The sequence below is a fragment of the Corynebacterium tapiri genome (assembly GCF_006334925.1).
GTDB lineage: Bacteria > Actinomycetota > Actinomycetes > Mycobacteriales > Mycobacteriaceae > Corynebacterium > Corynebacterium tapiri.
In genome coordinates, this window is record NZ_VDHJ01000003.1 from 114,065 (window position 1) to 171,735 (window position 57,671).

Annotated in this window: 53 protein-coding genes (2 of these 53 running past the window's edge); 12 read left to right on the forward strand and 41 right to left on the reverse strand. The window is 61.8% G+C overall.

The features are described from left to right. On the forward strand, positions 1-137 hold the end of the coding sequence (locus tag FHE74_RS02715; RefSeq protein ID WP_139464961.1) for a DUF2631 domain-containing protein. The gene continues 316 nt to the left of window position 1, outside the view; the window shows 137 of its 453 coding nt (coding positions 317-453); its start codon lies beyond the left edge, outside the window; the stop codon is at positions 135-137. Positions 138-243: 106 nt separating this feature from the next. Here the strand turns inward: FHE74_RS02715 and FHE74_RS02720 are convergent, their stop codons facing one another. The 7 genes from FHE74_RS02720 to rpsB form a co-directional block, all read right to left on the reverse strand. Continuing rightward, positions 244-936, reverse strand: coding sequence for a hypothetical protein (locus tag FHE74_RS02720; RefSeq protein ID WP_139464962.1), 693 nt, complete (start codon positions 934-936; stop codon positions 244-246). A 317-nt stretch (positions 937-1,253) separates the two neighbouring features. Beyond that, positions 1,254-2,351, reverse strand: coding sequence for a dual-specificity RNA methyltransferase RlmN (gene rlmN / locus FHE74_RS02725; RefSeq protein WP_139464963.1), 1,098 nt, complete (start codon positions 2,349-2,351; stop codon positions 1,254-1,256). Between the two features lie 14 nt (positions 2,352-2,365). Further along, entirely contained in the window at positions 2,366-3,277 is a 912-nt protein-coding gene (locus FHE74_RS02730) for a phosphatidate cytidylyltransferase (protein ID WP_139464964.1), read from the reverse strand. A gap of 60 nt (positions 3,278-3,337) precedes the next feature. Then, positions 3,338-3,895 carry a ribosome recycling factor gene (frr, locus tag FHE74_RS02735; protein ID WP_139464965.1) on the reverse strand — a complete coding sequence of 186 codons (558 nt, stop codon included), beginning with the start codon at positions 3,893-3,895 and terminating at the stop codon, positions 3,338-3,340. 57 nt (positions 3,896-3,952) lie between these two features. Next, entirely contained in the window at positions 3,953-4,639 is a 687-nt protein-coding gene (pyrH, locus tag FHE74_RS02740; RefSeq protein WP_218973315.1) for a UMP kinase, read from the reverse strand. A gap of 167 nt (positions 4,640-4,806) precedes the next feature. Continuing rightward, complete coding sequence (tsf, locus tag FHE74_RS02745) at positions 4,807-5,634, reverse strand: translation elongation factor Ts (RefSeq protein ID WP_139464967.1); 828 nt, start codon at positions 5,632-5,634, stop codon at positions 4,807-4,809. A gap of 150 nt (positions 5,635-5,784) precedes the next feature. Continuing rightward, entirely contained in the window at positions 5,785-6,603 is an 819-nt protein-coding gene (gene rpsB, locus FHE74_RS02750) for a 30S ribosomal protein S2 (RefSeq protein ID WP_139464968.1), read from the reverse strand. 347 nt (positions 6,604-6,950) lie between these two features. Here rpsB and FHE74_RS02755 point away from each other — a divergent pair, with 347 nt between their 5' ends. Then, a complete protein-coding gene (locus FHE74_RS02755; protein ID WP_139464969.1) occupies positions 6,951-7,406 on the forward strand; it encodes a M23 family metallopeptidase in 456 nt (151 codons plus the stop codon). On the opposite strand, the gene FHE74_RS02760 is transcribed toward FHE74_RS02755, so the two are convergent. From FHE74_RS02760 to FHE74_RS02810, 11 genes are all read right to left on the reverse strand, one after another. Further along, the gene (locus FHE74_RS02760) at positions 7,381-8,214 is read right to left on the reverse strand and encodes a tyrosine recombinase XerC (protein WP_139464970.1); all 834 of its coding nucleotides are present in this window, start codon (positions 8,212-8,214) and stop codon (positions 7,381-7,383) included. The genes FHE74_RS02755 and FHE74_RS02760 overlap by 26 nt on opposite strands. An 11-nt stretch (positions 8,215-8,225) precedes the next feature. Continuing rightward, on the reverse strand, positions 8,226-9,368 hold the full coding sequence (gene dprA / locus FHE74_RS02765) for a DNA-processing protein DprA (protein WP_139464971.1): 1,143 nt from the start codon (positions 9,366-9,368) through the stop codon (positions 8,226-8,228). Further along, the gene (locus FHE74_RS02770; protein WP_139464972.1) at positions 9,355-10,848 is read right to left on the reverse strand and encodes a YifB family Mg chelatase-like AAA ATPase; all 1,494 of its coding nucleotides are present in this window, start codon (positions 10,846-10,848) and stop codon (positions 9,355-9,357) included. Before FHE74_RS02770 ends, dprA begins: the two co-directional genes overlap by 14 nt. Continuing rightward, positions 10,835-11,173 (reverse strand): YraN family protein, encoded by a 339-nt coding sequence (locus FHE74_RS02775; RefSeq protein ID WP_139464973.1) that lies wholly within the window; start codon positions 11,171-11,173, stop codon positions 10,835-10,837. Before FHE74_RS02775 ends, FHE74_RS02770 begins: the two co-directional genes overlap by 14 nt. A 145-nt stretch (positions 11,174-11,318) precedes the next feature. Then, positions 11,319-11,624 (reverse strand): DUF2469 domain-containing protein, encoded by a 306-nt coding sequence (locus FHE74_RS02780; protein ID WP_139464974.1) that lies wholly within the window; start codon positions 11,622-11,624, stop codon positions 11,319-11,321. A 10-nt stretch (positions 11,625-11,634) separates the two neighbouring features. Beyond that, positions 11,635-12,258 carry a ribonuclease HII gene (locus FHE74_RS02785; protein ID WP_139464975.1) on the reverse strand — a complete coding sequence of 208 codons (624 nt, stop codon included), beginning with the start codon at positions 12,256-12,258 and terminating at the stop codon, positions 11,635-11,637. Beyond that, complete coding sequence (lepB, locus tag FHE74_RS02790; protein WP_246049163.1) at positions 12,259-12,993, reverse strand: signal peptidase I; 735 nt, start codon at positions 12,991-12,993, stop codon at positions 12,259-12,261. 94 nt (positions 12,994-13,087) lie between these two features. Further along, a complete protein-coding gene (gene rplS / locus FHE74_RS02795) occupies positions 13,088-13,432 on the reverse strand; it encodes a 50S ribosomal protein L19 (RefSeq protein WP_139464976.1) in 345 nt (114 codons plus the stop codon). Between the two features lie 107 nt (positions 13,433-13,539). After that, entirely contained in the window at positions 13,540-14,214 is a 675-nt protein-coding gene (locus FHE74_RS02800) for a DedA family protein (protein ID WP_246049164.1), read from the reverse strand. Positions 14,215-14,286: 72 nt separating this feature from the next. Further along, complete coding sequence (locus tag FHE74_RS02805) at positions 14,287-14,577, reverse strand: hypothetical protein (RefSeq protein WP_139464978.1); 291 nt, start codon at positions 14,575-14,577, stop codon at positions 14,287-14,289. A gap of 86 nt (positions 14,578-14,663) precedes the next feature. Then, positions 14,664-16,853 (reverse strand): Tex family protein, encoded by a 2,190-nt coding sequence (locus FHE74_RS02810; protein WP_139464979.1) that lies wholly within the window; start codon positions 16,851-16,853, stop codon positions 14,664-14,666. A gap of 36 nt (positions 16,854-16,889) precedes the next feature. Here FHE74_RS02810 and FHE74_RS02815 point away from each other — a divergent pair, with 36 nt between their 5' ends. Continuing rightward, a complete protein-coding gene (locus FHE74_RS02815; RefSeq protein WP_139464980.1) occupies positions 16,890-18,182 on the forward strand; it encodes a cryptochrome/photolyase family protein in 1,293 nt (430 codons plus the stop codon). On the opposite strand, the gene trmD is transcribed toward FHE74_RS02815, so the two are convergent. Further along, positions 18,175-19,287, reverse strand: a complete 1,113-nt coding sequence (gene trmD / locus FHE74_RS02820; protein WP_139464981.1) for a tRNA (guanosine(37)-N1)-methyltransferase TrmD — start codon at positions 19,285-19,287, stop codon at positions 18,175-18,177. The two genes, FHE74_RS02815 and trmD, sit on opposite strands and share 8 nt — an antisense overlap. A gap of 2 nt (positions 19,288-19,289) precedes the next feature. Further along, positions 19,290-19,793 carry a ribosome maturation factor RimM gene (gene rimM, locus FHE74_RS02825; RefSeq protein WP_139464982.1) on the reverse strand — a complete coding sequence of 168 codons (504 nt, stop codon included), beginning with the start codon at positions 19,791-19,793 and terminating at the stop codon, positions 19,290-19,292. Between the two features lie 72 nt (positions 19,794-19,865). Here rimM and deoD point away from each other — a divergent pair, with 72 nt between their 5' ends. The 3 genes from deoD to FHE74_RS10615 all read left to right on the forward strand — a co-directional run bounded on the left by deoD (position 19,866) and on the right by FHE74_RS10615 (position 23,308). Next, complete coding sequence (gene deoD, locus FHE74_RS02830; protein WP_139464983.1) at positions 19,866-20,579, forward strand: purine-nucleoside phosphorylase; 714 nt, start codon at positions 19,866-19,868, stop codon at positions 20,577-20,579. Beyond that, the gene (locus FHE74_RS02835; RefSeq protein WP_139464984.1) at positions 20,579-21,955 is read left to right on the forward strand and encodes an MFS transporter; all 1,377 of its coding nucleotides are present in this window, start codon (positions 20,579-20,581) and stop codon (positions 21,953-21,955) included. Before deoD ends, FHE74_RS02835 begins: the two co-directional genes overlap by 1 nt. 198 nt (positions 21,956-22,153) lie before the next feature. Beyond that, positions 22,154-23,308 carry an HNH endonuclease signature motif containing protein gene (locus FHE74_RS10615; protein WP_180339660.1) on the forward strand — a complete coding sequence of 385 codons (1,155 nt, stop codon included), beginning with the start codon at positions 22,154-22,156 and terminating at the stop codon, positions 23,306-23,308. Here the strand turns inward: FHE74_RS10615 and FHE74_RS02845 are convergent. From FHE74_RS02845 to FHE74_RS02855, 3 genes are read right to left on the reverse strand one after another with little or no spacing between them, the layout of a single operon-like run. Then, positions 23,305-24,897 carry a phospho-sugar mutase gene (locus tag FHE74_RS02845; protein ID WP_139464986.1) on the reverse strand — a complete coding sequence of 531 codons (1,593 nt, stop codon included), beginning with the start codon at positions 24,895-24,897 and terminating at the stop codon, positions 23,305-23,307. The two genes, FHE74_RS10615 and FHE74_RS02845, sit on opposite strands and share 4 nt — an antisense overlap. Positions 24,898-24,901: 4 nt before the next feature. Next, the gene (deoC, locus tag FHE74_RS02850) at positions 24,902-25,552 is read right to left on the reverse strand and encodes a deoxyribose-phosphate aldolase (RefSeq protein ID WP_139464987.1); all 651 of its coding nucleotides are present in this window, start codon (positions 25,550-25,552) and stop codon (positions 24,902-24,904) included. Positions 25,553-25,573: 21 nt separating this feature from the next. Further along, positions 25,574-26,854, reverse strand: coding sequence for a thymidine phosphorylase (locus FHE74_RS02855; RefSeq protein ID WP_139464988.1), 1,281 nt, complete (start codon positions 26,852-26,854; stop codon positions 25,574-25,576). Between the two features lie 151 nt (positions 26,855-27,005). Between FHE74_RS02855 and FHE74_RS02860 the strand changes: the two genes are divergently transcribed. Both FHE74_RS02860 and FHE74_RS02865 read left to right on the forward strand, forming a co-directional pair. Continuing rightward, positions 27,006-27,413 carry a cytidine deaminase gene (locus FHE74_RS02860; protein WP_139464989.1) on the forward strand — a complete coding sequence of 136 codons (408 nt, stop codon included), beginning with the start codon at positions 27,006-27,008 and terminating at the stop codon, positions 27,411-27,413. 38 nt (positions 27,414-27,451) lie between these two features. Continuing rightward, a complete protein-coding gene (locus tag FHE74_RS02865) occupies positions 27,452-28,669 on the forward strand; it encodes a NupC/NupG family nucleoside CNT transporter (protein WP_139464990.1) in 1,218 nt (405 codons plus the stop codon). Here FHE74_RS02865 and FHE74_RS02870 read toward each other — a convergent pair. Both FHE74_RS02870 and rpsP read right to left on the reverse strand, forming a co-directional pair. Continuing rightward, positions 28,662-29,603 carry a sugar-binding transcriptional regulator gene (locus FHE74_RS02870; protein WP_139464991.1) on the reverse strand — a complete coding sequence of 314 codons (942 nt, stop codon included), beginning with the start codon at positions 29,601-29,603 and terminating at the stop codon, positions 28,662-28,664. The two genes, FHE74_RS02865 and FHE74_RS02870, sit on opposite strands and share 8 nt — an antisense overlap. A gap of 77 nt (positions 29,604-29,680) precedes the next feature. After that, entirely contained in the window at positions 29,681-30,193 is a 513-nt protein-coding gene (rpsP, locus tag FHE74_RS02875) for a 30S ribosomal protein S16 (protein ID WP_139464992.1), read from the reverse strand. 260 nt (positions 30,194-30,453) lie between these two features. On the opposite strand from rpsP, the gene FHE74_RS02880 reads away from it, so the two are divergent. Further along, positions 30,454-31,662, forward strand: a complete 1,209-nt coding sequence (locus tag FHE74_RS02880) for a glycosyltransferase 87 family protein (protein WP_180339661.1) — start codon at positions 30,454-30,456, stop codon at positions 31,660-31,662. Here the strand turns inward: FHE74_RS02880 and ffh are convergent. The 9 genes from ffh to FHE74_RS02925 all read right to left on the reverse strand — a co-directional run bounded on the left by ffh (position 31,634) and on the right by FHE74_RS02925 (position 47,404). Next, positions 31,634-33,238, reverse strand: coding sequence for a signal recognition particle protein (ffh, locus tag FHE74_RS02885; RefSeq protein WP_139464994.1), 1,605 nt, complete (start codon positions 33,236-33,238; stop codon positions 31,634-31,636). The two genes, FHE74_RS02880 and ffh, sit on opposite strands and share 29 nt — an antisense overlap. A gap of 59 nt (positions 33,239-33,297) precedes the next feature. Next, complete coding sequence (locus tag FHE74_RS02890) at positions 33,298-35,391, reverse strand: [protein-PII] uridylyltransferase (RefSeq protein WP_139464995.1); 2,094 nt, start codon at positions 35,389-35,391, stop codon at positions 33,298-33,300. After that, positions 35,378-35,716 (reverse strand): P-II family nitrogen regulator, encoded by a 339-nt coding sequence (locus tag FHE74_RS02895; protein WP_139464996.1) that lies wholly within the window; start codon positions 35,714-35,716, stop codon positions 35,378-35,380. The genes FHE74_RS02890 and FHE74_RS02895 overlap by 14 nt, the downstream gene beginning before the upstream one ends. Before the next feature lie 43 nt (positions 35,717-35,759). Then, positions 35,760-37,043: an ammonium transporter gene (locus FHE74_RS02900; RefSeq protein ID WP_139464997.1), complete on the reverse strand. Its 1,284-nt coding sequence runs from the start codon at positions 37,041-37,043 to the stop codon at positions 35,760-35,762. 127 nt (positions 37,044-37,170) lie between these two features. Then, positions 37,171-38,586 (reverse strand): signal recognition particle-docking protein FtsY, encoded by a 1,416-nt coding sequence (ftsY, locus tag FHE74_RS02905; protein ID WP_425456319.1) that lies wholly within the window; start codon positions 38,584-38,586, stop codon positions 37,171-37,173. A gap of 20 nt (positions 38,587-38,606) precedes the next feature. Continuing rightward, the gene (locus FHE74_RS02910; protein ID WP_139464999.1) at positions 38,607-42,089 is read right to left on the reverse strand and encodes a hypothetical protein; all 3,483 of its coding nucleotides are present in this window, start codon (positions 42,087-42,089) and stop codon (positions 38,607-38,609) included. Between the two features lie 60 nt (positions 42,090-42,149). Beyond that, positions 42,150-45,608 (reverse strand): chromosome segregation protein SMC, encoded by a 3,459-nt coding sequence (gene smc, locus FHE74_RS02915; RefSeq protein WP_139465000.1) that lies wholly within the window; start codon positions 45,606-45,608, stop codon positions 42,150-42,152. 31 nt (positions 45,609-45,639) lie between these two features. Next, positions 45,640-45,909 carry an acylphosphatase gene (locus tag FHE74_RS02920; RefSeq protein WP_139465135.1) on the reverse strand — a complete coding sequence of 90 codons (270 nt, stop codon included), beginning with the start codon at positions 45,907-45,909 and terminating at the stop codon, positions 45,640-45,642. Positions 45,910-45,922: 13 nt separating this feature from the next. Beyond that, entirely contained in the window at positions 45,923-47,404 is a 1,482-nt protein-coding gene (locus FHE74_RS02925; RefSeq protein ID WP_139465001.1) for an alanine/glycine:cation symporter family protein, read from the reverse strand. Positions 47,405-47,496: 92 nt separating this feature from the next. Between FHE74_RS02925 and FHE74_RS02930 the strand changes: the two genes are divergently transcribed. Then, positions 47,497-47,931 carry a carboxymuconolactone decarboxylase family protein gene (locus tag FHE74_RS02930; RefSeq protein WP_139465002.1) on the forward strand — a complete coding sequence of 145 codons (435 nt, stop codon included), beginning with the start codon at positions 47,497-47,499 and terminating at the stop codon, positions 47,929-47,931. Here FHE74_RS02930 and FHE74_RS02935 read toward each other — a convergent pair. The 4 genes from FHE74_RS02935 to FHE74_RS02950 are packed head-to-tail and all read right to left on the reverse strand — an operon-like array spanning position 47,928 to position 51,979. Continuing rightward, complete coding sequence (locus FHE74_RS02935; protein WP_139465003.1) at positions 47,928-48,785, reverse strand: 3-hydroxyacyl-CoA dehydrogenase family protein; 858 nt, start codon at positions 48,783-48,785, stop codon at positions 47,928-47,930. The genes FHE74_RS02930 and FHE74_RS02935 overlap by 4 nt on opposite strands. A gap of 10 nt (positions 48,786-48,795) precedes the next feature. Further along, entirely contained in the window at positions 48,796-49,608 is an 813-nt protein-coding gene (locus FHE74_RS02940) for an enoyl-CoA hydratase/isomerase family protein (RefSeq protein WP_139465004.1), read from the reverse strand. Positions 49,609-49,631: 23 nt separating this feature from the next. Beyond that, complete coding sequence (locus tag FHE74_RS02945) at positions 49,632-50,810, reverse strand: acyl-CoA dehydrogenase family protein (protein ID WP_139465005.1); 1,179 nt, start codon at positions 50,808-50,810, stop codon at positions 49,632-49,634. Continuing rightward, entirely contained in the window at positions 50,807-51,979 is a 1,173-nt protein-coding gene (locus FHE74_RS02950) for a CaiB/BaiF CoA transferase family protein (protein ID WP_139465006.1), read from the reverse strand. Before FHE74_RS02950 ends, FHE74_RS02945 begins: the two co-directional genes overlap by 4 nt. Before the next feature lie 111 nt (positions 51,980-52,090). Here FHE74_RS02950 and FHE74_RS02955 point away from each other — a divergent pair, with 111 nt between their 5' ends. Beyond that, positions 52,091-53,002 (forward strand): LysR family transcriptional regulator, encoded by a 912-nt coding sequence (locus FHE74_RS02955; protein ID WP_139465007.1) that lies wholly within the window; start codon positions 52,091-52,093, stop codon positions 53,000-53,002. A 159-nt stretch (positions 53,003-53,161) separates the two neighbouring features. Next, positions 53,162-54,061: a 3-hydroxyisobutyrate dehydrogenase gene (mmsB, locus tag FHE74_RS02960; RefSeq protein WP_139465008.1), complete on the forward strand. Its 900-nt coding sequence runs from the start codon at positions 53,162-53,164 to the stop codon at positions 54,059-54,061. 6 nt (positions 54,062-54,067) lie between these two features. Here mmsB and FHE74_RS02965 read toward each other — a convergent pair whose 3' ends face one another. The 3 genes in view from FHE74_RS02965 to FHE74_RS02975 are tightly spaced (at most 41 nt apart) and all read right to left on the reverse strand, a layout consistent with a single transcriptional unit that may run on beyond the window. After that, positions 54,068-55,444, reverse strand: coding sequence for an NAD-dependent succinate-semialdehyde dehydrogenase (locus tag FHE74_RS02965; RefSeq protein WP_139465009.1), 1,377 nt, complete (start codon positions 55,442-55,444; stop codon positions 54,068-54,070). Positions 55,445-55,463: 19 nt separating this feature from the next. Then, a complete protein-coding gene (locus FHE74_RS02970; RefSeq protein ID WP_139465010.1) occupies positions 55,464-57,065 on the reverse strand; it encodes a flavin-containing monooxygenase in 1,602 nt (533 codons plus the stop codon). Between the two features lie 41 nt (positions 57,066-57,106). Beyond that, positions 57,107-57,671: the 3' portion of an alpha/beta hydrolase gene (locus FHE74_RS02975; protein ID WP_139465011.1), read on the reverse strand. Its footprint extends 329 nt past the window's final position; the window shows 565 of its 894 coding nt (coding positions 330-894); the start codon falls outside the window, past its right edge; it ends in the stop codon at positions 57,107-57,109.

Below are 57,671 nucleotides of genomic sequence, written 5' to 3' on the forward strand. Positions count from 1 at the left end.
ACCTGCAGAAGACCCTCTCGGGCCCCTACGCCGAGCTCAGCGACTCCAACCTGCGCGCCCTGAACATTGAGCCGTCCCGCGTGGCTCACCTGCGCTCTGGAGCCACCACCGGTTCGACTGCGGTCACCAAGGGTTAAATTCTTCCTGCTCTTCACGCGAGCAGATCACCAGGACCCGGCCCCAACACACATGGGGAACCGGGTCCTTTCTTATGCCCAGCGCAACCCGCGAATCTAGTACGAGTTACTGAGGCGGCAGCATGCTGGACAATTGAAGTAACCCCGATTCCACATCACGACGGGCGCCCTCAGCCGCATCGGTCGCGCTAAAAACCTCCGACGACCCCGCCTGCTGAAGAGCGTCGTCAAAGCCCTGCGCTAGACCATGAATGGGCTCCCACATTCCATCTGCCCCAAATGGAACCAAGGGCAAGGGCGATGGAGCAGCTCCCGTTTCAAAGGCCCCATGGGCGGTTTCCGTTAACTGATCAGCCGTTCCATTGATCTGAGCCGCCACGGAGAAGTCGACGCCATAGGATGCGGTCGCGTGATACGAGCGATGGTCATCGGACCACCCGAACTTTGTACCGATCACCCCTGGCAAGTGTGCGGTTCCAAAATCCTGCCGATACCCGTCGGCTGCGCGTGGGCTGGCCTGAGCCAGGTTAATGAGCACCAGATCGCCGGGGTTCTCTCGTTTCTTTGCTTCCAAAAATTTCACTGAATCGTACGTTGAGGTCGTCGAGTTACCCCAATGAGGCGCACTCTTAGTGTCTGTGAGCCCGTATCTAGAAGCTGTGTCGGTTATGGAAGCCGGGTATTTCCTGTATAGGTCGGTCGCGATACGGTCGTCGGAATTTCGAAGCATTGTTGCTGCCGCGGCGACATCTTCTGGGCTACCGACCCGAAAAACGAAATCAGCGATGTACATCTTCACAATCGAAAGCCCCGGACGCGACTCATGCTGATTGGCCGTTCCTACTTGATAACCAGTGGGCGTGTGGTGGAACGAGATTTGCGCGTTCGCTGGCGCCGGGAGAACCCCATGTTCCGCTCGTGGTACGGGAGATGCAGCAGCCACAGGCGCACCAGCGAACAGTGAAAATGTGGTTACGAGGACTAATGAAGGAAGTCCCAGCCGAGCCATGCAGAATCTCCTTTAACCAGAACCAAGCCAAGTTTCAGTCTATGGACAGCTTAAGCTCAGTTTCTGGTTAAGGTGGTGATTCTAACTACATCTTTGGGAGTGACTTTCTAACGCTCTTCCGCGGCCAGCTGGCCACACGCTGCAGCAATCTCCTGCCCCTTGGTGTCACGGACAGTACAGGTCACACCCTGCGCCCGGACTCGGCGGACGAACTCATCCTGCCGCGCCTTTGGCGAGGCATCCCACTTGGAACCCGGAGTGGGGTTCAACGGGATGAGATTGACGTGCACCTTTGGGCCCAGAGCTTGGTGGAGCTTGCGTCCCAGCATGTCCGCACGGAAGTCGTGATCATTGATATCGCGAATGAGTGCGTACTCAATGGAGACTCGGCGCCCTGACTTGTCGGCATAGTACCGAGCTGCATCAAGCACCTCGTCCACGGAGTACCGAGTGTTGATGGGCACGAGCGTATCTCGGAGTTCGTCGTCCGGGGTGTGCAGGGACACCGCGAGCGTGACTGACATATCCTCATCCGCCAGCTTGCGGATAGCGGGTGCTAGGCCCACCGTGGACACGGTGACGTTGCGCTGCGAGATGCCAAAGCCCTTCGGCGATGGCTCAGTAATCTGGCGGACCGCTGAGACGACGCGCTTGTAGTTCGCCAGGGGCTCACCCATGCCCATGAACACGATGTTGGACAGGCGAGAGTCCTCTGCGGCCATCATGGCAGCAGCTGCGCGTACTTGGTCGACAATCTCCCCGGTGGTCAGGTTGCGATCCAATCCACCCTGACCAGTCGCACAGAAAGGGCAGTTCATGCCGCAACCAGCCTGCGAGGAAATGCAGAGCGTGGCGCGGTCTGGGTAGCGCATGAGGACGGACTCCAGCAGGGTGCCGTCGTGAAGCTTCCACAGCGATTTGGTGGTCTGCCCGTCGTCAGTCTCGTGCTGACGCAGCGGATGCATAAGCTCGGGGAAGAGCTTTTCTGCCACCTCGGCACGCTTGGCCTGGGGCAGGTCGGTCATCGTCGAGGTATCGGCCTCGAAGCGACCAAAGTAATGGCGGGCGATCTGGTCGGCGCGGAACTTGGGCAACCCCAGCTCCCCCAACGCTGCGATCCGCTGCTCAGGCGTGAGATCGGCGAAGTGGGTGGGAGGCATGGTCGGGCGGTTCGGCGTGAACTGCAAGCGTGCTGGCTGATTCATCGCCCCCTACCCTACTAGCTAGCTAGTACACCTAACACTAGCCAGGTCATGGCGGCCGACGGCAGCATGCCGTCCAACCGGTCCATGACTCCGCCGTGCCCCGGCAGGAACCCCGACATGTCCTTGATGCCGATCTCGCGTTTGAATTGGGACTCGACCAAATCCCCCAGCGTGGCGCACAGCACCATGCCAGCTCCGAGAATGAGCCCGATCCACCAGTGCCCGCCAAGCAGGAACACTACACAGAGCACACCGGCGACAAGGCCGGCAATCATGGAGCCGGCGAATCCCTCCCACGACTTCTTGGGACTAATCGCGGGCGCCATCGGACGAGACCCAAACATCACGCCCGCCACGTAGCCGCCGGTATCCGAGGCAACCACGCAAATCATGAACGTGAATATGAATAGGCTGCCGGGAACGCCGAGATCGGATAGCCCCGAAATCATGGCCGCAAAAGCACCGAACAGTGGCACCCAAGCCAGGACAAAAATGGCAATGGCGGTATCGCGCAGATAGTTGACCGGTGCTCGCTGCCGACCGTGGTGGAAGAGCCGGCCGAACATAATCAGCAGCACGAGCGCCGAGAACGCTCCCAGTGCGCCTGCTGGCCCCAGAGGCCAGGAGGCCCAGATAATGGCCTGCCCGCCCAAAATCATGATGGTGCGGGGCATGATATAGCTGCGCTCGCGCAGCCGGGTGATGACCTCCCACATGGCCAGGCCGATAGCCAGAGAGACGAGCGGGTACCACGCTATCGGGCCCACGATGATGGAGAGGATGACCAACGCGCCCAGTCCGAGCGCCACGCCGATTGCCGTGGGCAGGTCTCTGCCAGCGGAGTTCTTGGGCTTGAGCCTATCGACCTGGATGATGGGTCCAATGCGCCCGACTACCGAGTCGTGCGCATCGTTTGTTAGCCCCATCAGGCTCCCTTTCGGTCGAAGTGAATTGGTCAGTGCGAAAAAGTGGCAAGGAGCAGAGGCTTAAACCTCCATCAGCTCCTTCTCCTTGGCGGCCACGACATCGTCCACCTTGGAAACGAAGGTGCCGGTGATCTTGTCCAGCTCGCCCTCGGCTGCCTTGACCTCGTCCTCGCCTGCGTCGCCATCCTTCTGCAGCTTCTTCAGCTGGTCCATTCCCTTACGGCGAATGTTACGAATAGCAATCTTGCCGTCCTCGCCCTTGGACTTGGCCAGCTTGACCATTTCCTTACGACGCTCCTCGGTCAGCTGCGGGATGGTCACGCGCAGTACCTGACCATCGTTAGTCGGGTTGACACCGAGGTCGGAGTTGCGGATCGCATTCTCGATCGCATCCATCGACGAGGGGTCGTACGGCTTGATGATCATCATGCGCGGCTCCGGAGTGGAGATGGTCGCCATCTGCGGAACCGGAGTCAGCTGGCCGTAGAACTCGGCAACCAGGCCGTTGAACATGTTCGGGTTAGCGCGTCCGGTACGGATGGTCACCAGCTCTTCGCGGGTGTGCTCCACAGAGGAGTCCATGTGCAGCTTGGCGTCTTCGAGAATCTCGGCGATCATTGTGGGGTGCTCCTTTAGGGGGTAAATAAGGCTTGCGATGAATGTAGCAGCTTAGGCCTAGGACTTGACCAGCGTGCCGATTTGCTCGCCGGCTACCGCACGCGCGATGTTTCCCTCAGTCAACAGGTTGAAGACCAGGATCGGCATGTCATTGTCCATGCACAGGCTAAACGCGGTGGCGTCTGCGACCTTGAGGTTCTTCTCAATGACCTCGCGCGGAGTAATGCGATCGAAGCGCTGGGCGTTTTCATTGACCTTGGGGTCGGAGTCATACACTCCATCAACAGCCTTGGCCAGGAACAGGACGTCGCAGCCGATCTCCAGAGCACGTTGCGCGGCGGTCGTGTCCGTAGAGAAGTACGGCATACCCATACCGGCGCCGAAGATGACGACGCGCCCCTTCTCCAGGTGACGGTCCGCACGCAGCGGCAGGTAGGGTTCAGCGATCTGCGCCATGTTGATCGAGGTCTGTACTCGGCAATCAACGCCCTTCTGCTGCAGGAAGTCCTGCAGGGCCAAAGCGTTCATGACCGTTCCCAGCATGCCCATGTAATCCGAACGTGCTCGATCCATGCCACGCTGCTGAAGCTGGGCGCCTCGGAAGAAGTTTCCTCCGCCAATCACGACGGCAATCTCCGCTCCCTTACGGGCAACATCCGCGATTTGCTCAGCGACGTTCTCCACCACGTCGGGGTCGATGCCTACTCGCCCACCCCCGAACATCTCGCCGCCGAGCTTGAGCATGACGCGCTTATATCCGGGCTTGTCTTCAGACACGGGCCTTGCAACTCCTCTTTCGCAGGGACGTAATTTTTCTGCCGTCCCATACTACCGCGTGTAGGTGCCATACCCCGACATCGCAAGAAACCCCGCCGATTGGTGTCGGCGGGGTTTACTAGCAGGGACCAGAATTAGTGCTGGCCAACCTCGTAACGCACGAAGCCAGTCACGGTGATGCCGGCCTCGTCAGCGAGCTGCTGAACAGTCTTCTTGTTGTCAGCCACGGACGGCTGCTCGAGCAGGACGGCGTCCTTGTAGAAGCCCTTCAGGCGGCCCTCGACGATGTTCGGGATAGCCTTCTCCGGCTTGCCCTCCTCGCGGGTGATCTGCTCGGCGATGGAGCGCTCCTTCTCCACGACCTCTGCCGGAACATCCTCACGGGTCAGGTACTGAGCCTTCAGAGCAGCGATCTGCAGAGCCACAGCGTGGGCACCAGCGGCAGCAGCCTCACCCTCACCGGTGTAGGCAACCAGCACGCCGACTGCCGGCGGCAGGTCAGCGGAGCGCTGGTGCAGGTACTGGGTAACGTTCTCACCCTCGAGGGTGGCAGCGCGACGCAGGATCAGCTTCTCACCGATCTTGGCGGAGAGCTCCTCGGTTGCGGTGGCGGCATCCTTGCCGTCGACCTCTACTGCAGCCAGCTCCTCCGGGGTGTTGGCCTTAGCAGCCGCGGCAGCCTCTGCGATGCGGTTAGCAAAGGTCTTGAACTCGTCGTTCTTAGCCACGAAGTCGGTTTCGGAGTTGATCTCCACGATGGTGTTGCCGGAGACAGCAACCAGACCCTCGAGGGCGTTGCGGTCAGCGCGCTTGCCCACGTCCTTTGCGCCCTTGATGCGCAGGATCTCGACGGCCTTGTCGAAGTCGCCGCTGGTCTCCTCGAGAGCCTTCTTGCAGTCCAGCATGCCGGACCCGGTCATCTCACGGAGCTTCTTCACATCGGCGGCAGTGTAGTTCGCCATTTCTGGGCGATCCTCCTTGTATCGAATCGTTACTCGCTTGTTTAGAGAGTAGTCCACATTGCGCGGGAGTGCCGGCAACGGGGTGCAAAAAGTCCCCAAGACCGCAAGCGTCGGTCGAGGGGACTCAAGAGCGCTTAATGAGAAGTGCTCTTACTTCTCCTGAGCAGCGTCCTCGGTGGAGGTAGCAGCTGCTGCAGCCTCAGCTGCGGCCTCGGCGTCAGCCTGAGCCTTCTCCTTGGTGTCACCAGCAGCTTCCTTCTGAGCTGCCAGCTGACGCTCCTCGCGGGAACGCTTTCCTTCCAGAACAGCCTCGCCCACGATGCGGGTCAGCAGCTTGGTGGAGCGGATAGCGTCGTCGTTGCCCGGGATCGGGAAGGTGACGTCGTCCGGATCGCAGTTGGTGTCCAGGATGGCCACCACGGGGATGTTGAGCTTCTTCGCCTCGGCGATGGCGATGTGCTCCTTGTTGGTGTCCACAACCCACATAGCCGACGGGGTCTTGGACATGTCGGAGATACCGCCCAGGACGCGCTCAAGCTTGGTGCGCTCGCGCGTAAGCATGAGCACCTCCTTCTTGCCGCGACCCTTGTAGCCGTCCTCAGCCTCGTCCATCGCACGGAGCTCCTTGAGGCGGCCCAGGCGCTTGGACACGGTCTGGAAGTTGGTGAGCATGCCACCGAGCCAGCGGTGGTTGACGTACGGCATACCGACGCGCTCGGCTTCCTCCTGCACGGCCTCCTGGGCCTGCTTCTTGGTGCCAACGAACAGGATGTGGCCGCCGTGAGCAACCGTCTCCTTGACGAACTCGTAGGCCTCATCGATGTAGGTCAGCGTCTGCTGCAGGTCGATGATGTAGATGCCGTTACGGTCGGTGAAGATGAAGCGACGCATCTTCGGGTTCCAGCGACGGGTCTGGTGGCCGAAGTGCACACCAGCGTCGAGGAGCTCACGCATGGTTACGACTGCCATGTGTCTGCTCTCCTTTGGAAAGTAGTTGGTTTTCGGTTGAATGATGTGTCCGGATTTTGTCTTGCCGTTAAACAAGGTTTGTCCGAACCCTGGCGACAAATCGGTGACGGCACCCTCAGGCTCATCTGCTGTGAAGGGACCAAGCCGAAACGCGATGACTCTTGCTTCGAGCCGACTGCCGCGCGAAGTCAATACGCCCGCATAAAACGGACATACTGCGTCGCCCACAATAGCTTGATTGCGCAGAGATCACCAATCGAGCGTTTTCCACAGTCCAGGTCTGCCCACCAGCAATTCCACAATTGCCCGGCCCCGGAAAGTCACCAGTGCGACCACACTCTCTAAGCATGAAACGCATAATCTCTGTCATCGCGCTCAGCGCGCTTCTGTGCGCGTACGTCGATCCGACAACGGGAGCTTCAGAACCGGGGCGAGTCCTCAAACCCGCATCCATTCCAGAGAAGAACTGGCAACGGGGTCACCGCGGTGTTGACCTCGCTCTAGACCAGGCCGGCGAGGTACTCGCGGCCGGCAGTGGCACCGTGGCTTTCGCCGGCGTGGTCGCCGGTCGCCCCTCAATTTCCATTGACCATCCCGACGGAATCCGCACGACGTACACGCCGGTTCATGCCCGGGTGAAGGAGGGCGATTCCGTCTCGGAGGGGCAGGTCATCGGCACGCTCGCACACGGCCATCCCGGGTTGCACTGGGGCGTTTTGAAGGGAAAGGACCACTACATCGACCCGCTTTCGCTTCTCGACGTCCCGGAGATCCGCCTTAAGCCCGTGGATGCGCGCGCTTGACCACGTCTTTGAGCCGCTGCGCCGATACGTGGGTGTAGATCTGGGTGGTCTGCAGGGAAGAATGCCCCAGCAGTTCCTGAACTACGCGCAAGTCGGCACCTCCCTCCACCAATGCTGTTGCAGCGGAATGCCTTAAGGCGTGCGGCCCGACACCGGCAGCGCGCTCGGTGATCCGTCGGACCTGGCGGACGTCGATACGCCCACCCCGGGCACCGAGAAAGAGAGCGTCGGGATCTTTGGTGGATACCAAGGCTTGGCGCTCGGTCTTGATCCAATTGCGCAGGGCCACGGCTGCGTGGTCCCCAAAAGGTACGACTCTTTGCTTGTTGCCCTTACCGGTTACGCGAGCGGTCTGCCTAGCAAAGTCCACATCCGCAACGTTTAAGCCTGCCAGCTCACTTACCCGCATGCCCGTGGCATAGAGCAGCTCAAGGATTGCGACATCGCGCACGCTGGCCTGCCCCATGCCCTCTATTACCTGGGCCTCCTGCACCACGGACGGCAAAGGGCGCTGGATCTTGGGGCTCTTCAACCGACCAGCCACATCGGTAGCAATGTGCCCCTCCTTCAGCGCCCAGGTGCTAAAGGCGCGGACGGCTGCGGTTCGTCGAGCCAACGTGGAACGAGACGCACCTGCTCGGGCGGAATCCGCGAGCCACGTGCGCAGTGCGCTCAGCGTGAATTCTCCGAAAGTCTCTACCTGATGGCACAGATCCACGAGATCGCTTCGATACCCGCGAATAGTTGCGGGCGAGCGCCCCTTCACCAACTCGAGATACTCACAGAAGTCCTCGATCGCCTCCTCCATAGATGTGCATCCTAGCTTCTCCCCCACGTGGTCCCATCGCGCCGCACTAGTCCGCGCGATTCCAGCTCCATCAGCAAGCTCACGCTCAATCCCACCGAAAGCCCTGCTGTGCGCGCGACCTCCTCGGTTGTTACCTGTTGGTGCGGGGACAAGGCGTCGTACACCCGCAGCTCATTGCGGCTGAGCCTCTGGACGGGCGTGGCTGCAAAGTCGAGCTCCAGCTGGGCATCCGGGTCCACGCTTCCAAGTGGCTCCACCAAGGCGCGGACGTCATCGGCGCTAGCCACGAGTTGAGCCTGTCCATTTCGAATGCGCATATGGCAGCCGACCGAACTGCCACTAGTGATGGGCCCGGGCACTGCCATCGCAACCCTGCCCAAGCCTTCGGCCCAGCTCAGAGTGTTGAGAGCCCCCGAGCGAAACGCGGCCTCCACGACCACAGTTCCCTGGCTTAACGCCGCGACCAGACGATTTCGGGTGAGAAAGCGGTGTCGATGAGGGGTCGTCTCCGGTGGATACTCTGTCACCACCGTGGCGCGGGCAAAGAGAGGCGCATTCACCTTGGGATAAGTTCGATCGATCCCACAGGCAGAAACCGCAATCGTCGGACCACCACTATCCAGTGCAGCTCGGTGCGCGATGGCATCGATGCCAAGGGCCCCGCCAGAAATGATCGTGTAGTGGCGAGACACCAGTCCCGTCACAAGGGCTTCTGTTGCACGCTGACCGTATTGCGTGGCAGCGCGAGTACCCACGATTGCCACAGCCTGGCGCGTCAATGTCGCCAGCGAGTCTCCCTTCACCCATAAGGCATGGGGTGCTACCGCATCGGATTGGTAGGTGCGCACGTGCTCGCTCACACCCGTAGCAGCAAAACCGAAGGCCGTGTCGAGGCATTCACTGGGCCATTCCTCGTCCTCAGGCGAGATCAACCGCGCGCCTTCATTGTGCGCGATCTCTAAGTCCTGCTGCGCTCGATCCAGCATGTGCCGAGAGGCCGCCTCCTTAACCAGCTCCTTGGCCCAGCTAGCGCCTGTCTTGATTCCACGGGCGATTTCATCGGCGTCAAAGCCCGCCTCCAGGGCGCGATTGACCTCTCGGCTTGGTCCCTCGAAGGCGCGTGAAAGATAGGCCCAGGATTTAAGCGAGCTCATGACTACCCCGCAGACTTACAGCCTCGAAAATGTGTTGCAGATTTGGTCGCGGTTCTTCTGCGAGGTCCGCCAGTGTCCAGGCCAACGCGAGTGCACGATCAATCCCCCGCTGGGTCAGTGTTCCGCGGTGAACATGTTCCGCCAGAGCTGCCATCCCCACATCGTCTGCCGGCGCATTCCGACGCAAAACTGGCCCCGGGATGCGAGAGTTTGCTCGTGCGGAAACCCCCATCTTCTCCCACCGCCGGTATGCCCGCTCGCGAGCAGCCAGGACGCGTTCTGCGATTGTCGATGAGCTTTCGTTTTCAGTAGAAAAGGCAGTCTGGGAAGTCGCGGTATGAGCCGTGATGTCTATGCGATCGAGGAGTGGGCCGGAAAGATTGCTGAGGTGCCGACGTCGATCCTGGGGCCGGCAGGTGCAGGCCACCGCGTCCTCTGCCCCGCAAGCACACGGATTGGCTGCCAGAATCAGTTGAAAGTCCGCTGGTAGCTCCGTCGAACGTACTCCGCGGCGCAGTACTACTCGACCATCCTGGAGCGGCGTGCGGAGGCAATCGAGGACTTGGCTGGGAATCTCCGAGGCCTCGTCGAGGAAGAGCACTCCACGGTGCGCGAGTGTGACCGCGCCTGGCAATATGCGCGATCCACCTCCAATCAAGCCTGCTTGCTTGACGCTGTGGTGCGGTGCGCAGAAGGGCACGTCCAGGCTCAGTTCCGCTCCGGTAATCGAACGCACTGCACACACCTCCAGGGCTTCCTCTTGCGTCAGGTCTGGAAGGATGCCGGGCATTCGCTCGGCGATCATGGACTTGCCCGATCCTGGTGGCCCAATCAGCAGCATGTGATGGGCGCCGGCAGCTGCTACCTCGGCAGCCTTTTTCGCCGAGGCTTGCCCTGCCACATCGGCAAAGTCCTTCGGATTGTCAGTTCGCGGAATGCTTTCTGGGCAGGCAGACGGGATAGACACGGAGCCGCATACATAGGCCCAGGCGATGGTGAGAGATGGCACCCCAATCACCTCGATTCCCGTAGCCAGCGCCGCCTCTGCAGCACAGTCGACAGGGACCACGATGTGGGTATAACCGGCATCGCGTGCTGCCAAGGCTGCGGGAAGAATGCCCGGGACAGCACGCACGTGGCCATCGAGGCCTAGCTCTCCTAGTACAACGGTGTGCTCCAAACGTTGCATTGCCTCCGTGTGCCCGGCAGACAAAATGGCCAGGCACAAGGCCAAATCGAAGTGAGCTCCTCGCTTGGGCACGTCTGCAGGAGAAAGAGACACGGTGATCTTTGTCTTCGGCCACTGGAGGTTGACGTTGGCAACCGCCGAGCGGAGCCGATGTTTGGCCTCCTTAACAGCCGCATCACCCAGACCTACAACCTGAATACCGGGCAATCCAGCACCCACGTGTGCCTCCACCCTCACCAGGTGCGCCTCGACTCCCTCCAGAGCGACCGTGGCGCTTCTACCCAGCGCCATTTTCGACCCCCACATAACGGGTCAGCTCAAAGCCACTTCCACGGGCAATGAGCTCGACGACATCGAATCGCACGCTGTTCGCCGGGTTCTCAGCGAGGTATCTTGCGGCCGCCCTGCGCATACGGGCAAGCTTTCGGGCGGTGACCGCCTCTGCCCCGCCAAAGCCCCGACCAGAGCGGGTTTTTACCTCTACGAACACCACGGTGCCGTCGTGATCTCTGGCCACGATATCGATTTCGCCGCAGGGATAACGCACGTTGCGCGCAACCACCTGCTCGTATAGCTCGGCCGCTGCATCTTCGCCGCGCGTGGCTAAATCCTTCACCTCTGCCCTCCTCCATCAGGCTGAACCAAAATTTCTTAGACCCAGAATGGAGGCCGGGGCGAGGTGCGTGGAGGCGGTGGACGTCGAAAAGCGAAAAACTGTGGACAACACGCGTTATCCACAGCCTTGATCGAAAGGAGATTGCCTACTCGGGGAAAGTGAACTCCGGCTTGTCGAGCTCCTCGATGTTGACGTCCTTGTAGGTAATCACGCGCACGTAGCGTACGAATCGGGCGGAGCGGTACATGTCCCACACCCAGGCATCGGACATCCGGACTTCGTAGTACACGTCGGGGCCATCCGCATGCGGGATCAACTCGACGGCGTTGGCCAGGTAGAACCGGCGCTCCGTCTCCACCACATAGGAGAATTGACTGACTACGTCGCGGTACTCGCGGTAGAGAGACAGCTCGGCGTCTGCCTCGTAATTATCCAGGTCTTCTGCACTCACGGCGCGCCCCTTACTGTGACTCGGCCCATTCCGCGTGGGCGGTGGCAACGTTGCGGTAAGTGTATCGATGAATGGGGCTCGCTCCGTGACGGCGCACCGCGTCCATGTGCTTGACCGTTCCATATCCCTTGTGTCCGGCGAATCCGTACTGGGGATAAAGCTGATCCATCTGCGCCATAAGCCGGTCCCTGCTCACTTTGGCCAGCACGCTGGCCGCGGCAATGCACAGACAGTTCGCGTCCCCGCCGATGACGGGCAGATGCTCGGTTGCGAGCCCCGGAACGTGCCAGGCGTCGGTCAACACGTACCCGGGCGAGGGGGAAAGCCCGAACACAGCCTGACGCATTCCCTCGAGATTGATTGCGCTGATCCCGCGTCTATCCACGTCCTGCGGGCTGAAATGAACGATGTGATAGGCAACTGCCACTTCCCGCAGAACATCGAAGAGTGCTTCTCGACGCTTCGGGGTCAACTTCTTTGAGTCAGTCAACCCCTTCAGTTCCTCAACGGGCCCGCGGGGAAGGATGCATGCAGCGACTGTGACGGGACCCGCGCATGCACCACGCCCGGCTTCGTCTACTCCTGCGACGGGCCCTAGGCCAGCATGGTTGAGGGCGAGTTCAATTCGCTCCACTTAGGCTTGGATGTCGGGATCGTCCACGGACCCAATTCGGCTCAGCGGCAAAATGATGGCCTGAACCTTGCCCTTAATGTTCTCCTCCGGAATGGTGCCCTGGTGCTCATCCCCCAGGTGGTAGCGCGAATCCAAGGAGTTGGTCCGGTTATCGCCCATCATGAAGTAGTGGCCTTCCGGGACGGTGACCGGCCCGAAGTAGGGGCCGCCACAGGCCTCGGAGCCGGTAGCAGGATCGACCGGATAGGTAGGCGGCTGCAGGATGAACGACTGATCCGTGGGCTTGCCGTCAACCATCACCGCGGGATCCCCCTCCTGGCAGCTGACGGTTTGGCCACCCTGCGCGATGATGCGCTTGACCAGGTTGTTCTCATCCGGCGCTACCAGACCCACATAAGAACCGACGGTCTGCAGCCCCCGAATGACGGGATTCTGGGAACGATGACTCTCAAAGCCCACGTCCCAAGAATCCGTGCCTTCGAAAACAACAACGTCACCCGGCTCCGGGTCGCTGAGGTAATAGCTGACCTTCTCCACGGCGATGCGGTCTCCCGTGCACCCTTGGCAGCCGTGCAGGGTCGGCTCCATGGACGCACTGGGGATCAAGTACACCCGCCCGATGAACGTTTGCAGGATGACCATGATCACCATGGTCGTCACGATGATGATCGGGAACTCGATGTACCAGGGCAGAACCTTCTTCTCGGCAGTGCCCTGTGCCGCACTTGTACTCACGAGCGGGAATCTTATCAGCCGAATATGACAACGGGGCCCCGACCTCGAAGTGAAGTCGTGGGCCCCGTTACTGCCACAGAGTGGGCGCGATGTATTAGCGCTTCTCCTTGATGCGGGCAGCCTTGCCGCGCAGCTCGCGCATGTAGTACAGCTTGGCGCGACGCACATCACCGCGACGGGTGACCTCGATCTTGTCGATGATCGGAGAGTGAACCGGGAAGGTACGCTCCACACCGATGCCGAAGGAGACCTTGCGGACGGTGAAGGTCTCGCGGATGCCGCCACCCTGGCGACGCAGAACGAAGCCACGGAAGAGCTGGGTACGCTCGGTGGAACCCTCGATAACCTTCACGTGCACGTCGAGGGTGTCGCCGGGACGGAAGTCGGGAACATCGTTGCGCAGGCTAGCTGCATCAATCTTGTCGATGATGTTGGTCATCACAATTTCCTTTAAATGTCAGGACAGAGGACCCTGGCGGCCGCTCAGGCGGCTCAACCGGTTCGTATCCGTTTTCAATGAACTGCGCAATTCTTTCATACCCAGAGCTAGGAACCCAAATTGCGCTGACGACGCCACACCTGGAAGAACAACACCGCCAACAATGCCAGGGTCACCCACAAAAGGTACTTGTCCACAAGCTTGATCACGTGCAGCACGGGCTCGCCATAGATGAACCCCAGATACCCCATGACCCCGTTGACCACAGCGATGGAGCACAGGTTTAGCGCCAGGAAAATCCAGAACGGCACCCTCTGCACACCGAGCAGCGCGTTGAGAATGGTGTTGGGAACCGGACCTGGGCAGTATCCGAGCGGGATCAACCCCATGGTCCACGCGCTTGCATGTTTGCCGTCGACAAGCTTGTCCGCCGCCGACTTCAGCCGCGGCGAGTGCGAGACCGACATGTCGATAAACTCGCGCCCCCACCGTCGCCCCAGGAAGTAATAGAGGATCTGGAACTTGATGGCTCCGAGCATAGTGAGGGCAACGTATCCGATGACGCTGCCGTTGCCCACAGAGGCATTTGCCCCTCCGACGACCGCGCTTGTATAGCCACCACCCAGGATCGTGTACGCGTACGGATGAGTAAGCAGCCATCCTCGCAGCGGAATAAGCACAAATCCGTACACCACCATGAACATCAAGCCCGCCATGAGCACCATGTCCACGCGCGTGGGGCGCTCCAGGAACGCCGGCAGTTGCGGTTCGCGAGAGGTCACAATGAAAGTCCCTAAAAGTAGACAGAAAAAAGCCGCACGAAGTATATATCGTGCGGCTCGTGTTAGACGGCTCTAGTGCTCGTCGTAGTGGTCACCATGTGCGGCGTGGCGGTGTCCATCGTGGAGGTAGTCCACGTGGTCGCCGTGCTGGATAGCCTCGTGGCCGCAGTCCGGGCCGTGCTGGTGATCGTGCTCAGCGTGGATCTCGTGGCCCTCAGTGGTGCACTCGTCCCAGTGGCCGTCGTGCTCGCGGTGGATGTGACCGTCGTGCACGTAGTCCGTGTGGTCACCGTGGGTGAAGGACTGGTGTCCGCAGTCCGGACCGTGAACGTGGGCGTGATCTTCGTGGATTGCGTGGGTCATGAGCTTTCTCCCTGCTCTCGTTTTCAATGCGTTGTCAATAACGATATACCGTACCCACTTCGTTTTCAACTCTTTTTCAAAAAGTCTTAAAAACCCGCTCCACGCAGGGCTTGTGCCATCGTGGAGTTAGGCAGATCGCGCTTGCTGCTCTTCTTTGGTTGCCGCTTCTTCGTACGCGGTTTGTCCTCCCCCGAGCGCATGCTCAGCGAAATCCGATTGCGCTCTACATCGACGTCAAGAACTCGAACCTGCACGACCTGACCCGAACGGACCACCGCATGCGGATCCTTCACAAACGTGTCTGCCAACTGCGAGACATGAACCAACCCGTCCTGGTGAACTCCGATATCCACAAAGGCTCCGAAGGCCGCCACGTTGGTCACCGTGCCTTCGAGCCGCATCCCCGGCTTGAGATCCTTGGGGGTATGCACACCTTCGTGGAAGGTTGCCGTGCGGAACTCGGGACGCGGGTCACGCCCGGGTTTGTCCAGCTCAGCGATGATGTCACTGACCGTCGGTACTCCATACTGCTCATCAGCAAAGTCCTCAGCCCGCAGCTTGTTCAGGGCCGCGGAGTTACCAATCAGGCGCTCCACGCTCAGCCCGGTCGCTGCGGTAATGCGATCAACCACCGCATAGGACTCGGGGTGCACACCGGAAGCATCAAGCGGGTTGGCCGAACGCGGAATGCGCAAGAAGCCAGCACACTGCTCGAAAGCCTTGGGGCCCAGGCGGGGGACGTCGAGAAGCGCAGTGCGTGAGCGGAAGGCACCGTGCTCGTCGCGATGCGCCACGATCGAGTGCGCCACAGAGCCGGAGACACCGGCGACGCGCGCCAACAGCGGGGCGGACGCCGTGTTCACATCCACGCCGACCGCATTCACGGCATCCTCCACCACGGCATCCAGGGTGGTGGCCAGCCGAGTCTGGTTGATGTCGTGCTGGTACTGGCCCACGCCGATCGACTTCGGGTCGATCTTGACCAGCTCGGCGAGCGGGTCCTGCAAGCGGCGAGCGATCGACACGGCTCCGCGCAAGGAGACATCCATGTCCGGAAATTCCTCCGCAGCAATCTCCGAAGCCGAGTACACCGAGGCACCCGACTCCGAGACAGTCACCGCGGTTGCCGGCAGCTCGCGCGCCAAGCGGTCGGTCTCCCGCGAGGCCGTACCGTTGCCCACAGCCACCAGATCCACCGCATGCTTTGTGCACAGACCAGTCAGCGTCTGCACGGCCGCGTCCCACTTGTTCTGCGGCTGATGTGGATAGACGATCGCGGTGTCAAGCACCTTGCCGGTGGCATCCACAACCGCGCACTTGACTCCATTGCGGTACCCCGGGTCCAACCCAAGAGTGGTCCGCTCCCCCGCCGGCGCGGCGAGCAACACATCCCGCAGGTTGGTGGCAAAGACTTCTAAGGCGGCTTCTTCGGCACGCTCCTTCAGGCGCATGCGCACGTCCAGGCCCGCCGAGATCAGCAGCTTCGTGCGCCAGCCAAAGCGCATGGCATCCTTGACCCACCCGGCGCGCTCGAGTCCCGCGTGCCGGGCAATGATCTCCTCGTAGGTCTCCTCCTCACCCGGGTCCAGGTGAAGGCTCAACACGCCCTCGGCCTCGCCACGCAACAGGGCCAGGATGCGATGCGAGGGCAGGGTGTCAAAGGGCTCGGAGAAGTCGAAGTAATCCTTGAACTTTGCGCCCTTCGTCTCCTGGCCTTCGACCACGCTGGAGCGCATCGTGCCGTGTTCGAACATGGTCTCACGGACCTCTCCGACCAGGTCAGCGTTCATCGCCAGCCGGTCGATGAGGATGGCCCGCGCTCCGTTCAGGGCCTCCTTCTCGGTGGCAAATCCTTCCACCAGGTACTTCTTCGCGACAGTGACGTCGTCAGAGGCAATCAGCTCCTCGAGCAACTCCTCGAGCCCGGCCTCGCGCGCCACATCGGCCTTGGTCTTGCGTCGCTTCTTGTACGGCGCGTAGATGTCCTCCAAGCGGGCCTTAGAGTCGCACTCCTCGATGCGGGTGCGCAGCTCCTCGGTCAGCGCATTCTGCTCGGCAATCGCCGCGAGCACTGTTTCCTTGCGCTCGGCCAGCTCGCTGAGATAGGCCCGGCGCGTCTCGATGTGGCGCAGCTGCCCATCGTCCAGACCGCCGGTGGCTTCCTTGCGGTAACGGGCGATAAACGGCACGGTGTTACCGCTAGCGAGCAATTCCAGCGCGGCCGAAACCTGGTCCGGGCGCACATTCAGTTCTGCGGCAATGGTCTGCGAGATCATTTGCCACATCTTAACGGTGCCGCCACCCTGGAAGTCATGAGCGTTCTCATGTGGTTCCGTGACGATCTCCGCCTTAGCCACATCCCGGCCCTCGCCGCTGCTGCCGCCGCCGGGGAGGTCAAGGCGGTCTACGTGTATGAAACCAACACTCGCAGGTTGGGTGGTGCGGCCCGCTGGTGGCTCCACCACTCCTTGCGCTCGCTTATCGACGCCCTTGCCCAGCACGATGTCCCGCTTACCATCGCCCGCGGCGAGGCCCGAGATATCATCCCCCGCTTTGCGCTTCCCGTGTACTGCTCCACGCGCTACCACCAGCCGCTACGCGCGATCGACGACGAGATCGCGGAGATGGTGGATGTCCAGGCCTACGAGGGTTTTCTACTGAGCGAACCAGGTGAGATCCTCACGGGCCAGGGCAAGCCGTACAAGGTGTTCACTCCATTTTCTCGAAAGCTACGGGATTCCCTGCCGCCTAAGTTCGGGGCTATAGAGCTCGGAGAGCTGCGCGGACCTGGTGCTGACGTCGAGCGCTCTGTACAGCAACTGGAGGCACTGCAGCTTCTCGACTCCGCCACCGCGCCGGCGCAACACTGGCAACCTGGCGAGGCTGCCGCGCTGGAACAGCTCGAGTTGTTTGCCGATTCTCTCGCGGGCTACGCGAAGGATCGAGATATCCCCTCCCTGCCGGTGACCAGCCGACTTTCTCCACGTCTTCGATTCGGAGAGCTCTCCCCGCAGCAGGTGTGGGATCGCATCCCCGCGATCAACGATGACGCCCGCGCGTTTCTTAGCCAGCTCATGTGGCGCGACTTCGCCTGGCACAGGCTGTGGGAACATCCGGATTTGGCCACTACCAACGTGCGCCGGGAGTTTGACCGATTCCCGTGGTCCTGGGGCAACGGAGAGGACGACGACGTGCATACTTGGCAGCAGGGCAAGACGGGCATTGAGTTGGTCGACGCCGGAATGCGTGAACTGCTAGCCACCGGGTATATGCACAACCGGGTGCGCATGGTGGTGGGATCATTTCTGACCAAGAACCTGGGCATCCACTGGCGCCACGGCGAGGAATGGTTCTGGGAGATGCTTGTCGACGCCGACCTCGCCTGCAACGCCTTTAACTGGCAGTGGGTGGCCGGTTGTGGAGACGATGCCTCCCCATATTTCCGCATCTTTAATCCCGCCACGCAGGCCAAGCGCTTTGACCCGCAGCGTCGCTACATCAGCCGGTGGATCAAGGAGATCGACTCGGAGGATTACCCCGACCCCATGGTGGACCTGCGCGAATCCCGCCAGGCAGCTCTAGATGCCTACGCGCTGACTAAATAGCCTCCACCGTGGTGCCGTACCACTGAGCAGGCTGGCCCAAGGCCCTCACTACGACCGAGGTGGCCTCCTCTAGGGGCAGCGCGCTCGTGCCTTCGACCACGACGTTGAGCACGGTGTTCCCGGCGCCAAACATGTTGTCCGGGGTGCAGGCGTTGTCCTGCTCTGCGGCCTGAATGGCCTCTGCGAGGTATCCAGCTTTCTTGAGCTTCTTGGCTACCCGCGGCTCCAGGCGTGACCAATCGCGCAGGCTCATCTCTACGTTCAGCCGGGTCCTTACAGGGCGCGCGTACAGCACGAATTTGTCTTGCGCGCTGAGCTCCACGGCGTCGAGAAGCTCGGGGCGCACCAGCTGGGTCTTCAAAAGAGCCTGGTCGCGCCGGTAGCGCTCGATGCGCCCATGATCTCCGCTGAGCAGTACCTCTGGAATCTCCCGCCCGCGCCATTGCCGGGGCTTGGTATAGCACGGGCCCTCGAGCAGGCCGTCGGAGAAAGAGTCCTGCAGATGCGATTCGGAGTTACCCAGCACCCCAGGGATAAGACGAGCGAACGCCTCCACCATGACCAGCACGGCTACCTCTCCCCCGATGAGGACGTAGTCGCCAATGGAGACCTCGCGGACTCGGTAGCGAGTTGCGGCGTCGTCGATCACGCGTTGGTCGATGCCTTCGTAGCGTCCACAGGCGAATACCACGTGCTCCTCCGCGGAAAAGGCCTGGGCGTCCTCCTGGGTGAAGGGCTTTCCGGAGGGGGTAGGAATGATGAGCAACGGGCGGGCTTCCGGAGCAGCTTCATAGCCAGTGAACTCGGCGGGTGTGAGATCGTCGTGCCGCGGCACACTCCGGTGTGGTGCGGCTGTACCCAGCTGGGTTCCCTCGCGCAGAGTGGCCACATCATCGAGAGCGGCCCCGACCACCTCGGGCTTGAGCACCATACCGGGTCCTCCGCCAGCCGGCCGGCCGTCAACTGACTGGTGAGTATCTGTGGCCCAATCCCGGAAGTTGTGCACATGCACTGTCAGGTGGCCGTCCTCAATGGCCTTGCCCAACAGCGCATGGCGCATGGGCTCGAGATATTCGGGGAAGATCGTTAGGACGTCAATGCGCATTTTTACAGCTCGAGGAGCCCGTCCGGCGGGGTCACGGTGACGGTCTGCGCCTCGAGGTCGACTTCGGGAACGATGTCGTAGACGAAGGGGACCATGCCGGTGGAACCGTTATCCAGCTCCACTTCCAACAGCGTGCGACCCGCGGCGTGGGTCACTGCGGTGATGTGGCCGCGCGGGACGTCGTCGATAAGCACCTTCAGTCCCTCGAGCTCGTGGTCGTAGAAGCCGTCGACATCCTCGTCGCTCTCCAAGGGCTCGGCGAAGAACTTCATTCCCCGCAGCGTATCCGCCTCTGTACGGTCTTTGACCTCGGCGAATGTGATCAAGAGGCGCCCCTGGTGCGGGCGGACATGTTCGATGGTGAGGCTACGTTCGCGACCGGTTTGCCGGCCGTTAAGAACCTCGCCTACGGCAAAGCGGACGTCTGGTTCATCGGTGGTCGCCTCAACGGATACCTCACCCCGGATGCCGTGCGACTTGATTACCCGGCCAATCATCAACTCCATGGCAACAACCATAGGTGATGGTTGATAGCTTAATAGGCATCTGACCACCATTTGCCAAGGGAAAGGTAAGCCGTGACTACTGCTACCCCACACATCAATCCAGAAGGCGCCCCCATCGCCGAAACTGTGCTGCTTCCTGGTGACCCTCTGCGAGCGAAGTTCATCGCGGACACTTATCTCGAGGACGTGGTGCAGTTCAACTCGGTGCGCAACATGCTCGGCTTCACCGGTACGTACCAGGGCACTGAGGTTTCGGTCATGGGCTCCGGTATGGGCATTCCGTCGGTGTCGCTGTACTCGTACGAGCTCGTCCACTTCTTTGGCGCTAAGAAGCTGATCCGTGTGGGATCGTGTGGCTCCCTCCAGAAGGACCTCGGGTTGTACGAGGTTGTCGTAGCTCAGGGTGCCTGCACGGACTCGCGCTTCCTGGAGCAGTACAACCTGCCGGGCACCTACGCGCCGATCTCCTCCTACCGCCTGCTCAAGGCGCTAACGGACGAGGCTGACAAGCGCGGCGTGCGCACGCACGTGGGCAACATCCTGTCCTCCGATGTTTTCTACAACGCCGACGAGACCGTCAACGAACGCTGGTCCAAGATGGGCGTGCTCGGCGTGGAGATGGAATCCGCCGGCATGTACGCCGTAGCAGCTGCTGCCGGCGTCGAAGCCCTGGGCGTGTTCACGGTTTCTGACAACATCATGACTGGCGAGGCCACCACCTCGGCCGAGCGCCAGACCGCCTTCACCTCCATGATGGAGCTCGCCCTCCCCTTGGCGGCGATCTAATGAACGACAAGCTCCGCAACCTCGACCCCAAGGCCGCCGTTCCCGTCCTGCTGTTCACCTTCCTGTTCAGCCTGATGGTGGACAATGGCTTTAAGTTCCTCAACCTCCCTATCAGCCAGGACCTGGGGCTGACGGCCACTGAGGTGTCACTGCAGGCAACGCTGGCCGGCATCATCATCGGAATCGGCGCGGTGGTCTACGCCGCACTCTCCGACTCCATCAACATCCGCACGCTGCTGATCACCGGCATTGCCTTGATCGCCATCGGATCGCTCATCGGTTTCGTCGGCCAGATGAGCTGGACCATGGTGCTCATCGGTCGCGTCATTCAGACCACGGGCTTGGCCGCCGCTGAGACGCTGTACGTCATCTACGTGACCAAGCACATGGCGGAGAAGGACCAGAAGACCTACCTCGGTTACTCCACCGCTTGCTTCCAGCTGTCTTTCCTCTTTGGCACGCTGGCCGGCGGCTTCATCGCTACCTACATCGCCTGGCCGTTCATGTTCTTGTTGGCGATGGTCTCTCTGGCCGCAATTCCCGCGGTGCTCAAGAAGATTCCGCCGGAGGAGCACAGCACGTCCCGCCTCGACATCATCGGTTTGTTCTTCGTCGCCGTGTTCGCTGTCTCTCTGGTGCTGTGGACGCAGAAGTTCAACCACCTCTGGCTGATTCCGGCAGTGCTGGGCCTGGCCGCCTTTGTGTGGCACATCCGTAGCCATTCCGAAGCTTTGGTTCGTCCGGACTTTTTCAATCCCCGCTTCTCGACGTCCCTTGTCACCGTGTTCCTGGTGTACTCCACTCAGCTGGGCCTGACGGTGATTGTCTTGCCATTCGCTCTGAACCAGCTGCACGGCTGGGAGCTAGACAACGTCTCCTACCTGCTCGTGCCGGGTTACATCGTGGGCACGCTCGTGGGCGTGTTCTCCGGTGCCATCGGTCGTGTGCTGAACTCGCGCATGACCATGGTCGTTGCCCTCGGCTGCATTGTGCTCGCCCTGGCGCTGGCGGCGCTGTTTATCAACAGCTCGGTTGCCATTTTGGTGATCGCCGTCATCCTTTTCTCGGGCGGTTTCGCCGGAATGTACGCGCCGCTGATGAACACCGCCATGAGCCACATTGACCCGGCCAAGCGCGGAGTCGCAGTGGGCTTCTACAACCTCACCATTAACATCGCTATCCCGCTGGGCATTTCTCTGGCGGCTGCGTTGGTTGACCGTCTCCCCTTCGCTGACGGCTCGGCTGGGCTGTACTCGGCAGTGCTGTGGATCCTGGCAGCTATCGCGATCGCTGGTGCAGCCGTGTTCTTCTTGGCAGACACGGTTCTGTCCGCTCGAGAGCGCCGCACTGGTGGAGTTCCAGTGACCGCACGCTAGAGTTCACAACCCCATCTCTCCCCGCTTTGCCTCATTGGCTGGCGGGGTTTTCGCTTTTCGACGCGCCGCCGCATGCACTCGGACTATGCGCGGCATAGTCGCTCACAGGTTTCTCACACCTTGATTATTGAGGGGCATTGACCCCCGATTCGAACACCTGTACTATCAGGGGCAAAGACATTCACTTCGGGGGACCACATGCTTTTAGCAGTAGACGAATTTGACGATGCCGAGTTACAGCACTTCATATCGAACAACCACGCACGCATGAATCGGGCCAAGGCCTCCTTCATTGCCGCGGTCGCTGAGTTCGATGAACGCGGCCTGTGCCGCTCTGTGTGTGCAGCAACAACCGCCAACTGGCTAGTTCGGGAATTCCATATCGCAGAATCAACGGCCTTTGAGTACGTGCGGGTAGGTAAATTCCTGCGCAAACACCATGTTGTCTCGGATGCCTTTTATGCCCACAAGCTCACGTACTCGGTCGTGCGTTATTTGATGTCGTTTATCGACGACGACACGGATCCCGAAGACGAAGTCAGCATGGTCGAGGCGGCGTGCGAACTCACCCCGACTGAGCTGCGGAGAGCTCTGGGGATTTTTACAAAGCCCAAGCACGACAAATCAGAGGGCATGCAGGTGTCAGTTGGTCAGGACGGGTGGGCCAATCTACGCATACGGCTCAATCCCCGGCACGCTGCAGAAGCCCTTGCTGCACTAAAAATCGGCGAACTATCCAACCGCGGCGAATTGGACAAGATCAGCCGGTTTGGCGCCCCGTTACCCAACCAGATGCTCAGCGCCTTCTTCGGCATGGTCAACATCGTGCGCAACCACCCGACCGCTGCGGCTACCGCTCCGGGGGCCGAAGTCACATATGTAGTGACAGAAGATGGACACAGTGTGCTCAGCGGCCAACCGGAGGCCCAACCCGACGCCATTGTGGCCACGCTGTTTAATTCCAGGGTTCGCACTCTGTTGGTCGATCGCCTTGGCAATGCACAAAAGCTCTCAACACCCCAGAGGTTCGCTACGAACGCACAGGTCAAAGCGCTTCTAGAGCTATGGGGCAAGAAATGCGCAGTCCCGGGATGCTCACACACCAGGTGGTTGGAGTTCCACCACATCACCCCATGGGAAGAGGGCGGTGTGACCAAGACATTTAACTTGCTACCGCTGTGCTCGCATTGCCACTCACTGGTCACAGATGGGCTTGCCAAGATTTGGGTCGACCGCAGCAACCCCGAACTGCTGCACTTCGTATTCGGAGAGCGACACTACATAAGCCAACAGCGCACGCTGCCCATGCTCGCCGACCGCATAGTGGCCGGCGACATGCCCGTAGCGGCTTAGGCAAAGTGCTCGGCGAGCTCCTGCTTGAGCGCATTCGCACGCTCTCGCGCCTGCTCGTACGAGTCGCCTTGAACCTCGATGTAGCACTTCAGCTTCGGCTCGGTACCCGACGGCCGGACCACGATGCGATCCCCTGCAGCGGTATGTAGCAGACGGCCTGGAGTCGGTGGAAGGCCTTCATAACCCGAGCCGAGGTCACTGAACTCGACCACCTGGGAGCCACCCAGCTCGCGGGGAGGATGCGCCACAAAGCCCTCCAGCGCCTTGACCGCCAGCGAGATGTCGCTCATGCGCAGCGTCAATGGCACGGTGACGTAGTAACCATAGGCGGTACCCAAAGCGTCGATGGCGGAGGCGATGCCCACACGGTCAGCCAAATCGGCCACGCGCAGGCACGCAGTGATGCCGTCCTTGTCGCGCACCGCTACCGGGTCAGTGCAGTAACCGAGGGCCTCTTCAAATCCGAAGATGAGTCCCTCTTGACGTCCAATCCACTTGAAGCCAGTCAGGGTCTGGCGGAAGGTCAGACCGTGACGCTTCGCGATCGCACGTAGCAACTGAGAAGAGACAACCGAGCAGGCGACCGTGCCTCCCTCGGCTGCGGAGCTCATGTCCTCGCCGAGCAAGCCACCGACCATGTCGCCGCTGAGTTGTGTCCACTTCCCGTCAGTCTTGATCGCTACGGAGCAGCGATCGGCATCCGGGTCGAGCGCGAGGATGAGTTCGGCGCCCTCGGCCTCCGCGGTTTCCATCGCCAGATCCAGTGCTCCGTCTTCCTCCGGGTTGGGGAAGGCAACGGTGGGGAAATCAGGATCCGGTTCCTGCTGCTGAGCCACCGGAATGACATTGGCAAATCCGGCGTTGGCCAGGGCCTCGGACAGCATTGCGCCACCCACGCCGTGCATGGCGGTGATCACGATCTTGATGTCACGCTCACGCTGGCCGATCAGGCTAACTGCCCGCTCGAGGTAGGCCTGGCGCACCGATTCACCCGCCGGAGTCACATTGTCGGTGGTCCGCACGATCTGATCGGCCGGTGCAGCTTCCGCGATACGCTCGGCGATCTCCTTGTCCGCAGGAGAAATCAGCTGCACGCCACGTTCGTGGTCGTGCTCAACAGCACGACCACCGAGGTAAACCTTGTAGCCGTTGTCCTGTGCCGGGTTATGCGAGGCCGTAACCATCACGCCCGCATCGGCATTGAGGTGGCGCACGGCGAAGGAGGTAAGCGGAGTGGGCTCAGCCGCGGGAAGTAGCGTGACCCGCACCCCGGCCCCGGACAGAGTTTCCGCGGTGGCTTGTGCAAAGTCGGCCGATCGGTGGCGGGCATCGCAGCCAACCACGACATGCGGGGCGTCGATACGCGAGTTCAGCCAGGCCGCCAATCCGGCGGTTGCTCGGGTGACCGTGGCGATGTTCATCAAGGACTCTCCGCCACCGATGCGGCCACGCAGGCCGGCGGTACCAAAAGTCAAAGGCCCGGCGAAACGCTCCGCTAGTGCGGCGTCGTCAAGCTCGGAAAGCTCCTGACGAGTGATCGGATCCGGATCGTGGGCGATCCACTCGCTAGCGCGCTGCCGTAGATCCATGGCGCTAGTCCTCTGCGCCGTCGAGGACCGCGGCGCTCGAGGAGCATCCCAGGCGGGTCGCACCAGCGTCGATCATGGTCACAGCGGTGGCGTAATCACGGATGCCACCAGAGGCCTTGATGCCCAGGCGGCCTCCCACAGCAGCGTGCATGACCTCGATCGCGTGGCGGGATGCGCCCCCAGCCGGGTGGAAGCCCGTGGAGGTCTTTACAAACTCTGCGCCTGCGCGCTCTGCGGCGTGACAGCACTCGGTGATGGCCTCGTCGCTCAACACGGCGGTCTCCAGGATCACCTTGAGCAGAGCGTCACCACAGGCCTGCTTAACCTGGCGAATGTCCTCCTCAACGGCGTCGTACTTGCCAGCCACGGCGTCAGCGATGTTGATGACCATATCGACCTCGTCGGCTCCCTGCTCTACCGCGCGTGCCGCCTCAGCAGCCTTAATCTGGGAGTCGTGAGCGCCAGAGGGGAAGCCACAGACGACGGCAACGTGCAACCCCTCGGGTGCCTCGACCGGCAGGCGATTCGGGGACACGCACACGGAGTAGACCCCGAGCTCGGCGCCTTCCTCGACGAGTGCTCGCACGTCGGCATCAGTTGCCTCCGGCTTGAGCAGGGTGTGATCGATGTACTGAGCAAGTTCGGTGCGCTTCATGGGAATTCTCCTTTGTTGTCTTTAGTTCTGCTTCTCGACGGTCGCCAGCACAACTTCGCGTGCCGACGGCTGCTCCTGGGTAATCACGATACCGGGCAGGGCCGAGTCCAAAGCGGGCTCGAAGCGGGACTCCTCATCGGTGTAGAGAGTCGCGATGGGATCGCCCTTGCGAACCTGCTCGCCGAGCGTCTTGTGCAGGCGCACTCCGGCGCCCATCTGGACGGCGTCTTCCTTACGCGCGCGACCCGCGCCCAAACGCCAGGACGCCACGCCGAGGGCGAGAGCGTCGAGGGTTCCCAGGTAGCCGTCTTCTTCGGCAAGGATGTCGTGCTGGTGACGAGCAGTCGGCAGGGTCGCGTCCGGGTCGCCTCCCTGTGCGCTGACCATGCGACGCCAGCGGTCCATGGCACGGCCATCCTGAAGAGCGGCTCGCACATCGACGTCCGTCTTGCCGGCTGCGGCAAGCATGCGCTCGGCAAACTCCACCGTCAACGTCACCACGTCCTCCGGGCCTCCACCGGCGAGAATCTCACGGGTCTCCTCGATTTCCAGGGCATTACCGATCGTCCGTCCCAGCGGCGTAGACATATCGGTGAGTACGGCCGACGTCTCGACCCCGGCGTCGTTGCCCAGATCAACCATGGTGCGTGCCAGGATCTTGGCCTGCTCCAGATCCTTCATGAAGGCACCGGATCCGACCTTGACGTCCAGCACCAGGGAGTCTGCTCCTGCGGCGATCTTCTTGCTCATGATCGAGCTGGCAATAAGCGGGACGGAGTCCACGGTGCCGGTAACGTCGCGCAGCGCGTAAATACGCTTGTCAGCCGGTGCGAGATCCGAACCGGCGGCGGCAATGGCTACCCCCACATCAGTCAGGATCGCACGGAGGCGCTCCGAATCGACATTTACGTTGAAGCCGGCGATGGACTCCAACTTGTCCAGGGTTCCGCCAGTGTGCCCTAGTCCCCGGCCCGAGAGCATAGGCACGCGAACTCCAAAGGCTGCGACGAGCGGGCCAAGCGGCAGGGAGATCTTGTCGCCCACTCCGCCGGTGGAGTGCTTGTCAGCGGTCGGCCCGCCAAGTCCGCTGAAGTCCATGCGCGTACCGGAGCCGATCATGGCGTTCGTCCACGTCACGGTCTCGCGGCGAGACATCCCGTTGAGGAAGATTGCCATGAGGAGCGCCGCGCACTGATCGTCGCCCATCTGCTCTTCGGTGTAGCTGCGGATTGCAAATGCGATTTGCTCGTCGGTGAGCTCATGTCCATCGCGCTTTGCCTTGATGACATCGATGACGTCCATTGCGCCTCGACCACCTTTCGGGTGAAGAAGACTAGATGCCTTCAGTTTCGAACCCGGGTGGAACATTTGTCAACACAAAAAGACACTTTTGTTCCCCCCGTTCGTTTCCCCTGCTAGACCGGGGAGATACCGGGGTTGTAGCATTCCAGTCATGGCCCAATACTCCGACGAAGAGCTCCTCTCGGCCGCCCGCGAAGCAGCCGCTAATGCTTACGCTCCCTACAGTTCTTTTCCCGTCGGCGCAGCCGTCTGGCCTGGTGAAGGCCAGCCTGTTTTCCTCGGTTGCAACGTGGAAAACGCCGCCTACGGTGAAGCAATCTGTGCAGAGCGAAATGCAGTCACCACGATGGTCGCCCAAGGAATTCGACAGGTGGACACTGTGGCCGTCATCGGCCTCAAGGCACACCCCTGCTACCCCTGTGGTGCGTGCCGTCAGGTGCTGCGCGAGTTTGGTTGCCGCCGCGTCGTGGTGGAGGGCCCCGATGGGCGCCCGGTAGCCCACGACTTCTCTGAGCTTTTGCCCTATTCCTTCGGGCCGGACGCGCTGTCTGGCGTCTAGTCCTCTCCCCCGGAACTCACGAAAGACCAAACATTCTCATGGATCGCCTACAAGGCCTCATCGGCATCGCCCTGATCCTCGTGCTGATCATTGGCTTCTCGTCGTCGCGCAAGAATATTAAATGGCGCACGCTCATCGTCGGACTCGTTCTTCAGATCGTGTTCGCCCTGCTGATTATCGGATGGAAGCCCGGCTTCGCAGCCCTGAAGTGGTTCTCCCACCAGATGGAAAAGCTCATCGACTTCACATCTGAGGGCACGTCCTTTGTCTTTGGCCCGCTATTCGGCGAAGACGTCGGATTCATCTTCGCCCTCAACGTGCTCCCCGTGATCATCTTCCTGGGTGCACTCATTTCCGCGGCCTACTACCTGCGCATTCTCCAGTGGTTCGTGGAGATCGTGGGAACCGCCCTGGGCAAGCTGCTGGGCACCTCCAAGGTGGAAAGTGTCTGGGCCTCCACCGTTATCTTCCTGGGGCAGTCCGAGGCTCCGCTGGTTATCCGCCCCTGGCTAAGCAAGCTGACCCGTAGTGAGCTCTACGCCTGCATGACCGGTGGCTTCGCCTCCGTGGCCGGCTCCACCCTGATCGGCTACTCCCTGCTGGGCGCTCCCCTGGAATACCTCCTAGCCGCCTCGGTGATGAACGCTCCCGGTTCCCTGCTGATCGCCAAGACCCTCATTCCGGAGACCGAGGTCTCCACGGCCAGCGCAAATGTTCGCAACATCCGCGATGAGGAAAACCGCAACCTCATCGACGCCCTGGGCTCCGGTGCCTTGGCTGGTGGCCGCATCGCAGTGACGGTCGCCTGCCTGCTCATCGCCTTCGTCGCGTTGATCGCCATGCTCTCCGCAATGGTCGGCGGCATTGGCCACCTGTTCGGGCATGATAACTGGTCGCTCGAGGGGCTGTTCGGTCTGATTTTCGCCCCGCTTGCTTGGGCCATTGGTGTGCCGTGGAATGAGGCTGGCCTGGTAGGTAACTTCATCGGTCAGAAGACCATCATCAACGAGTTCGTCGGTTACACCTCCTTCTCCGAGCACGTTGCTCAGATGAGCGACAAGGCGATCATGATCTCTACCTTCGCGCTCGCCGGCTTTGCCAACCTTTCCTCCATCGCCATCCAGATCGGCGCCTTCGGTGCTCTGGCTCCGGAGCGCCGCTCCGACGTGGCCCAGCTGGGCATGCGCGCCCTGGCTGCCGGCTTCCTCACCAACATGCTGAACGCCGCAATTGTTGGTGTGGTCGCGTTTAGCTAACGTGCTTCTCGACGATCCGGCGAGCCGTCTCCCGGTCGATCACCAGGTGGCTCGCTAGGCCCATGTCCAGCGCCACCGCGATCGCCTGAGCTTTTGCCCGTCCTCCCGCTACCAAGATGCGGGTGGGGCGGGTTTTGAGGTTTTCCAAGGTAATACCTACTGTGCGCCGGTCAATGCTGTCCACGGCAATGGCGCCCTGAGCGTCAAAAAAGCGCGAGCAGGCATCCCCCACCGCATTGGCTTCCAGGATCGCCAGCTCCTCGTCGTTGAGATACCCCAAATTCAAGGGCAGGGACTCTTGAGCGATGTGCCCGACGGTAAACACCGCAACATCTGCGTGCCGCCCGCGCTCCAGGATGTGCGCAATGTGGCGGTCCTGCTCCACCACTTCCTTGACCTCTGCATTGTCAAAGATCACCGGTAGCGGCAGAGTCAGCGCGTTTGCGTGCAACGCCCGACAGAACAGGTTGATCGTGTCCAGGTCGTTGGTCGTGGACTGGGTGTAGCTCATCCCGCCTTTCAGCTGCACCACCTCTACCCCTTCGGTGGCAAGCGGTTCTAAGGCGCGTGCAATGGCGTACATCGTGCGCCCCCAACTCACCCCCACGCAGGCGCCGTCGAAGACTTCTGCTTCAACTACTCGGGCACCTGCTTGCCCGAGCTCATCGAGCAGACTATCCGGATGTGCCGCATCGACGATGTGGACCTGGCGCAGTGCCGGATACATCATGAGGAGCTGATCGGTCAGCTCACCGCGCGCTTCACGCGGGTCATTGACCGTGATGGTGACAAAGCCGCGGTCGCGGGCATGGGCAAGCAGCTTGGCCACCGTCGGACGCGAGACCCCTAACTCGTCGGCAACCTGCGCTTGGCTAAAGCCTGACAGATAATACAGCTTTGCCGAGCGAAGGGCCTGCTCATCCCGCGTATCCATGGAAAAAGCGTAACAAAACGCCGCCCGCCCCCTATCGATGGGAGCGGGCGGCGTTACGCAGCTTAAGAAGCGCAGAATTACTCTGCGGACTTCTCCTCGGCAGCCTCAGCGTCGGCATCAGCCTCGCCTGCAGCAGCGGCCTCAGCCTCAGCCTTGCGGGCAGCCTCTGCCTCGGCAGCAGCCTTGGCCTCAGCCTCTTCCTTAGCCTTCTGCTTCTTCTCGGTGATGGCCTCGATGGTCGGGCCGTCGTTAGCCTCAGCCAGAGCCTGGTTGAACAGGTCAAGCTTGGAAGGCTTCTCCTCGGCAACCTTGAGGGTTCCCTCGGCACCGTCGAGACCCTTGTGCTTCTGCCAGTCGCCGGTCACCTTGAGGATGGCCAAAACCGGCTCGGTCGGCTGAGCACCAACGCCGAGCCAGTACTGAGCGCGCTCGGAGTCGATCTTGATGACGGACGGGTTCTCCTTGGGCTGGTAGATGCCCAGGTTCTCGATCACGCGACCGTCACGACGGGTGCGGGCATCAGCAACCACCACACGGTACTGGGGGTTGCGGATCTTACCCATGCGCTGCAGCTTAATCTTTACGGCCATTGCCATACTCCATTCTTGTCACCGGGCAGTACAGACACTTCACGTCGTGAAGCCGGTTCAACCCTTGGTTTGGTCTGCGAGTGACGTTGTCCGGCCGACCGTGGTCGGGCGCGGCGCTTCGCAGTCATGAACACGAAAAGCCTAGCCGAGCCCCTCACAAAAGACGAAATCGTCCACAAACGGGGCGTGGCGAGGACTGGAAGTAGTTGCCAGTAAATTACATTGATTCTGACCCGGTGGATTTGATGAGGAGATTTTTCGTGCAAGAAGCAGGCACCACTGCATTTCGTCCACGTCTAGTGGGCGCAGGGACCATTTCCCTCTTGCTTGCCGCACTCGGTGCATTCGTCGTCTGGTGCTACCTCGTCGCCGAGGAGAAGACACCACTGACCTGGGTCGTCCCCATCGATCTCGCCATTTACCAAAAAGCAGGCACAGAGGTCAGCAACGGAGGCCTACTGTATGACGCTCCGTATATCTACGACCTCCCCTTTACCTACCCGCCGTTTTCCGGCGTGCTCTTCCAGGGGCTAGCCGGACTCAATGATTACGCCCTGGTCAGCGTTTGGCATGGAGCTATTGCCCTGGTTGTCCTGGCCGTCTTGCTTATGGTGTTGCGGGAACGGGGATTTCGCGTAGGGCCCGTTGGCATTGCCATTGCCCTGCTATTCACCCTGTGCCTCGCCGGGACTGAACCGCTGTCTGGAACTTTCTTCTTCGGCCAGATCAACGTATTCCTCATGGGGCTGGTAGCGCTAGACCTTATCCCCCGGCGGCTGCGACTTCCCGGTGTTGGCATCGGCCTGGCAGCGGGCATCAAACTGACCCCGGCCTTCATGGGCCTGGTGCTGCTCATCCAGCGTCGTTGGTGGGCGGCCGTCGGATCGATCGTGACGTTCTTTATCACTGTGGCCATCGGATTCTGGGGTATTCGTGACGCCAAGGACTTCTGGCTGGATGCCATGTTCGACTCCTCGCGCGTCGGCGAGCACCTCAACCCCGGTGCGCAGTCTCTCAAGTCCGTTCTGATTCGCTTCTTCGACCTGGACTCTTCTGCCGTGTGGGGCCTGGCGGTACTGGCGACTTTCGCTTTGGTGTGTGTGGCTATCTACCGCGCGGTCAAGCGCGAGAACAATACCCTGGCGATGTGCTTTGCCGGTATCGGCGCTTGCCTGATCTCCCCGTTTTCCTGGTTCCACCACTGGGTCTGGGTTCTGCCCTTGGGCTTTGCCATTCTGCTGGGCGTCAACGCACAGCTGGGACGCCGCGCCCACGCGTGGTGGCAGCGTCAGGCAGTGGGCGCAGCGTCCGTGCTCGCGGCCGTCGCTACGCTCGCACCGTTTGCCACCTTGTTGGTGATCCCGAACATGCCTTCAGACTTTTATACGCCAGCAGGATTGCTCATCCTCCTGGCATATGTGGTCTACAGCTTCGCGGTTCCTACTTCTTCCCGCGCAGTCGGTTCATAGCCTCGTTGAAGTCGAGGTTATTGAGGTCAATGTCCTCCATGCCCTTGGGCATCTGCGGCTGTGCCTGAGGCTGCTGCCCCTGCTGCGCCATCTTCTGTAGCTGCGCCATATCCGGCATTCCAGGCATGCCCGGCATGCTCGGCTGCTGCGGGCGGTTCTTCACCGGCTTACGCTTGCCGTTCTTCCCCTTGCGCCCTTTGGGCTTCTTCTTGGTAGCCGAGCGCTGCATGCCGCCCATGCCCATCTGCCCAGCCATCTTGGACATCATCTTCTTGGCCTCGAAGAAGCGCTCGACTAGCTGGTTGACGTCCGAAACGTCCACACCCGAACCAAGGGCGATGCGCTTGCGACGCGAGGCGTTGAGGATCTTCGGGTTCTCGCGCTCCGCCGGCGTCATGCCGCGGATGATGGCCTGGATGCGGTCGATCTGCTTCTCATCCACCATCTCGGCCATCTGATTCATCTGCTTGCCGCCGGGAAGCATCTTGAGCAGATTGCCGATCGGACCCATGCGTCGGATCATGAGCAGCTGGTCGAGGAAGTCGTTGAGCGTGAGCTCTCCGCTGCCGAGCTTCTTGGCGGCAGCCTCCGCCTTCTCCTGGTCCATGACGGACTCGGCCTGCTCGATCAGGCTGAGCACGTCACCCATGCCGAGGATGCGGCTGGCCATGCGCTCCGGGTGGAAGACGTCGAAGTCCTTGAGCTTCTCACCCGTAGAGGCGAACAGAATGGGCTTGCCGGTGACCTCGCGGATGGAGAGCGCAGCACCACCACGGGCATCGCCATCCAGCTTGGTCAACACCACACCGGTGAAGTCCACGCCGTCGGCGAAGGCCTGGGCGGTGCTCACCGCGTCCTGACCAATCATCGAGTCGATGACGAACAGAACTTCATCTGGGTTCACGGCATCGCGGATGTTGCGCGCCTGGGTCATCAGCTCCTCGTCGATGCCCAAGCGACCAGCGGTATCGATGATGACCACATCGTGCTGCGTGCGCTTCGCCTCGGCGATACCACGCCGGGCAACATCAACCGGGTCGCCGTGGGAGGTGCCCATCTCGTGCGCGTGGGAATCCAGGGACGTGCCCGGATCGGGAGCAAAGGTAGGCACCTCTGCCCGCTCACCGACGATCTGCAGCTGCTGAACTGCACCCGGACGCTGCAGGTCACACGCCACCAACATCGGGGTGTGCCCCTGACCAGCCAGGTGCTTGGCCAGCTTTCCGGCCAGCGTCGTCTTACCAGCACCCTGCAGACCCGCCAGCATGATCACGGTCGGCGGGTTCTTGGCCAGGTTGAGGCGACGCGTCTCGCCACCGAGGATCGCCTTAAGTTCCTCGTTGACGATCTTGACAACCTGCTGTGCAGGGTTAAGCGCCGCAGAAACCTCTGCGCCGTTCGCGCGCTCCTTGATGCGGGCAATGAAACCGCGCACAACCGGCAGGGAGACGTCGGCCTCGAGAAGGGCTAGACGGATCTCACGGGCAGTGGCATTGATGTCTGCCTCCGTGAGCTTGCCTTTTCCGCGCAGGCCGGTGAGCGCATTTGTCAAGCGATCGGACAGTGACTCAAACACGTCGCGTAGTTCCTCGCGTTCTGTAAAAAGGGTCAGTTCTAGCGTTTAACCCCACTAGACTAGCGCGAACCAAGTGCGCTGGTCACATTACGCTCCACCTGGGTGCGGTCGACGTCGTCAGCAAAAGACAGCCGAATCACCGACGTCCCACCCGGTGACGACGCAGTGACCCACTCTGGGTTTTCCACGGCGTTGAGCACGGCGCCGATGACTGCCCGACGGTCATCGGTACGCACCTCCAACACCCGTGGTAGATGCCAGCGCACCACGCACGCCCCGGGCTGGGGCTGCGGAAAGCCCGTATGCACCTTGGACTTGTACGACTGGACCAGCGCGGGTGCATCCAGAGCTTGCTCCAGCGTTTGAGTCGTGGGCATGACATCACACTCTGCGATCACGCCGCTATCTGTTCGCTTCATGCGCAGGGAGTTCAGCTCCCACGCCTTTGCGATGAACACCGCAATCAGGCGATGCACATCCTTATGGTGCGCCCCCTGCCAGTACACCGTCAGGTGCCCTGCCTCCCCGCGACGGATGCCTAGGGGCTCGGGTGCGCTTATCGACGGCGCGGCAAACGTGGTCGGCGACAGCGCCGCCCGGGCGCGCTCCCCCAAAACGTGTACTGCGTGCGCCAACGACCGGGTGAGCACGCCTGGTCCGGTGGAGGCGGCGTCGACAAGCGAAAGCGTGCTCAAAAGCTCCACGGTGAGTGAGTCGTACTTGCACGCCGACAGGAACTGAGTCAGTGCCTCGTCCGAGTAGGGATCGTGCCGCGCCGCCAGCTTGGCCAGTGTGGTGTGTTCGCGCACGCTGGTGACTACGCGCTCGGTATCCAGCAGATTGAGCCCCAGGCGTCGAGCTGCGCCGGCCACCATCTCCGCGCCCACCTCTTCGTGCGGTCGGTCCTGCCCCTTGCCCAGGTCGTGGTAGAGCGCAGTCAGCAGGAGAAGATCTGGGCGTGCCACCTCAGTGCGCTTGGCGGCGCAGCCCGCGACCGTAACAAGCGAATGCTGATCAATCGTGTGGATATGGCTGGGCTCGGCCGGCATGCGCCCCCGAACGGAATCCCATTCTGGGATGATGCGCGACCATAGGCCTTCCCGGTCGAGCTCGTTGATCACCCGCGGGCTGTGTTCGGCCGATGCGAGCAGGGCAAATACGTCGCGAGCAGCTGCTGCCGGGAGACGATCCGGGAATTCCGGCAGGCCACGCATCGCGGACAGGGTGGTCGGGTGGAACGGGAGGCCGTACCGCGCAGCCGCAGCGGCAGCACGAGTCAACAGCGCCGGGTCAGCCAGGTTGGGGGTGCGGCTGAGGCTGACGTAACCGTCCCTGTCCACGACGTCGAGCGCCAAGGGAATACTGGTACCGCGCCGAATGCGACGCCGGGACAGGCTACGCGCGTTATCCAATGCTCGGGTCACGGCGTTGTCCACCTCGGTGGCCGCGCTTACCAGAGCTGAGAACAGCGCGTGCCGGTCCGCAAATCCCAGCTCGAGCGCAATATCAGCCGCGAACTCGGGATCGAGGATGTCGCGCGAGCGTCGAGCCGCATGATGCAGCAGTACTCGGATGTCCGCCAGCAGCCGGCGCTGCTCCTTCAAGTCAGGGGCATCCGTGAGGTTTCCCAGCGCCAAGGCATTCAGCAGTTCCAGGTCACGTAGGCCCCCTCGCCCGTGCTTGAGGTCAGGCCTGGTCATGGTGACGAGCGAGCCAGAACGATGCCACCGAGCCACAGCGGTGGAGGCGAACTCGTCGAAACGCCCGGGCAGCGTGCGTCGAAAAGCGTTTAAGACGCCGCTGCGAGCCTGATCCGTCAGTAGCTCGTCGCCACTGATGTGCGTGAGCTCCAGCAGTGCCAAGGCGGCGCGATCATCCTGAGTGACCATCGCGGCGCATTCTTCGGGAGTGCGAATCGAGGCATCCAGACGCAGCGGCGAGTCCCAGACGGGGTACCACAACGACTCATCTACCACGACCGCCTCGGGGCACAGGAGGATCAGGTCCAGATCGGAGTGAGGGGTCATCTCCTCGCGAGCAAAGGAACCGGTGGCCGCCAGAGACGTACCGGCAGGCAGGTTGAGGTGAGCGACGATCTCTGTGGCGCGCTCGAGCGCCTGCCTGCGCAGCTGTGTTGGTTTAGAGGGCGTCATTGTCGCGCTCACCCGTGCGCACACGGATGACGCGTTCGACCGGAGTGACCCAGATCTTTCCGTCACCGATCTTGCCGGTGTAGGCCGCGCGAGCGATGCCCTCGCAGACGTCGTCGACCAGCTCGTCGGGAACAACAACTTCCACCTTGACCTTGGGCACGAAATCCGTGGCGTACTCGGCACCCCGGTACACCTCCGAGTGACCCTTCTGCTGCCCGAATCCTTGGGTCTCCGTCACAGTCATGCCGTGTACGTCCATCTCGGCGAGCTGCTCACGCACGCCAGTCAAGGTGAAGGGCTTTACCACGGCGGTGATCATCTTCATTGGTGTTCCTCCAGTCGTTGTGAGGCTTTAGTTTAGTCCCAGGCTAGTTCGCGGGAAACACGTCGTAGGCGCTCTCGCGGTGCTGCGCGTAATCGATTCCAGAGAACTCATCTTCCTCCGAAATACGCCACCCAAGCACTGCCTTGATAGCCAGCGCGATCCCACCGGTCACCACTGCGGAGAAGGCCATTGCCACCAGGGCGATCACTGCCTGCACGATCAGCAGCTGCAGGCCGGCGTCGGGCGCAAAGAACGCCAGACCGATCGTTCCCCACAGACCCGCTACGAGGTGCACGCCCACCACGTCAAGCGAATCGTCGATGCCCACCCGGAGTTTAAGCCCCACTGCAACGCAGGCGAGAGCACCACCGACCGCACCCAAGATGATCGATTCCAGTGGCATGAGAGCTCCGGCAGCAGGAGTGACTGCCACCAAGCCGGCCACGAGTCCCGATGCCGCTCCCAGGGAGGTGGGACGAGAATCGCGGAAGATCTCAACGACTAGCCATGCCAACATCGCCGAGGCTGCGGCCGCGGTCGTATTCAACCAGGCCACCCCAGCAAGGCCATCGGCAGCGAAGGCCGACCCCGCATTGAATCCGAACCAACCGAACCACAGCAGTGCGGCGCCCAGCATCACCACGGGAATGTTGTGGGGACGCGTCACGCTCGTGCCAAATCCCTGACGCTTGCCCACCACGATCGCCAGCACGAGCGCTGCGGTACCTGCCGAAATGTGCACGACTGTGCCGCCAGCGAAGTCGATTGGCTCAATTCGGGCCGCGTCGTCAGCGGTGCCAAACAGCCACGCAGATAGTGACGTCGCCGAGCCCGAGAGCAGACCCCCGCCCCACACCATGTGGGCAAGCGGGTAGTAGACGAGGGTTACCCAAAGGGCACAGAAGGCGACCCAGGCGGAAAACTTCACTCGACCCGCCAGCGAGCCCGAGATGATCGCCGTGGAGATTGCGGCAAACGTCAGCTGGAATGCGACGTCAATGGCCAAGGGGTACGTGTTGTCCCCCTGCACGTAGTTGCCAGCCTCATCGACGATCTGGTTGCGCAACCCGAAGTATTCGAAGGGGTTTGCTACCACGCCCGCGATCGAGTGGGAACCGTACGACATTGACCACCCCCACAGGATGTAGGTAATGGTCACCACCCCGAGTGCCGCAAAACTCATCATCATCATGTTAAGAGTGTGTTTGCGCGAACTCATTCCTCCGTAGAACAGCGCCAGCGCCGGAGTCATCAGCAAGACCAGCGATGCCGACATCAGCACCCATGCAGCATCACCGTTGCTAGCCACAGTGTTTTCGATCTCCATCTCGTCACACCCTCTCTTTATCTATCGGTCTATAGTTTCTTAACTATAGGGCAATAGATAAGTCGGGTACACCTTTTTGGCATAGAAAAAGGCGCCGCCTCACAGCGACGCCTCCATGTGGCCCGAGTTACTTGGAGCCAAGCAGAGCATCCACGAAGCTCTCCACCTCAAAGGGAGCGAGATGATCTGCGCCTTCACCCAGACCCACCAGCTTGACCGGAACCCCCAGTTCCTCCTGCACCTGGAACACGATCCCGCCCTTGGCGGTGCCATCGAGCTTGGTCAGCACAACACCAGTGATATCAACAACGTCCCGGAAGACGCGGGCCTGCATCAAGCCGTTCTGCCCCACCGTGGCATCGATAACGAGCAGAACCTCATCGACGTGAGACTTCTTCTCCACCACACGCTTGACCTTGCCCAGCTGGTCCATCAGTCCGTGCGAGGTATGCAGACGCCCTGCCGTATCCACCAGCACCACATCGGCACCAAGCTCCACACCCTTAGACACTGCGTCGAAGGCAACCGAGGCCGGGTCTGCGCCCTCGGCACCGCGCACGGTGCTTGCACCCACGCGACGTCCCCAAGTCTCCAGCTGGTCGGCCGCAGCGGCTCGGAAGGTATCGGCGGCACCGAGGACCACGGAATGTCCCATGGAGACCAGCACGCGGGCAAGCTTGCCGGTCGTGGTGGTCTTGCCCGTGCCGTTCACACCCACCACCAAAACAACCGCCGGCTTGCCGTCAACGGGCATCGCCTTAATGGAACGGTCCAGCTCCGGGCGGCCGACCTCAATGAGGGTCTCACGCAGCATCGCGCGCGCCTCTGCCTCGGAGTTCACACCGCGTTCTGCGATCTTGGCCCGCAATTCGTTGATCACTCGCTCGGTCACCGGGGCACCGAGGTCAGCCATGATGAGCGTGTCCTCGATCTCCTCCCAGGCGTCCTCGTCGAGCTCACCTGCGGTCAGAATGCCCAGCAGACCCTGGCCAATCGCGTTCTGCGAACGAGAAAGGCGCCCACGCAGTTTGCCCAAACGCCCAGCTGCCGGCTCGATGTCCTCGGCTTCCACGGAGGGCTCGGCGGGCTCGGCGGGCTCGGTGGGCTCAGTGGGCTCAGCGGGGACCGCAGGCTTCTCGACGCTCTCCGCTTCCGGAGCGTAAACCTCCTCCTGGACGCTCTCTTCCTTGGGTTCGAGCGCAGGCTCCGGCTCAACCACATCTGCCGGCTCTGCTACCGGCTCCGGAGCCGGCGCCACGGCCTGCTCGCGAGGCGGGGTCTGGTCAAGCTTGGCGTCCTCGCGCAGCAGACGATCCTTGTCAGCATCGCTGAGGGTTGCCGTACCAAAGGCGAAGTCGCCAGCAGCCTGGTAATTGCCGGACTTCTCCTCGCGCGTAAGCTCCTTCGGCTCGTGCTTTTCTTCGAAGCTAACGGTCTTATCGCGACGTCGTTTAGCCGCAATCGCCGAGACCACGCCCACGACGACGAGTACCGCCACCAGCGCGAGCGCGACCCACATCCATACGTTATCGATCGTCATCATGCCTCCCATAGTGTCACGTTCTAGCGGCGCGCTGCGCTCGCTGCGGCCAGAACCATGGCGTCAGCGGACAGAATGTCGCCGATAACCAGGTCCGGGCACTCGTTTGCCAACTGCGACCAGCCGTCAGCTGCGGCGTCCAAGGTCGCGGACTTGCCCATCATCCCGTGGGCGTGCATGCGCGCAGCAAGCGCGAACACCAACGAAATCACCGGAGCCAACGACCAGGCATTCTGCGGGTCCTCGGTGTTGACGCCATCCAGCTTGTCAAAACGCACGCGGGCCGCAGCGTACAACGCCTTGTTCTTGGAATTCAGGGCACGCAGCAGCTTCACGGCAGACTTGATCAAGCCTTCGTCTGCCACGATGTGATTAAGCAACTCTCGCTTCTTGTACGTCTCAAAGACGGCCATCAACCGCGAGCCATCGTCCATCAACTCGCCAGGAACGATCTCCGTGGAGGAGAAGAACATCGAGATCAGCTGCTCCTGCTGCGCAGGATCCATGTGCGAGATGCGCACGGTCGAGGCGTCAATGCAGGCGGTATCCAGGGTGGAGTCCCGTCCCGTGAGCAGTGTCGACGACAAGTTCTTGCCCACGGACTGCGTGATCTCGGCCATGATCGACTTCAACTCACCAGCGCCTGCCTCCGACTCAATCGTCTCGGCCATCCGACCCAGCAAGAGCAAGCCAGTCACCCACGGCGCACGGGAGTCCGCCAGGTCCTCCTCGCCTGCGCCCCGGAAGGGAACGTTGACCAACCCGGTGGCGATCATTCGGCCTGGTTGGCGCTGTGCTGCCACCAGCGAGTTGGACAAGCCAGTGAGAGCAGCAGCAGGTTGCGCCTGGAACACTTGCTGGGCGACCGTGCGCTCACGCGGCGTGGAACCAAAGTGATCCCAGATCACCGGCAGCACGGAGCGTGCCGACGGCGTGCCCTCGAGCTCACCGGCGACAAAGGCCGACAGGTGTGCCAGGTCGTCGTTTTGCGATTCCAGGTAACCGGGCTGCTCGGCAACCAGTGACGAAGAATGCGGCTTCAGTGGCGGGCGCAGCACGCTGAAACGATCGGCCGAGTGCAACTGCACGATGAGGTCACCGGCGTTGACCAGGTCTTGCGGTAGCGGAGTGATCTCCTCCACCGTCGCCAGGGTGCGGCCCATCGCCCAGGGAGCGGTGGCCGGCCACAGCCAGGCGCCACTGTGCTGGGAATCGTCGAAGCCTTCGAGCACGAGCTGGCCGCCTTCAATCCGCGCGCCCGTAGCCTTGGGCTGCGAGGTGAAGGTGGCCAGAGTGAACGACGCCCTCTTCGAGGCGTACTGATCGATCCACTCCAGCTCCATCCGGCCGGTGGCCATGACCGAGGCATACTTGGTGATGGCCTTCAACGGGGCCGAATAGGTCACCGAGTCCTCCGGCTTGAGCTTGACCGTGGCCACCGGGGTTCCGTGCTGGTTGCGCACGGAAATGGCTGCGTCCTTAATCACGCCGGGAGTGCGCACGCGAACGCTGCCGTCGGGGTCAAGAGAATGCGGTTGGAGCTGCACCCGACTGGTACGCCACATGGGCGGATACTGCCGAACACCCAGCTCAAACTGCAGGGCCGGAGGCGTAAACCGCAACGGCAAGACGTCGCCCTCATCAGTACCCACGGTGAAGTCAGCACTGGCATCCAGGGGATCGACGTCAATGTGTCGCGGAGTGACTTCAAAGTCCTTCTCCCCCGGTCGCACAGTCAGTTCTGCGCGAGAGAGACCACCCGCTGAGGGGATGCGCTGTCCGCTGGAGGGGCCGTCGATATGCGTCGACGCCTGCATCCCCTCGACGATGGCATAGCGGTGCCGGAAAGACTCATTGCGCGGTCCCTTCAGGCGCACGAGATACTCGCCCACCCAGGGCGCGTCGTAGGCTTCCGGGTCAAAGACGACAAAGTCGCCGCCCTGGGCCGGTACCTCCAGCGGCTCCGGTTCGGCGATCTCTTCCGCCGTCTCGCCGACACCGCTGTAAGCGGAAATGGATAGCTGCCAGAGCTCGTCGGTGCCCGACAGGGTCGGCGGGAACTGAGCGACCAACGACTCGGAGTGGACCGGGAGGTGCGTATGCGTGAGCACATTCGGCACGGGCTGGCCCGGGTGCACAAAACGGGGACGCTGCCGAGGATCGATCGAACGCAGCTGCTGCAATGCGCTAGGCGCATCACCTTCGCGCAACACCTGTAGGCTCGCCGCCCGCGAGGCATCAACCCGGCGCGCGCTCCATCCGGTCCACCCGGCAACCGGCATCTCCTCAAGAACCGGCAGCTTCTTGGAGCTCACGGCACAAATGAGCGAGGCATCGCTCGGTGCGACCACGATCAGCTCGGAGTGGTGCAACGACGCTTTGTCCGTAACGTTGTGACCAGCCGCAGAGAAGATAAGCACCGGATCATCCGGATTGACCACGGGAACGTCCCACGTGATCGAGTTAGTCACATCGCTGACGGTGAGCTCCCGCACCTGGCGAGGCAGCGAAACGTCGAGGGCCTCGGCGTACGTGGGCTCGCCCCAGGGGCGTCCCGTGCGATACACCCGGGTTGTGCCGGCCATGCTGACTCGCCACGACACCTCTGGCGCGTTGGGATCCGCCCCCATGGCAGAGCCCACCCGCTGCTCGGGCAGTCGCAGGCACACGCGTCCGCGCCGGGAATCGAAGATCAGCCGGGGGCGCAGCTCGCGCACGGCCACACCAACAGCGCTGGAGCGATCCTCGGTACCCACTGGTCGCTCGCGAAGCTCAGCAACGACAGCTTCCTCCACCAGCCGGGGCAGGCGGTGAGGCAGGTGCGAAAAGTCGCGATCCAGCCACGAGGTGGGATGCTGCTGCGAGAATTCGCGCAGCGCGTTGATGCCCATTACCAGACTGCCCAGCCGCTCCGGGTCGAGCTGAGCGACCTGCGAGGTAAGCATCAGGGCCCGTTCATCCTCCATCCCCTCGCCCGCCTCACCGGAAGCGATGAGCTCAACCTGCTCTTCAGCGGGAGCATCGTTAGCGTCCAAAAAGGTGAGAAGCTCATCCACCTCTGCCGCGGTAATGCCTGCATGGAGGGCGGCGACAGTAGCCATGTCAGCTGAGGAGTCACCGTGCTCGAGGGACACAGCCTGTAGGGCTGCTCTGCCTTGCTCGGCAACGACCTGCTGGTTCGCCTCAGTTGGCTGCAAGCCCAACCCGGCCAAGTACTCGGCGTTGAGCTGGCGCGAATCGGCCAGCCGAGCGGCGCGGGAGATGAGCGAAACGCTGGTCAGAGCCGGGGTGACCGCGAACAGCTCAGAAAGATTCGCACCCGCTGCCACCTGGCGCACCAGGAAGAGTCCGAATAGTCGCTCGATGCGCTCGAGTTGGTCCAGTGTGTAGCCGGCGGTGACAAACCAGGGATGTGCGTCGATATCCCCGGCCAAAGAAAGCTCGGTCTGGGAGGCCCACCCTAGAAGAGAATCAGTGGGATCCGCGAACGGGCTAGACGCACTCATGAATGACAAAACTCCTTGTTGAACACATTGTTTGCACGCGGTACCGAGACTAGCAGCGGGCTAGTCCTCGGCTGGGGACATGCGTTGGGACAAAACCTTGGTCACGCCATCGCCCTGCATGGTCACGCCGTACAGCACGTTGGCCACGTCCATGGTGGGCTTTTGGTGGGTAATCACGATCAGCTGTGAGTCTTTGCGCAGCTGCTTGAACAAGGCGATGAGTCGGCGCAGGTTGACGTCGTCAAGCGCCGCCTCCACCTCGTCCATGACGTAGAACGGGCTCGGGCGCGCGCGGAAGATCGCTACCAGCAGCGCCAGCGCAGTCAGAGACTTCTCACCACCCGACAGCAGCGATAGTCGCTTGACCTTCTTGCCCGGGGGACGCGCCTCCACCTCGATGCCGGTGGTGAGGATGTCGTCCGGATCGGTGAGCACCAGCCTGCCTTCTCCGCCGGGGAAAAGGATGTCAAAGACGGCCGGGAACTCGGCCTCGACGTCCTTCCAAGCCTGAGTGAACAGCTGCAGGATGCGATCATCGACGTCCCGGATAACTCCTTGCAGATCCTCCCTAGCCTGGATCACGTCGTGCAGCTGGGTGGCCAGATACTCGTACCGCTCCTGCAGCGCGGTGTACTCCTCGAGCGCAAGCGGGTTGACCTTGCCCAGAGAGCGCAGGTCGCGCTCGGCCCGCTTGAGGCGAGCTGTCTCGGCGGCGCGATCGAAGTCTTCATCCGGTTGGTAATCGCGCAGCAGCTCCTCGACGGGCAATCCGAGCTGTTCGGTGAGCTTTGCTTCCGCCTCATCGGCGCGCACCTGCGCCTCCGACAACGCAATCTCGGCCTGATGCGCCTGCTGGGTAAGGCGAGACAGCTGGTGCTGGGCCGCGGACGCCTCGCTCTTGACCTGCTGCGCCCGGGCTTGGGCCTGGGCGCGTTCGCCTTGGATAGCATCGCGCTTTTCCACAGCGCGCTCTACGGCAACGGCGGTACGCTCCGCCACTTCAGCAGCGGCTTCCGCCACGACGCGAGCGACCTCTCCGGCGTGACGACGCGCCGCCATCGCCCGGTCATGGCGAGCCTTGGCCTGGCGCTCATGCTCGGCCTGTCGCCGCAGGCTATCCCCCTTACCAGCTTGCGCCCCGACCTTGTCCTGGGCGGAACGCAGCGCCATATGCGCTTCCATCTCCATGGAACGAATTGCGGTCACTGCCTGGGCGGCCTCATCGCGCTGTTCGGTGGAGGCCTCTTCGATGTCGTCCGTGTCACCGGCGCGAGCGAGACGGTCGCGGGCCTCATCGAGTTCTTGACGTAGCTGCCCCAGACGCGCCTGGGCCTGAGTCGCGCGCTCGGCGGCTCTCTCGTGTTCGTTCTTGTTCGTCTTGACCAGCGAGCCAAGACGCTCGGCTTCCTTCTCGGCAGCGTGCAGGGTCGCGTCGTGTTCGCGCAGCGCGCTCGTAGCACGAGCGGCGGCAACCCGGGCCTCCTCGGCCGCCTGGCGGGCACCCGCCACCGTGCCTGCCAGCTCCTCGAGCTCAGCGGCTGCATGCTCGAGGTCCTCTTCCGCTTGGGCGATGGCAGCCGTCGATTCCACTGCGCTGGTTCCAGCCGTGCCGGCAACGATCCAACCCTCACCCACCAAGACGCCATCTCGAGTGACTGCCCGCAGGCGAGGGTCGTCGTTCACCACCGTGTTGGCTGCCCCGAAGTCCTCGGCGAAGACCACATCGCTCAGCAAGCGGTTCAAGGGAGCCTGCACTTCGGGAGCAACTGTGACCACATCGAGCAACCAGCGTGCGCCGTCTGGAAGCTTGCTTTCCATCCGCCACGGCTGGCTCTGCTGGGCACGTGCGTCCACGACGGCCACGCGAGAGGCGTCCGCCAGTCGCGCAACTAGCTCGTCTTCCAATGGTCCTACGACTGCCTGGGAGAAGTTGCCCAGGGCAGCAGCCAGGGCCGGGGCCACGGAGGCATCTTGCGGCGTGATCTTGTCAGCCAACGAGGCAAAACCATCGCCTAGGACCTCCCCGGCGGGTTGGCTCGGTGCGTTTTCCCGCAAGGTGTCGATGCGCGAGCGCAAAGAGTAGACCACACGCTCACGTTCTCGCTGCTGATCCTGAACCTGCTCGAGGCGCTTTTCCGCGGCCGCTGCCTCGGCAGCAGCGCGCACGTGCGCGTCATCCAGGGGGGCGCGTTCAGAACGCAGATTGGCGGCAGCCTCGGACGCTTCGCTGGCTTCCTTGCGTGCGGCCCGGGTGCGTTCCCGGGTCTCTGCCAGCACCTCCTCTTGACGTACGATCTCCTCCTCTGCCGCCGTTACCCGGCTGGCCAGGGACTCCTCGGCGGCGATGAGGCGCACTACACCTTCCCGGCGATCCGCCAAGGCTCTTACCTGGGCGCGGTGTTCGGCTTCGGCCTCGTCGAAGGCCTGCTGGCGCTCCGCGAGCTCCTCGCGCACGTTCTCCAGCTGCTCAGCGGCCTCCTCAGCGGCCTCCGTCAGCTCGGCCAGGTACTCATCTGCCTGCTCGGCACGGGCGAGCAGTTCGTCCGGATCCTGCCCCATGTAGGCAGTGACCTGCCCGGCGCTGGAGGCACGCTCACGTGCCACGCGCAGCGTAGCGCTTAGGCGTTCCGAGAGCGTCGAAACGCGAAAGAAGATGTCACCGGCCGCCTGGACCTGGGGCTCTAGCTCTGCCAGTTCTGCCTCGATTTCACGCTGTGCCTCGGCAAGCTCCTCAGCGCGTTCGCTCGCGGCCTCGGCCTGAGCGGCGGCCACCTCCGCAGCCTGGGCGGCCTGGTCTCGCTGGGTGCGAACGGTCACCAGGGTGTCACCGGCGAGTTTGAGGCGGGCATCGCGCAGGTCGGCCTGCACAGTAGCTGCGCGCTTAGCGGCCTCTGCTTGTCGGCCAAGTGGCCCCAGCTGCTTCTTCAGCTCATCGTTGAGGTCCTGCAGGCGGTCGAGGTTGACCTGCATGGACTGGAGCTTGCGTTGCGCCTTTTCCTTGCGGCGGCGGTGTTTCAGCACGCCCGCGGCCTCTTCGATGTAGGCTCGGCGCTCCTCCGGACGAGAGGTAAGAATGTCACCCAGCTTGTTCTGGCCCACGATGATGTGCATCTCGCGGCCAATTCCGGAGTCGCTGAGCAGCTCCTGAATGTCCATGAGGCGCGCCTTGGCCCCGTTGATCTCGTACTCACTGGCGCCATCGCGGAACATGCGGCGCGTGATTGAGACCTCGGTGTAGTCGATCGGGAGCTTGCCATCGGAGTTGTCGATGGTCAGGGTGACCTCTGCGCGACCCAACGGCTTGCGATCCCCAGCGCCGGCGAAGATGACGTCTTCCATCTTTCCGCCGCGCAGATTCTTCGCGCCCTGCTCCCCCATTACCCACGTCAGGGCGTCGACCACGTTGGATTTACCCGAGCCGTTCGGGCCAACGACGGCACAGATACCCGGCTCAAACTTCAGCGTGGTCGCGGACGCGAAGGATTTAAATCCCTTGAGAGTCAGCGATTTCAGGTGCACCGGGGTAAGACTAGCAGCCCCGGTGTGCGTTTTAGCGCTCGATGAACCCGGCTTCGCCGCGCGGGGTGAGGTATTGCTCGACGACGAGGTCTACAGTCCCCGGACGCCCGCTTGTCGACGGCTGCTCGCGCAACAGATCGAGCAGCTTATCCGTGTTGTCCCGCGGGCCTTCGGCGACGACCTGAACCCGGCCATCATCGAGGTTGGTGGCGTGCCCGGCAAGTCCGAGCTCGAGCGCCCGCGAGCGAGTCCACCACCGGAACCCCACTCCCTGCACATGCCCGTGCACGAATGCGACCATGCGGGTGTTCACACTATCGCTCCTGACGAGCGATGGTCACCGCGTCTTCCGGCGAACGGCGAGTAACCGGGTCGGTGCCGTCCCAGCATTCAACGTTGCGCAGCTCGGGCAGCATGTCGCGGTGGAACACCGGATCAAGGCCACGAGCGCGCTGCTCCGCGTAGTTCTTCAGCAGCTTCACGGCCACACCTGCCAGCGGGACGATGGCGATGAGGTTGATGATCACCATGGTGGCCGCGAACGTATCACCGAGGTTCCACACCAGGTTGATGGATCCAATAGCGCCGCCGAAGACGAAGAGAACGACCAGGAGACGGAAGATAGTCATCGCCGTCTTGGACTTGGTCAGGTATTGGATGTTGGCCTGCGCCAAGTAGTAGTTACCGATGATCGAGCTGAATGCCAGGAAGAACAGAATGAAGGTGACAAAGTGGGTGCCCCAAGCACCGACCGAGGCAGACAGTGACTGCTGCGTGAACGACGCACCCTGGATCTCTTCGCCATAGTGCGGCTGCGGGCCGAGCAGGATGATGAATGCCGTGATGGAGCAGACCACGAGGGTGTCAAAGTAAACACCCAGGGTTTGCACCAGGCCCTGCTTGACCGGGTGGGACACCGTTGCCGTGGCGGCTGCGTTGGGGGCAGAACCCTGGCCAGCCTCGTTGGAGAACAAGCCGCGACGCATGCCGTGCATGAAGGCCGCGCCTACCGCTGCGCCTCCGACTTCTCGGAGCCCAAGGGCGTGGCCAACGATTTGCGCAACCATGCCCGGCACCTCACCAATGTTGAGGATGACCACCAGCAGGCCCACCAGGATGTAGGCGACCGCCATGAACGGGACGATGACCTGGGTAACGTTGGCGATGCGCTTCAACCCGCCGAAGATGATCAGTGCGGTGATGATGGACAGCACAACGCCAACCGTGATGCGCAGTGCCAGATCGTCACGCTGCAGAGAACCACCAATGGCCTCCACAATGGAGTTGGTCTGGATCGCGTTGTAAATAAATCCGTAGGTAATCGAGATAGCTACGGCGAAGATGAGTGCCAGTGGACGCCATCCCAGTCCACGGGTCATGTAGTAGGCGGGGCCTCCGTGGTAAGCATCGCCTTCGCGCACCTTCCACAGCTGAGCCAACGTGGACTCCACGAAGGAGGTAGCACCGCCCACGATGGCGATGATCCACATCCAGAACACGGCACCGGGGCCACCTAGGCTGATGGCAATAGCCACGCCCGCAACGTTTCCGGTACCTACGCGCGAGGCGGCAGAGATGGTGAACGCCTTGAAGGCAGAGATTCCGCCATAGTCAGCGTCGTGGTCATGTCCCTTAGGCGATTCGGTGACAGCACGGAACATGTCGGGGAATCGACGGACTTGAACTACCGCGGTACGAACGCCGAAGTACACGCCGGCAGCGAGCAGCAGGAAGGGGATGACCTGCCACAGGTTCTTGTTTATGACGTCCGCCACAAACGTCTCGAGATTTTCCATGGACAACACACTAAACCCCCAGGTGCCAGAAGTGCTAACGGCGGGCCAACCCGCCCACATCGGCGCTTTAGTTAAGTGTTAAAGTTTCCCGAATGTCGCAGAACACACAGAACAATTCCGAAGACTACGAGCAGTCCGAACGTTTCCAGCGCGGAATGGATCGCATGATGGATCTCGTCTCCGGAGGCCCATCCGATTCCTTCGATCACGCCAAGCTTGTGGAGTCCTACAAGGAACTCGATCCCATGCTTTCGGACTACATCGTGTCCTTCGCCTTCGGAGACATCTACACCCGCGATAGCCTCACGCCGCAGGAGCAGACGATGTCTACCATCGCCTCCCTGGCCACGCTGGGTACCGAACCCCAGCTCAAGTTGCACATCAATGCCGGCTTCAACGTGGGCCTGAGCAAGGACCAGATCGTGGGCACCCTCATCCACCTCCTGCCCTATATCGGCTTCCCCCGAGTCCTCAACGCGCTGAGCCTGCTCAAGGAGGTCATGGCAGAGCGCGGCTTGGAGAGCTAGTCCCAGTCAAAGAAGCCACGGCCGCTCTTGCGGCCGAGTTCTCCTCGGGCCACCTTGTCGCGCAAGATCTGGGGTGGAGCGAAGCGCTCCCCCAGCGTGGACTCGAGGTACTCCGCAATTCCCAGGCGCACGTCCAGGCCCACGATGTCGGTCGTGCGCAGCGGACCGGTAGGGTGCTTGTATCCCAAGACCATGGCGTTGTCGATGTCCTCGGCGCTGGCTACTCCCTCATCCACCATGCGCATCGCTTCCAGCGCGATGGCCAAGCCTAGACGCGAGGATGCAAAGCCCGGCGCGTCATTGACCACCACAGGGGTCTTACCCAGTGCGGTGGTCCACTCTTGAGCCCGGCTCACTAGATCCGCATCGCTTCGCTTGCCCACGACAACCTCGATGAGGGTCGAGGCCGGAACGGGGTTGAAAAAGTGCAGGCCCAGGAAACGCTCGGGTGAGCTGAGCTGCTCGGCCAGCCCGTCGATGGACAGCGAGGACGTGTTCGAGGCGAGCACCGCGTCCGCAGGAAGCACCGACTCGATGTTTTTCAGCGAGCTGACCTTGAGGTCCCAGATCTCCGGCACGGCCTCGACGACCAGCTCGCGATCGGAGAAGTCCTGCTGCTCAAGGCTTAGCGTGAGGCGCTCAAGGACTTCGTCGACGGGGCTATCGAGCAGGCCACGCTCATTTGAGGCTTTAACGGAGCGCGCGATTCGCTCGGTGGCCGCATCAGCAGCGCCCTGGTCGCGTTCGACCACGAGGACGTCGCAGCCGTTGATCAAAAACGCATGGGCGATGCCGGCGCCCATGCGCCCACCGCCGAGGACTCCGACGCGTGCGGGAAGGGTTGACGATGCCATGTGTGTCTCCTTATTTCTTCTTGTCTAGAAATTGCTGCATGCGGTCGAACTTGGCCTGGGATTCAAAGGTGATCGCCTGGGCCAGCTCGTCCACGTGCGGATGGGCCTCGCGTGGCATGTGAATGACGCGCTTGGTCAAACGCACCGCTAGCGGGTCCTGCTGAGCGATGCGATCGGCCAGGGCATGCGCCTGCTCAATCAGCTCGTCTGCCTCGTGTACCTCGTTCACCAGGCGCAGCTCGAGCGCCTCTGTGGCATCGAGGATCCTGCCCGTCATCAGGAGCTCCAAGGCCGTGACCTCCCCCACCAGCTCCTTGAGCCGCCACATGGCTCCTGCGGCTGCGGTGATGCCTAGGCCGGCTTCGGGCTGGCCGATTTTGACCTTTGGGGTGGCCAGGCGGAAGTCCGCTGCGTAGGCCAACTCGGCACCGCCGCCGAGGGCGTAACCATCGATCGCGGCGATGACGGGCATGGGTAGGGAGTGGATTCGGTTAAACACTCGCGAGTTCACTCCACGCAGAGCGTCGTCGCGGCGGCGCTCACGCAACTGACGGATATCCGCACCCGAGGCGAAGATTCCACGCTGTTTCCCGGATTTGGGGTCCTCGATAGTGGTCCCACTGATCAGCAGTATCGCGGGATTGCGCTCGAGCCAGCCACACAGGGCAGAAAACTCATTCGCCATCGTCTCATCAATAGCGTTCCGAACCTCGGGGCGGCTCATTACGACGTGGACCCGGTCAGGCTTGTCGTCGTCGCACAGGACGCTTAAGGCCTCGAAGGGTTCGCTGAGCTCGCGCAGCGAGTCGAAGTGGGCACTCATTGGTGTTGCTCCTTATCTAGATGTCAGCGAAATGCCGAGTGGCCGGTGATATCGCGCCCGATGATGAGCGCCTGTATCGAGTCGGTGCCCTCGTAGGTGGAAACGACTTCCATGTCAGTGAGGTGGCGACCAACGTGATATTCCAAAAGGAGCCCGTTTCCTGCGAGCAGTTCGCGAGCCTCATTACAGATCCACTTGCCCTTTTGGGAGGTGGACATCTTGACCATCGCCGCCTTGGCGTTGGTGAGCTTGCCGGCATCTGCTAGACGCACCATCTGGGTGCACATGAGTTGCATAGTGGTCAATTCGGAGAGCATGTTAGCCAGACGGTGCTGAACGAGCTGGTAGGAGGCAATGGGGTTGCCAAATTGAATGCGCTCGAGGGCATAGTCGCGAGCGATCTCAAAGGCCGCCATCGCGTGCCCCACTGCCTCCCAGGCCGCACCACCGCGAGTGAACTGGAGAACCCGGTTAACGTCCTTGAATGAATTGCAGTCGACGAGCCGGTTGGCGTCCGGGATGCGCAGATCATTGATCAAAATATCTGCCTGAAGGATCGCCCTCTTTCCGATCTTGCCGGGGATCGGTGTGGGGTCATATCCCGGTGGGTAGGTCCCGTCTTCTCGCTTCTCGACGACAAACGCGTTCACTTGCCCGTCCGCGGTGTTGCGGGCGTACAGCACAATGACGTCGGCCTCGTGACCATTACCGATCCATCGCTTGTGCCCGTTGATGACCCACTCGTCGCCCTCCTTGCGGGCACTGGTCTCCAGGGCCACGGAGTCGGAACCGTGCTTGGGCTCGGTAAGGGCGAAGGCGGCTGTCTTGGTGATTGCCGCCAGCTGAGGCAGCCACCGGTTCTTCTGCTCCTCACTGCCCAGGATGGCTATCGATCCCATTCCCAAGTTGGAGTGCACACCCATGAAGGTGTTAAAGGAGCCGTCGATACGCGACATTTCCCGAGCCACCATGCCCTGGGCCATGCGCGACATACCCGGGCACCCGTAGCCCTCGATGATGGTGCCGACGACGCCGATTTCTGCCAGCGGGGCGAGCAGCTGGCGGGGGAACTCGGCCTTCTCCCAGTGCTCGTTGATCACCGGCTCGAGGTGGGTGGTGGCAAAGTGGCGGACTTTGTCGCGAATGGCTGCCTCGTCGGGGGTTAGGTCGTCGTCGAGGTGGAAGTAGTCAGCGGTTGTCATTGTTGTTCCTTCGGGTGTGAGGTGGAAAGCCAGGTCAGGATTTCGGCGCGGTGCTCGTCGACTTCGGGCGGGACATGGGGGTAGCCAACCGGGGTCTCGGAGAAGGTCAGAGGGTTGCGGATGCCGGGCAGCGTGCGCTCCCCCGAGCCCACCTGGACCACGGGGTCGAGCCCGAGGTCGGTGGCGAACTCGATGCCCCCGCGGATGTCGTTGATTGGGGCACACGGCAGTCCGGCCTGGGTGAGCAGCTCGAACCACTCGCTGGCGGGGCGGGTTGCCAGGAGGTCCACAAGGAGCGGGCGCAGGTCGGCGCGGTTGTGGCTGCGGTCGGCGGCCAGGGCAAATCGCGGGTCGGTGGCCAAGTGCTCGGCCCCGAGCAGGGTGCAGAAGCGCTGGAACTGGCGATCATTGCCGATGGTGACGACCAAGTCTCCGTCTGCAGTCGGTAAGGGCTCGTAGGGATAGATGCTGGGGTGCTGGTTCCCCATACGCTGTGGGACGCGCCCGCTCAATATGTAGCCGGCGGTCTGGTTTACCATCCCGGAGAGCGCTGAGGACAACAGGTTGGACTCCACATGCTGGCCGCGTCCCGATTTCCCGCGCTCCACGAGTGCTGCGAGGACTCCGATGGCGGTGTGTAAACCGGTTATGACATCGAAGATTGCGATGCCGGAGCGATAGGCCGGCGAGTCGGGTGCGCCGGTCAGGCTCATCAGCCCCGAGGAGGCCTGGACGAGCAAGTCGTATCCCGGTAGTCCCGCTCCACCAGCATTGCCGAAGCCGGTGACCGAGGAGTAGATAACCGACGGGTTGGTGGCTCGCACACTCTCATAATCGAGCCCAAACTTGGCGAGGCCTCCGGGCTTGAAGTTCTCCACCACGACATCCGCCTTGGCAGCGATCTCGCGGGCAATGCGGCATTGCTGCGGATTACCAAAGTCCAGGGCAATGGATTTTTTGTTGCGGTTGATAGAGAGGTAGTAGGTGGATCGGTCGTCGTAGACCGGGGGCTTCCAGGTGCGCGTCTCGTCCCCGGAAGGGCTTTCTACCTTGATCACAGTAGCGCCCATATCCGCAAGCAACATGGTGCAATACGGACCGGCGAGGACTCGACTGAAGTCCGCGACGACCAACCCGTCGAGAGGCCCAGCTCCTTGCTCATGTGTCATGGTTATCTCCGTACTTATGAAGGTGACTACAACCACATTTCCACCCACATTGCCTCAAGTCCAATACCTAATCACCTCCCCATTAATGCAATTCATGCAACAATCGCGGGCATGGAAATCCAACAGCTGCGTACCTTCATCGCGGTGGCCGAGGAGCTGCACTTCGGCCGAGCTGCCGAGCAGCTCCACATGGCCCAACCGCCCGTCAGTAGGACGATCAAACAACTCGAACGCGAACTCGGCGTCACTCTGTTCAATCGGAGTACCCGCTCCGTCGAGCTCACCCCCGCAGCAGAGGCGCTCCTACCGCGAGCACGGGACATCATTGCCGCAACCCATCTGGCCAAGCGCGAGACCATCGCAGCCAGCAAGGGCGAACGCGGCAGCGTCTCCGTGGCATACGCCGGGACCTCCACGCACCTACTTATGGGAATCCTGTCCAGGGAGTTACGCGCTGCTCACCCAGACATTCGCCTCAAGCTGCGCAACCAGCAATTTGCACAGCCAGCACTCGCGAGAGTTCTCGCAGGGGAGGTGGACGTCAGCCTGGGACGCTGGGATTTTGTCCCCGAGGCTCTGGAATCACGCATCTTGCAAAAGGAAGATCTGGTGTTGGCCGTGCCCGCCACCCACGCATTGGCCGATCAGGACGGAGTTCACATAGCACAGCTGGAGGACGAACCTTTTGTCTCACTCCCGCATCACGAGGGTTCGGTACTCGGCGACAGGCTGAGGCGGCTGAGTTTCAACGCCGGATTCGAACCACATGTGGTTCAACGCGTTCCCGACTCTTCCACTGCCATGGCTCTGGTGAGTGCTGAGGTGGGGTGCTCACTCACTGTGTCCTCGGTAGCGAAGAACACTCAAGACGAACACATTCGCTTCCTTCAAGTGCGCGATCACTCCCGACCCATTTATCTGCGGATGGCTTGGCGACCGGAGTCTGCAAACCCCGCACTCGGTTCGGTGCTGGAGCTTGCCCGCCAGGTGTGGCCGCACGATTCAGAGGATGCCCAGAGTTAGCCAAGGTAGCACCAAAAGGTTGCCAAGAGTAAGGTCTGCCTCCGTGGCAACACGCCAGTCGGTCACTGCCTCGCTGAAATATGAGAACACTACCGAGGCGAGAAAAGGGCCCCGGTATGGGGATACTGACTATTCGCAATACACAAGAGGAGAATTGACATGAAGAACATTGCGTTCATTGGTTTGGGAAGCATGGGTGGCCCGATGGCCGCCAACCTGGTCAAGGCTGGCTACACCGTCCGCGGCTTCGACGTCTCCGACTTTGCCAAGGAGAAGGCCACCGAGGCAGGCGTGACCCTGTTTGACACCGCCGTCGAGGCCACCGAGGGTGCCGACGCAGTGATCACCATGCTGCCGACCGCCCAGCTGGTCGCAGACACCCTGGCCGAGCTCGTAACCAAGGTGGAGAACAAGCCCGCCGTCTTCATCGACTCCTCCACCATCGGTGTCACCGAGGCTCGCAAGCATGCCGAGCTCATCAGCCAGGCTGGCTCCACCTTCTTGGATGCCCCGGTCTCGGGTGGCCACGGCGGCGCGGTCGCCGGCACCTTGGCCATCATGGTTGGCGGCGACGAGGAGACCTTCACCTCGGTGCGTCCGGTGTTCGACGCCATGGGCGACGCCATCACCTACTGCGGCAAGGTCGGCAACGGCCAGGGTGTGAAGATCTGCAACAACATGGTCCTGGGCATTCACCAGATCGCCCTGGCCGAGGCTTTCCTCCTTGGCGAGCGCATCGGCCTGGACTCTCAGACGATTTACGATGTCATTTCGAACTCCACCGGAAACTCCTGGGCTCTGCAGGAGCACGCCCCTGCCAAGGGCATTGACAAGGGCTTCCCGGCGGACAACGACTTCGAGGCCACCGCCCCGGCCGCGCTGATCGCCAAGGACCTCGGCTTTGCCAAGGAGGCCTTCGAGGCCACCGGCACCGCCTCTGTGCTGGGTATCCCGGCAGCCCAGCTATTTGCGGACTTCAACGACTCTGGCCGCGGCAAGCTGGACATGTCCGGAGTTGTCCTCGAGCTCGCTGAGCGCAGCGAAAACAAGAACGCCTAGTAACCGCTAGGCCTGCGGGTTTCGCACCAACTTCTTGTTGGCAAACTCGTTGAACCCAAAGCGCCCCAATTCACGCCCGAAGCCGGAGAGCTTCACACCACCGAAGGGCAGGTCCGGGGCGCTTTTGCTGGTGCTGTTGATCCACACCATGCCGACCTCCAGCTCCTCGGCGGCGCGCTGAGCCAGCGAATTGTCCTCGGTGAACACGCTAGCGGCCAGGCCAAAGGGCGAATCGTTGGCGATCTCGATGGCCTCCTCAAAACTGCCAAAGCGATACACCACGCCCACTGGACCGAACAGTTCCTCGCGGTACGCGCGCATCTCGGGGTTGACGTTAGCGAGCAGGCCCGGTCGGTAGAAGGCTTCACCATTCTCTGAGCGTCCGCCGTCTACGACCACTTGCGCTCCTTGTTCGACGGCATCCGTGACTAGCTCGTCGAGTTCCTCCGCGCCCGCGACCGAGGACAACGGACCGATCTTAGTGTCTGGGTCAGTGGGATCGCCCGGGGTCCACTGCGAGAACTGTTCAGTGAGCTTCTCGACGAACTGGTCATACACTGCGTCTTCAACCAAAAATCGCTTGCTGGCGGTGCACGCCTGCCCACCATTGCCCAGGCGATTGTTCGCCGCAGCGGTGGCGGCGGCATCCAGATCAGCGTCTTTGAACACGAGGACCGGGTCGGAGCCTCCCAGCTCCAGAACGCACTTCTTCAGATTGCGCCCGGCCACCTCGGCCACGGCAGCACCTGCCTTTTCGGAGCCGGTCAGCGAGACACCTCGTACACGTGGGTCGGCAATCGCGTCTGCGACCTGGCCGGAAGAGATGAAGGCGTTGAGGTACACACCGGCGGGCAGGCCGGCGTCGAGAAGCACCTGTTCTGTAGCCAGAGCTGACTGTGGGCAGTTGCGCGCGTGCTTGACCACGAGCGTGTTGCCCAGGGCTATGTTCGGCGCTGCAAACCTGGCTACCTGGTAGAAGGGATAGTTCCAGGGCATGACTCCGATGAGCGGGCCGATAGGCTCGGTACGAACCACTGCGCTGCCGGAGCCAGAGATGTCTAGCGGCTCGTCCGCCAGGAACTCCTCGAGATGATCGGCGTAGTACTGGTAAATCGAGGCCACGAGCTGGATCTCACCCTTGGCCTGGGTGAGCGGCTTGCCCATCTCCAGTGTCACCAGTGCAGCGAGATCGTCGGCGCGCTCGCGGTGGAGATCGGCCGCGCGGGTGAGGATCTCTCGGCGTTTGTCCAGCGGGGTCGCGCGCCATTGTCGGTAGGCGTTCTCGCTGGTAGACAGCAGATCCTGGAGCTCGCTGTCGGAGATCTCCTCGAAAGTGGCGATGGTTTCGCCCGTAGCAGGGTTGGTAGAGGTGTACACACCCATGTTGTGCTCCTTTTCTGGCCTAGGTCAGGCTGAACCCGGGGTAGCCGGCCGTGGCTTCGTCGTTGAGAACAGAGCGGTAGTTGCCTAATCCGCCGAGGTAGAACAGCACGGATGGCTTCTTGCCCGGTACATTGGCACCGAAGATCCACGAATCCACCTTGGTGAACACGGTGGCCTCGGCGATCTCCGTACAGGTCTCGGTCCACTCATCCACCGTCGACTGCTTGGGCTCAATGGCCTTAATACCATTGTCGTCTGCGTACTTGATGAGTTCAGAGATCCACTCCACCTGCGTCTCAATGCTCGGTGGCAGGTTAGTGAACGGCCCGTTGGGGCCCAACACCATGAACCAATTGGGGAAATTCGAGGTGGCAACGCCCAGGTAGCTAGTGGGCTGCCCCTGCCAGTGCTCGTTGATGTCCTCCCCGCCGCGGCCCAAGATTTCCATTCGACGGTAGTTGCCGTCGACGGCATCAAAGCCCGTGGCAAAGATCAACACGTCCAATTCGTGGAGCTGGCCATCGCTGGTGAGCACGCCATCCGGGGTGATTTCCTTGAACGGAGTTTCCTTGAGCGCTACTACCTCGACGTTGTCACGGTTAAAGGTTTCATAGAAGCCGTTGTCGCACAGCGGGCGGCGTGCGTACAAATCGTGCGGAGTGAGCTTGCGGGCAGTCTCCGGATCTTCGATGATCTCCGAGATCTTTCCGCGGATGAAGGACGCGGCAGCTTCGTTGGCTTCCAGGTCAGTGGCGATGTCACCGAAGGTGCCAAACATGAAGCGGAATCCGCCGCCCTTGTCCCATGCTTCCTGGAAGACGCGCTGTCGTTCCTCCTCAGACACGGACATGGCCGGAGTCGTGGCTTCCTCGAAGCCGAAAGCGACCGCGGAGTTTTTCACCTGATCCCAGATCTGGTCGTAGTTCGCCTTAACTTCTTGGCGCTCGGCCTCGGAGACCGGGCGCTTACCCACAGGAACCGAGTACTGCGGGGTTCGAACAAAGTGGGTTAGATGCGTGACCTCGGGAGCCAGGGCTGTGACCACCTGGGTTCCGGTGGATCCAGATCCAACTACACCGACACGTTTACCGCTGAGATCAATACCCTCAGGCCAGGCGCCGGTGTGCAGAATCTGACCGTCAAAGGTCTCCGCACCTGGAATGTCCGGCATATTAACAGCCGAGAGCAGGCCAACGGCGTTGAGGACGTAGCGCGCGCGGTAGGTCTCTCCGCCCGCGGTAAGCTCCCAGAGCCCCTCATCCTCCAGGTAGATAGACGAAGTGACCTCCGTGCCAAAGCGGAAATGGCGTCGCACGTCGAGGCGATCTACCACGTCTTCGAAGTAGGCCAAGATTTCCGGCTGGGTGAGGTAGGTGTTTTCCCAGTGGCCGTCGTTAAGCAACTCCTTGTCGAAGGAGTACCGATACAAATGACTCTCTGTATCCGACAGCGCACCCGGGTAGCGGTTCCAATACCAGGTACCGGCCGGGCCATCAGCCTTCTCGAATCCGATGACGTTGAGCCCGAGCTCATTGGCAAACTTGTGGACTCCGTAAACGCCACCGAATCCTGCGCCGATGACTGCTGCGTCGTAGGTCTGCACTGCAGTGGAAGTACTCATGGGGTTGTCCTTACTCTGGAAAGTCTGGAGTGAGAATGTGTCTAACTAGCGCCGTACCATTCGCGGATGCGCTGAAGCTCCTGATCAACCAATTCGGAACGTCCGGCTAGGAAAGGCCATACGTGCTGCTGGTTCTCGCCGATGGAGAGGGTGACATCTACGCCGGCAGCCTTGGCGCGTTCGTTTAGACGCTCGGCGTTATCCAGCAGCGCCTCCACGCTGCCGGCGTTGATGTAGAGGCGCGGGAAGCCGGTGAAGTCCGCATACAGCGGGTTGGCCAGCGGGTTGGTGGGCTCGGTCTTATCGCCCAGCACGCCGGCGATCATGCCGGCCAAAAGCTCCGGAGTGATCAGGGCGTCGGTGTCCAGGTTGGTCTCCAAGGTCTTGCCCTTGTTCTCCATGTCCAGCCACGGGGAAAACGCGATGACTCGCCCCGGGACCGGCTTGTTCTGCTGGATGAGCGCCAGCGGGATGGCCACGGCCAGGTTTCCGCCGGCAGAGTCACCGATTGTGGTGAGGTTTTCTGGTTGAATTCCGGAGTCGATAAGCGCCTCGATCACGGCGATGCCATCCTCGATCTGGGCGGGGTGTGGGTGCTCGGGAGCT

Coding starts and splice junctions, on each gene's coding strand:
- FHE74_RS02835 (WP_139464984.1), top strand. CDS start 20,579: ATGAACGACAAGCTCCGCAACCTCGACCCCAAGGCCGCCGTTCCCGTC.
- dprA (WP_139464971.1), bottom strand. CDS start 9,368: ATGAGCTCGCTTAAATCCTGGGCCTATCTTTCACGCGCCTTCGAGGGA.
- FHE74_RS02815 (WP_139464980.1), top strand. CDS start 16,890: ATGAGCGTTCTCATGTGGTTCCGTGACGATCTCCGCCTTAGCCACATC.
- FHE74_RS02900 (WP_139464997.1), bottom strand. CDS start 37,043: ATGGAGATCGAAAACACTGTGGCTAGCAACGGTGATGCTGCATGGGTG.
- FHE74_RS02920 (WP_139465135.1), bottom strand. CDS start 45,909: ATGGTCGCATTCGTGCACGGGCATGTGCAGGGAGTGGGGTTCCGGTGG.
- FHE74_RS02890 (WP_139464995.1), bottom strand. CDS start 35,391: ATGACGCCCTCTAAACCAACACAGCTGCGCAGGCAGGCGCTCGAGCGC.
- FHE74_RS02910 (WP_139464999.1), bottom strand. CDS start 42,089: ATGAGTGCGTCTAGCCCGTTCGCGGATCCCACTGATTCTCTTCTAGGG.
- deoC (WP_139464987.1), bottom strand. CDS start 25,552: ATGAAGCGCACCGAACTTGCTCAGTACATCGATCACACCCTGCTCAAG.
- FHE74_RS02855 (WP_139464988.1), bottom strand. CDS start 26,854: ATGGACGTCATCGATGTCATCAAGGCAAAGCGCGATGGACATGAGCTC.
- pyrH (WP_218973315.1), bottom strand. CDS start 4,639: ATGCTCAAGCTCGGCGGCGAGATGTTCGGGGGTGGGCGAGTAGGCATC.
- trmD (WP_139464981.1), bottom strand. CDS start 19,287: ATGCGCATTGACGTCCTAACGATCTTCCCCGAATATCTCGAGCCCATG.
- tsf (WP_139464967.1), bottom strand. CDS start 5,634: ATGGCGAACTACACTGCCGCCGATGTGAAGAAGCTCCGTGAGATGACC.
- rlmN (WP_139464963.1), bottom strand. CDS start 2,351: ATGAATCAGCCAGCACGCTTGCAGTTCACGCCGAACCGCCCGACCATG.
- FHE74_RS02940 (WP_139465004.1), bottom strand. CDS start 49,608: ATGAGTGCCCACTTCGACTCGCTGCGCGAGCTCAGCGAACCCTTCGAG.
- rimM (WP_139464982.1), bottom strand. CDS start 19,793: ATGGAGTTGATGATTGGCCGGGTAATCAAGTCGCACGGCATCCGGGGT.
- frr (WP_139464965.1), bottom strand. CDS start 3,895: ATGATCGCCGAGATTCTCGAAGACGCCAAGCTGCACATGGACTCCTCT.
- FHE74_RS02935 (WP_139465003.1), bottom strand. CDS start 48,785: ATGGCATCGTCAACCCTTCCCGCACGCGTCGGAGTCCTCGGCGGTGGG.
- FHE74_RS02730 (WP_139464964.1), bottom strand. CDS start 3,277: ATGGGGCTAACAAACGATGCGCACGACTCGGTAGTCGGGCGCATTGGA.
- FHE74_RS02970 (WP_139465010.1), bottom strand. CDS start 57,065: ATGAGTACTTCCACTGCAGTGCAGACCTACGACGCAGCAGTCATCGGC.
- FHE74_RS02860 (WP_139464989.1), top strand. CDS start 27,006: ATGGCCCAATACTCCGACGAAGAGCTCCTCTCGGCCGCCCGCGAAGCA.
- FHE74_RS02895 (WP_139464996.1), bottom strand. CDS start 35,716: ATGAAGATGATCACCGCCGTGGTAAAGCCCTTCACCTTGACTGGCGTG.
- FHE74_RS02760 (WP_139464970.1), bottom strand. CDS start 8,214: ATGGAGGAGGCGATCGAGGACTTCTGTGAGTATCTCGAGTTGGTGAAG.
- FHE74_RS02930 (WP_139465002.1), top strand. CDS start 47,497: ATGTCGCAGAACACACAGAACAATTCCGAAGACTACGAGCAGTCCGAA.
- FHE74_RS02925 (WP_139465001.1), bottom strand. CDS start 47,404: ATGGAAAATCTCGAGACGTTTGTGGCGGACGTCATAAACAAGAACCTG.
- ftsY (WP_425456319.1), bottom strand. CDS start 38,586: ATGATGACGATCGATAACGTATGGATGTGGGTCGCGCTCGCGCTGGTG.
- FHE74_RS02965 (WP_139465009.1), bottom strand. CDS start 55,444: ATGGGTGTGTACACCTCTACCAACCCTGCTACGGGCGAAACCATCGCC.
- FHE74_RS02955 (WP_139465007.1), top strand. CDS start 52,091: ATGGAAATCCAACAGCTGCGTACCTTCATCGCGGTGGCCGAGGAGCTG.
- mmsB (WP_139465008.1), top strand. CDS start 53,162: ATGAAGAACATTGCGTTCATTGGTTTGGGAAGCATGGGTGGCCCGATG.
- rplS (WP_139464976.1), bottom strand. CDS start 13,432: ATGACCAACATCATCGACAAGATTGATGCAGCTAGCCTGCGCAACGAT.
- FHE74_RS02865 (WP_139464990.1), top strand. CDS start 27,452: ATGGATCGCCTACAAGGCCTCATCGGCATCGCCCTGATCCTCGTGCTG.
- FHE74_RS02945 (WP_139465005.1), bottom strand. CDS start 50,810: ATGACAACCGCTGACTACTTCCACCTCGACGACGACCTAACCCCCGAC.
- rpsP (WP_139464992.1), bottom strand. CDS start 30,193: ATGGCCGTAAAGATTAAGCTGCAGCGCATGGGTAAGATCCGCAACCCC.
- rpsB (WP_139464968.1), bottom strand. CDS start 6,603: ATGGCAGTCGTAACCATGCGTGAGCTCCTCGACGCTGGTGTGCACTTC.
- FHE74_RS10615 (WP_180339660.1), top strand. CDS start 22,154: ATGCTTTTAGCAGTAGACGAATTTGACGATGCCGAGTTACAGCACTTC.
- FHE74_RS02805 (WP_139464978.1), bottom strand. CDS start 14,577: ATGACCCACGCAATCCACGAAGATCACGCCCACGTTCACGGTCCGGAC.
- FHE74_RS02755 (WP_139464969.1), top strand. CDS start 6,951: ATGAAACGCATAATCTCTGTCATCGCGCTCAGCGCGCTTCTGTGCGCG.
- FHE74_RS02770 (WP_139464972.1), bottom strand. CDS start 10,848: ATGGCGCTGGGTAGAAGCGCCACGGTCGCTCTGGAGGGAGTCGAGGCG.
- FHE74_RS02870 (WP_139464991.1), bottom strand. CDS start 29,603: ATGGATACGCGGGATGAGCAGGCCCTTCGCTCGGCAAAGCTGTATTAT.
- FHE74_RS02950 (WP_139465006.1), bottom strand. CDS start 51,979: ATGACACATGAGCAAGGAGCTGGGCCTCTCGACGGGTTGGTCGTCGCG.
- FHE74_RS02810 (WP_139464979.1), bottom strand. CDS start 16,853: ATGATCTCGCAGACCATTGCCGCAGAACTGAATGTGCGCCCGGACCAG.
- FHE74_RS02845 (WP_139464986.1), bottom strand. CDS start 24,897: ATGGATCTACGGCAGCGCGCTAGCGAGTGGATCGCCCACGATCCGGAT.